The organism is Brucella sp. TWI559 (genome assembly GCF_039674265.1).
GTDB lineage: Bacteria > Pseudomonadota > Alphaproteobacteria > Rhizobiales > Rhizobiaceae > Brucella > Brucella chromiisoli.
Genome location: NZ_JBDJNE010000013.1, coordinates 1 through 57671, shown reverse-complemented (window position 1 = coordinate 57671; position 57671 = coordinate 1). Strand labels below are relative to the sequence as shown.

Genomic DNA, 57671 nt, shown 5'->3' with positions numbered 1-57671 from the left:
GACCAGAGCGCGGGCCAGAGCCGAGGAAGCGGATGTCATTTGCAATCTTGAAAAGATCTGCGGCCAATGCGTTCAAGCTGCCGTGGAAATTTGCAAGAGCACCGTGGCTTGCAAGCGCTTCAAATTTGTTCGGCGCCGTTTTGAAGCTCAGGCCGGTAATTTCGCTCACTGCATCGGCAAAGCCCGTGTCGAAACCCTTCGGTGCATTCAGGCCCGTACCGACGGCGGTTCCCCCCTGTGCCAGCAGGAAGACATCGGCAAGCGACTGTTCAATGCGATGGCGGGCATATTCAAGAGCGGCACGATAGCCCGAAAACTCCTGCCCCAATGTGACGGGGGTAGCGTCCTGCGTGTGCGTGCGACCGATCTTGATGATGTCTTTGAAGGCTTCTTCCTTGGCTTTGAGAGCCTTGGTGAGATGTTCGAGTGCCGGGTAAAGCCGATTTACGGCTTCAACAGCGGTCGCGATATGGATAGCGGTCGGGAAACTGTCGTTTGACGACTGGCTCATATTAACATGATCGTTGGGATGAACAGGCTTTTTCGAGCCAAGTTCACCGCCCAGCATTTCGATCGCGCGGTTTGAGATGACTTCATTGGCATTCATGTTGGACTGCGTGCCAGACCCCGTTTGCCAGACGACGAGCGGGAAATGATCATCAAGCTTGCCTTCAATCACTTCAGATGCTGCAACTGCGATGACCTGTCCCAGAACCGGATCAAGTTTGCCAAGCGCGATATTGGTTTCAGCTGCCGCACGCTTGACCACACCCAGTGCATGAACCAACGGCAGGGGCATACGTTCTCCGCCGATCTTGAAGTTTTGTAGGGAGCGTTGCGTTTGCGCACCCCAATAGCGGTCCGCGGCAACATCAATCGGTCCGAACGTATCTGTTTCGGTGCGCGTGGCAGTCATTTTCAGTCTCCGGCTTGTTTCAGGCGGCAAAATGCCCGCCTGTAGAATCGAGAATAACAGCATTGCTAGATTATTGGCTACGGAATGCTTTTATGGCAAAGCCCTAGCTCTCAATCATTTGATAAAATATGAATAAAAAAGTCAAATTTTATCAAATGAAATTCTTGTGCAAGATTTAAACGACTCCCTGTTTTGGTTGAATCATTGGAAGTGCTGCTCAAGTTTGTGGACATTTAAAATCCGCAGCTCGTCAATTTCATGCTTCCTTTTGCGGCTGGTTACCGCTGTCAGGTACAGCAATGATCATTGTTCTGGCCTATGTGATGCGCCGAATGCCGTTTGGCATGTCTTTCCAAAATGCGGGACATGCGCAACCATTGTCACATCATCATCAATACTTACCGCCAAATACCGACCAATTCATGTCCCGGCACAAGATTTCCAAAGCACGCGTTCCCAATAATGAATTGCCATGTTGGTTGAGTCCCGGAGACCAAACAGCTATCGAAGCGATACCGGGCACAACCGCCAGAATCCCCCCACCCACGCCACTTTTTGCCGGCACGCCAACCCGGAATGCGAAATCACCAGAGCCGTCATAATGGCCACAGGTCATCATAAGGGCGTTTATGCGGCGTGCACGCTCGACGCTGACAATGCGGTGTTTGCTGATCGGGTCTCGACCGGAGCTGGAAAGAAAAAGCGCAGAACGGACGAGCTGTTCACACGACATCGCCAGTGCACATTGGTGATGATAAACACCCAGCACATGAGACGGTATATTATCGAGATTGTTATTGGCCTTTAGCATATTGGCAAGTGCAGCATTATTGAAGCCAGTAAGGTCTTCCGCCCTGGCTACATTTTCATCAATATAGATGTCATGATCGTCTGCTGCTGACTGAACAAAACGAACGATCTCGCCAATGGTTTCACGGGGCTTATGCGTGCTGAGCAACAGATCGGCAATAACAATTGCACCGGCATTGATAAACGGATTGCGCGGAATTCCCTTTTCCAGTTCGAGCAGGATACTTGAGTTAAAGGGATCGCCGGATGGCTCACGGCTGACACGCTTCCAGATACTGTCACCTAGTTTTCCAAGTGCCAATGTGAGCGCAAAGACCTTGGAAATACTCTGAATTGAGAATTTTTCTTTAGCATCTCCGGCAGAAATCAATGTGCCATCATGCAGCATAATCGCTATGCCAAACTTTGAAGGATCAGCCCGTGCAAGAGGCGGGATATAGTCGGCGACCTTACCACGATCCCCCGCCGTTTTAAGGTCAGCCTCGATTTCGCAGAGAACGGCGCGCAGACGCTGTTTCAAATCCACACCTTTGAAGGTCGCATCGCATAACGAATATCTATCGGAAAACTGCGATGACGTTTCTCATACGAATAATCACAGCACATGAAACAGAATGGCTAAACCAACTAAGCCATTCTGTCCATTTTTAGATGTTGTTGCCTTACCGCTTTACGTCAAAGTCACGGGTTTCTGGCATCATAAACATTGCGATAAGCGATATGATACTGGTTGCAACCACATAATATGCAGGCGCAACGGCACCAAAAATACCGATCAGCCAGGTTATAATGAACTGTGTTGTTCCGCCGAAAAGCGTCGCGCCAATCGCATAGATCAGGGAAACACCCGTTGCACGCAAGGCGATCGGCATCATCTCAGGAATAGCCACCAAACTCGCCGCACCGCTCATTGCAGTCAGCAAAGTAACAGAGGCGGTCACGATCAGCAGAACTGTCGCATCTTTCGATACAGAGAGCCAGAAAAACAACGGGATGATTGCCAGCATCAAAATGATACGGGGCCAGATCATGACACCCTTGCGACCATATTTGTCAGCCAGATAGCCAGCAACCAGCGCAAACAGAAATGTCATCGTTCCGCCGAGAACAGTTCCGGCCTGAGCAAGGATTGCAGGCAATTTCAACGTCTGAATCGCATAGGTCGTCATGAAGTTACCGACCTGGGTTGATACGGTGGTCGAAATAATCGCCAGAACGCCGAGAACGAGGTAACGCCCATGATCAGAAAAGACCGACGTAACGATCTGTGTCCCGCTTTTTTCGCTCGGCTTTTCCAGAGTTTCAGGCAATGCACGGCGGATATAGATTGCCAATGGGATCAGAGCGAGAGATACCAGAAATGGAATACGCCAGCCCCAGGACACCAGATCTTCATGTGGCAGATACCACGAAACCAGAACGCCCATCAGACCACCAGCGACAACAGCAATGCCTTGGCTTGCGATCTGCCAGCTTGCGTAAAGGCCACGTTTTTCGCGTGGGGCAGCCTCAATCAGCATTGCCGAGGCAGGGCCTACTTCACCGCCCAAAGCCAACCCCTGTAACAGGCGGCACATCAAAACGATGATTGGCGCCGCCATCCCGATGGCTTCATATCCCGGCGTTGCCGCAAGTCCAAGCGTGCCCACCGTGATCAGGGTCACAGTCAAAATCATGGCTGCACGACGTCCTGCTTTATCAGCAAATGCACCAATCAAAACGCCACCCAGCGGGCGCGTAAAAAAGCCAACGCCAAACACGGCGACAGAGGCAAGCAGGCTGGCTGTTTCACTGCCCAACGGGAAAAATGTCTGCCCGATATAGACTGCGAAAAACGAATAGACGATGAAATCGTAAAACTCGAGTGCATTCCCTGCGACTGCCGCAGCTATTGCCTTAACCGGCGGCTTATACTCCTGATCAATCGAATTGACTGCCCCAGGGGTCGCTCTGTGTATTGCAGAAGCGCTCATCATTGTCCTCCAATGGATGTAGTAATCTACTCAGATTTCGTGGCCTGCTTTGCGATTCAGGAACGCTTCTGCGAGCGTGACCCAATAAGCGGCACCTTCGACGATATTTGCATCATTAAAATCAAAGTGGGGGTTATGCAGAGCGCAACTTTGTGGGCCTGCCTGATCACCGTTGCCCAGGAAAAGATAGGAGCCGGGGCATTCTTCGAGCATAAAAGCAAAGTCTTCACTGCCGGTCATCGGCGTCGTTTGACGAACGAAATTGCCTTCAGCAGCAAAGCTTTCTCCAACGTCACGAGCAAACTCCGTCTCGTTCGGAGAATTCAGCAGCGCAGGATAACCGCGACAATAATCAATGGTGGCTTTCACGCCGAAACTCTGCGCTTGTGATGTTACAAGATCGGTGATCCGCTGTTCAAGAAGATCCCGGACATCTGGTTTGAAACAGCGCACCGTCAGTTCTATTCTCGACGTCTCAGGAATTACATTGTTCGCTACACCGGCCTGCATAACACCGACTGTTACCACAGCCGTATCAAGCGGATTAACATTGCGTGCCACAATCGTCTGTAATGCCATAACGATTGATGCCGTCGCGACAATCGGATCGGCTGTTCTATTTGGCAGAGCGCCATGCCCTCCGCGGCCTTCGATGGTAATAAAAACGCTGTCCGAAGACGCCATCATCGCGCCATCGTAAAACTGCAACTGTCCCTGTGGGACGCCCGGCATATTGTGAATACCAAAAACGGCATCACACGGATATTTTTGAAATAGCCCATCGGCAACCATGCGTGCTGCACCACTGTCGGGGCGGCCATATTCTTCTGCCGGCTGGAAAATGAGATTCACGGTGCCATTGAAGTTACGACGCTCAGCAATTGCTTTAGCGGCAGCAAGCAACATTGTTGTATGACCATCGTGACCACAGGCATGCATCACACCGGCATTCACACTGGCATAGGGCAGATTGGTTTCTTCAAAGATTGGCAAGGCGTCCATATCAGCACGCAGTCCAATTGACGCCGTTGAACCACCATGACGCAGCCGCCCGACAACCCCCGTTGTGCCGATATTGCGCTCAACTGTGTAGCCCCACCCTTCCAAAAGGGAAGCAACAATGCCCGCAGTTCGGGTTTCTTTAAAAGCAAGTTCCGGGTGCTGATGCAGATCACGCCTGATCGCAATAAATTCACCAGCGTCGCGTTCGATCAGCTCTCTGATATCCTGCATATTTGCCCCATAGATTTTGTTCTCTATGCCGCTAGCTACGGGTTGCTTTTCTATTTGTCCAATGCATAGTAAATTTGATTATCATGCATAATACTCATGTTAATTTAGGAAAATTACGTGAACATCCAGCAGCTACGACATTTTATTGCTCTTGCGGAGAAAGGCTCCTTTACGCGAGCGGCCGAGCACATCAGTCTGACACAACCGGCCCTCTCTCGAAGTATCGGGCAGCTTGAAGCTGAACTCGGCATGAAGCTTGTCGACCGGATTGGCAAACGCTGCGAAGTAACCGCCTTCGGCCATGTGGTTCTTGAACATGCACGAAGAGTAATTTTCGAAACCGAAGAACTTTACCGCGTTGTCAAACAACAACATGAAGGCAGCGCAGGACGCATAAGAATTGGTCTTGGCTCTACGCCAAGCGCGTTGCTGACGGCTCCATTGCTCAGCCGGTTTTCGACAACAAATCCATCATTGCATATTTTACTTATGCGCGGCTCCATCCCGCTACAGGTTCAGGCTTTGCGCGATAGAACACTTGATATGCTTGTCGTTGAAATCAAAGGAGTACCGGTTACCGCAGATTTGAGCATAGAATTGCTGCCAGAATTGCGCGCTGGGTTTCTTGCCAATTCGGAACACCCGCTTGCTAAACGTGAAAATGTCAGCTTCTCTGATCTGGGTCCTTGGCCGTTGGCAACCACGATGCTCGCGCCTGAACAGATACGAAATATGGTTGCTATCTATGGACCACAAGCCCATCCGGACGAGAGTGTAACGTTTCATTCAGATGCCATAGATGGGCTTCTGCAAACTGTATTACATAGCGAAACGGTCTATTATGGCGTCCTTGCACCAGCGCATGAGCTAATGGATTCGGGCCAGCTTGTAGAGGTTCCAATCAAACCTGTTTCAAATCGTTCTCAATTTGGCATTGTTCGTCTCTCGGGCCGGTCCCAACCGCCTATGTTTCCCACTCTTAAGAAAATTATTAGTGAGAAAATGGAGGAATGGAGCAGGATTTAATGGGCATCGGCATCTGCTTAATCGGGCTAAATGCGGAATCGACTATCATGTTGGCCAATCCCGCATCTGATTGCGCCACACTAAACCAACCGATGACCAGCCCTTCTATTCCCAGTTAAAAAGCCCGGTTAATTATCCGGGCCTTTGTTGTTATGCGCCGTAAGGCACCCAAATGTTTTTAACCTGTATAGCTTTGCGCAAGTAGTCGCGGCCCTGCGCCTCCTGGGTGTTGCTCCAATTTGGCAAACCACCATTGCTGACCCACGTGGCCTTGAGGTTTCCAGCCGATGCCTTCTCCACCATAGCGCTGCCTTCCTTCGAGCCAAAATACCAAAGGGCTGCCACCTCGTCGTGCTCGGCAAGGGTTTTTGTCAGCAGGTCACGCTCGCCGGCGACGATATTCACGACCCCGCCCGGCACGTCCGATGTATCAAGCAGCTGATAGAAATCGCCCGCAATCAACGGATGACGGCTTGAAGGCACGACCACCGTGCGATTGCCCATGGCAATGGCAGGCAGCACAAGCGAAACAAGTGAGAGCAGCGGCGCCTCATCCGGGCAGACAATTCCCATCACACCCCATGGCTCGTTCATAGCGAGCGTCACATGACGCGATTTGGTCGAATGGACTGCACCGTCGAACTTATCAGCCTGTGCCGCATAATAGAAAATCCGGCGCAGCGATGCTTCAACCTCGTCAGCAGCTTTCTTTTCGCTCACGCCGGTGCTTTCCACGAGGCGATGGATGAAGTCATCGCGGCGTGTATCCAGATTTTCGCCAAGATAATAGAGCACCTGTGCACGGTTATGCGCTGTCGCATTGCTCCAGCCTGATGCTTTGGCTGCGGCTTCAACCGCATTGCGAATGTCCTTGCGGTTGCTGATGCCAGCCTGACCAATGACGGCACCACCTTTGCCTGTAACCGAATAGCTGTAGCCGCTATCGGGACGCGCCTGCTTGCCACCAATATAGTTCTTCATCGTGCGATCGATGCCATGAATGACAATCTTTTCGCTGCCCGATGGCAAGGCGGAAGGGACAAAATTTTCAAGAGGCTTGAGAGCGACGAGCGCCTTTTCCCAGTCGGCGCTCAGATATTCGTAAAGACCTTCGCGTGCCCCTTCACGGCCATAGCCACTTTCGCGATAACCGCCAAAACCTGCACCCGCATCGAGCATATTGGTGCAGTTGATCCAGACAACACCGGCTTTCACGCGCGCCGCAAGATCAAGTGCAACATTGATGTTCTCTGACCAGATCGAGGCTGCAAGACCGTAACGCGTATTGTTTGCAAGCAAGACGGCTTCATCTGGTGTACGGAAAGTTGTGGCAGCCGCAATCGGTCCAAAGATTTCAACCTGACAGACCGTGGCCGCCTGATCGACATCAGTGAAGAAGCCGGGTGCGATGTAGTTGCCCTTTACAGGCAGAGGATTTGGGGTCTGCCAGAGTTGACCGCCCTCCTCCACGCCTTTCTGGATTAAATCAGAAATACGCTTCACCTGCGTGGGCGATACGATCGCCCCAACATCTGTGGATTTATCAAGCGGATCACCAACACGTAAGGTTTCAAGGCGCTTTTTCAGCTTGGCATAAAAGCGCTCTGCAATGCCTTCCTGCACAAGAAGACGAGAACCCGCACAACAAACTTCGCCCTGATTAAACCAAATCGCATCAACCACGCCTTCGACCGCAGCATCAAGATCAGCATCTTCAAACACGATGAAAGGTGACTTGCCACCAAGCTCGAGCGAGAGCTTTTTGCCCGACCCTGCAATCTGCTCGCGAATAATGCGGCCCACCTGCGTTGATCCGGTGAAGGCAACTTTATCGACGTTTTCATGGCCGCAGATGCTTGCACCCGTTGTGCCATCACCCTGCACGATATTGACCACCCCCGCAGGAAGGCCGACTTCATGACAGATTTCAGCAAAGGCAATGGCTGTGAGAGGGGTGAGATCCGCAGGCTTCAGGACCACAGTGTTGCCAGCAGCCAAAGCTGGCGCGATTTTCCAGGCCAGCATCAACAACGGAAAATTCCACGGAATCACTTGCCCGCAAACGCCAACGGGTGAAAAGCCCTTGAACTCATCTTCGACCATCTCAGCCCAGCCGGCATGATGGTAAAAATGGCGCACAGCCAGCGGAATATCGATGTCGCGGGTTTCACGCAGCGGTTTGCCATTGTCCATGGCTTCGAGAACCGACAAAAAGCGCTCACGCTTCTGGATGTGGCGTGCAATGGCATAGAGATATTTTGCGCGGTCATGACCGGAGAGTTTCGACCATTTGCCAAAAGCGCCACGCGCAGCTTTGACAGCCTGATCAACATCTTCCTCTGTACCAAGCGTGATCTCTGCCAGCTTGTCGCCATTGGCAGGATTGGCCACAGCAATGGTCTGACGGCCTTCCGGTTTGACGAAAGTGCCGTTGATATAATGACCGAAAGAACGGCCGTGCTGTTCCAGCCACGCATTCACATCGCCGTTTGCTTCCGGGGAAGGTCCATATTCCATGGTCTTCAGAATGTCCTTGATGGGTCGCATTTATAGTATCCTTATGCAGCGGCGTGACGGTTGGCGCTCGAATAGCGTCCGGTAACGAAGTGCTCCAATTGCCGTTCAATATCGCCAAGCATCGACGAAGCCCCCAGGCGAAACAGATCCGGTTCCAGCCAACGATTGCCGAGTTCCTCTTTCATCAAGATGAGCCAGGCCAATGCATCCTTGGCGCTCTTCAAACCACCGGCTGGCTTGAAGCCGACGATCTGACCGGACAACTCGCCATAATCACGCAAAGCCCGCACCATGGTCAGACTGACAGGCAGTGTCGCGTTGACATCTTCCTTGCCGGTCGAGGTCTTGATGAAGTCGGAGCCTGCCTGCATCGCAACCATTGACGCGTGATAGACATTGGTGAGCGTGTTGAGATCACCGGTTGCAAGAATGGCTTTCATATGCGCCTCGCCACAGGCTTCGCGCATGGCGGCAATCTCGTCATAAAGCGCTGACCAGTTTTGCTTCAGCACATGCTCGCGGGTGATCACAATATCGATTTCATCGGCACCCTGCTCAACCGCATAGGTGATCTCGGCAAGCCGCAGCGGCAGCGGGGTCAGCCCTGCCGGAAAGCCGGTCGCAACTGAGGCCACAGGAATGCCGGACCCTTCAAGGGCTTTGACGGCATGCGGCACCATGGTCGGGTAAACGCAGACCGCCCCCGTCGTAATGCCGGCATCGCCAAGGCCGAGCGCTTCAAGAATATCATCCCGCACAGGACGCCGTGCCTTGGCGCACAATCTGCGCACGCGGCCTTCCGTGTCATCACCGGCAAGCGTGGTCAGGTCGATACATTGCACCGCCCGAACAAGCCATGCGGCCTGATATTCTTTCTTGATCGAACGGCGCGTCGACAGATTCACCGTGCGACGCTCGGATGCACTGCGGTTCACAACAACATCTTCAAACCAGTCAGGCTTGAGAAGAGTGCCAGTGTTGCGGGGAAAATCCATGGTCGTTTCAGCCATAATCTCGCTGGAAGAAACCATTGTAGAGCTAGCAGGCATTGAGACCGTCATCCTCGGCCCTTTCTATGATCGATAAATCTGTTGAGAAGAATGGCGGCGACAATAATGACCCCGGTCACCGTCATCTGATAGAAGGAACCCCAACCAAGCAGATTGAAGATGTTTCGGAGCACCTGAAGCAGCATCACGGCAAAGAACGTGCCCAATATGCTGCCGCGTCCGCCAAAAAGGCTTGTGCCACCCAGTACAACGGCGGCGATTGCATCCAGTTCAAGCCCTTGCGCCGCCGTGGGTTGTCCGATGCGCAAACGGGAGGTGAGCACGATGCCAGCGATCGACGCCATAAGGCCTGAAATTGCAAAGACGGCAATGATCATGCCACGGGTCGGCAAGCCGGAAAGGCGTGCTGCTTCAGGATTTCCACCCGTCGCATAGACATATTCACCAAACACCGTATAGCGAAGAACCAGACCTGCGATGATACAAAGTGCAATGAAGATTATTCCCATAGAGGCTATGGAAAAGCCGGGGAAAATGGGAACCATCGTTGAACTGATCGTTGCAAAGCCTGCCGGTAGACCGCTCACAGGCACGCCATCGGTCAACAAATATGTCAGGCCGCGAAACGAAACCAGACCTGCCAGTGTGATAATGAAACTCGGCACCTGAGCGAGCGCTGAAATGGCGCCCATGGCAGCGCCGCAAGCCATGCCTGCAAAGGCGGTCACAGCAACAGCCACAACAGGATCATAGCCCTGAGCCATAAGCACGGCGACCAGCATGCCGCACAAGGCCGCCACACTTCCCACTGACAAATCGATATTCCCTGTCAGAATGACGAATGTCATGCCAACCGCGACGATGCCAACAACCGACGCCTGCTGAAACAGGTTCGCGATATTGCCAAATGTAAGAAAATTGCTGGAAAGGGTTGCTGCAATCGCCACAACCAGCAAAAAAATGACAATAAAATTATACTCAACTGCCAGATTGATCAGCCGCTTGCTCAAGGAAATTCGGCCTTCGGGAACGGCAAACAAGGGTGTGTCAGTGCTGGACATGGTAACTGTCCCCCAGAATTGTTGTTTTCAGGATCGTGTCACGATCGGTTTTTGAAGGATCGTAGCGCGCGATAATCCGGCCCTCATGGAAGACCCAAATGCTGTCGCAGGCAGAATAAAGTTCATCGAGTTCGCTGCTGGCGACGATAACGGCTGCCCCCTCATCGGCAAGACGATGCACCAGATTGTAAAGATCGGCCTTGGCTCCGATATCAAGACCGCGACTGGGTTCATCGAGCAGAAGGATGCGCGCACCATTGATAATCCACTTGGCCAGAACAACCTTTTGCTGGTTGCCGCCAGAAAGCTGAATCACCGCCTGTTCGGGAGAACCATATTTTGTTGAAAGGCTGGCAAGAATTGGCCGCGTGCGTTCTTTCTGAAAATTGTGGCGTGTGAGCCAGCGCGAACGCATCGCAGGCAAGGTTGCGTTCTTATAGATCGGTGCATGAAGGATAAGCCCTTCCGTCTTTCGATTTTCCGGCACCAGTCCCAAGCCGGATTGAATGGCGTCAGACGGATAGCGCGGCTTGAAAGGCTTGCCATCCAAATGAATATCGCCCTGAAAAGCGCGCGCGCCAAACAATGACTTTAGAAAACTCGTGCGACCGGAACCATTAAGCCCGGTCAACCCGCTCACTTCCCCCCACCGCAGTTCAAACCCTTCAATATGAAGTCCTTCGTCCCCCTTGAGGCTCGTTACTTTCAGCGCCACATCACCGGCGACCGGCGAGCGCTCCTGCCGTTCCACCAGCGAGCGCTCGCGGCCAATGATCGCCCCGACCAGCGCTTCATCGCCGGTTGAACTCAAATCAAAAGTTTCAATCGTCCTTCCACCGCGCAAGACCGTCACGCGATCGCCGATTTCGCGCAGTTCGCCAAGACGGTGGCTGACATAAAGGATCGCGACCCCTTGGCGCGTCAGATCGCGAATAACCTCGAAAACGCTTTTGAGTTCGGTTTCATTCAGCGCTGCTGAAGGCTCATCCATAATAATGATTTTTGCATTCATGGTCAGCGAACGCGCGATTGCGGTGAGTTGCTGATTGGCGACCGAAAGCGTTTCAACGCGCACATCCGGCGCAAAATTCGCCCCTACCCGCCGCAATGCTTCAATGGCCTTGCGCCGACGATCCTTTTTCCTCAAAAAACCGAAACTTGCCGGCGCATGCCCAAGAAACATGTTTTCTTCGACGCTGAGCTGCGGAACCAGATCAAGCTCCTGATAAATCATCGAAACACCAAGGCGGGAGGCTTCCGACGGTGATCTTGGCGAAACAGTTTTTCCGTCTATCGCAACCGTTCCGGTGGATGGGCGCAGCGCACCGGCAATAATCTTGAGAAACGTCGATTTGCCAGCGCCATTTGCGCCCAACAGGCAATGTATCTCGCCTTTTTGGATATCAATTGAAGCATGCTCCAACGCAACAATGTTGGGAGGAAACCGCTTGGAAACATGGCTGACGGACAGAACGCTATGGGACATTTGAAACCTCAAGGGCATGTCTTGCTGTTGCCTCGTCCGTCACGATTACCTTGAGGTATCCTGCTGCAAGGGCTGCAACGGCGATATTGTGTTTTTCGGGACCGGAAACGACGCCGATGCTGTGTTGCTTCTTGCAAAGGGATTCAAGACGCAGACCAAGGGTACGATCATCGATGGCGCTATCGACGATGACGCCTTTTCCATCAATGAAGCGTCCAAGAATATCGCCCACAGCACCTGCGTCACGCAGACGATCAATATCGCTTTCAGTCAGGTAGCCTGAGCTTAAAAGGACAGACTGATGCGTGATCCCGCCCATGCCGAAGCAAACCGTTTCGGCTTGTTCGGCCAGTTCCATCACACGTTCGACAATCGGGTCTTCCTCCAGCGCATCGCGCGTGGTTTTCTTACCAAGAATGGCCGGAACCGGCAGCAAAGTGGTTTTGCCATTGCCTGCGGCGGCGGCAAATTCTTCGGCAACAGCACTGGTTCTGACCGTCGTTGAATGCAGATGTGTGGACCCATTCACAAGAACAACATGCAACCCGGGGCACCAGTTTCCCGGCAAGAACTTGGCCACAGCCGACATGGTGCGCCCCCATGAGACACCGATCAGCGTTGGCTTGGGATGCATGGCGGCCAGATAATTGGCTGCTGCCTGTGCAACACTTTCCATCAGTAGACTGGAATCGGTGCTATCACCCGTCGGTACTACAATCGCATCAAGAAGGTCATATTGCTGCTGCAACATGATCTCGAGTTCGGTCCGCCGCTGCGCGCGCGGCGTGATCTCTATCCTGATGACACCGAGTTCTTTCGCTTCCGTCATAAGCCGTCCGACCTGCCAGCGCGTCAGCCCCAGCTCCTTGGCGATCTCGCTCTGTGTCCGCTCCATTTCGTAATAAAGCTTGGCAACGCGCACCATGAGATGCTCGCGCTGTTCGTCGGAAGGAAGACGGACGGAAGGGTTCAAACGGCTGTCGTTCATATTGGAGCTCCTGTTGCCTGTCGCGCAGACAACCGATGCAGCGTGGGAGTCAGCGCTGCAGTTGCTTCGCGATAAAGCTCCAATGTATCTGCGAACCAGCTGCTGCGCACCGCATTGGGATGCAATTCCTTTGTATATGCAGCGCAATTTTTTGCAGCCGTCATGAGATCGGGGAAAAAGCCCAGAGCATGTGCCGCACTGACGGAAGCACCAATCAGCGAAAGATTATCGCTTTGCGCAACCAGAACAGGACGCGCAAGTGCATCGACCGTGGTTTGAAGCCAAAGCGGATTCTTGCAAATGCCGCCCGCCATAACGATACGGTCAATCGTGACATCGCGCTTTTCCAGAGAATGCAGAACATTGGCCGAGCCAAGCGCAATGGCATCAACGGCGGATGCATAAATATCGGCCCTGCCATGTCCAAGCGAAAGCCCCAGCATGGCACCGCGTAAATGCCCATCACGATAAGGTGTCCGGTTCCCCATCCAGTAATCAAGCGTGAGCAGGCCGGAGCCAGCTTTCTGCGCGCTACTTGCCTGCTGAATGAGCGCCCGATGTTCTTCCGCATTGAGCCCGAAAATCTGACCGCTCAACCAGTTGAGAATGGAGCCGGTTGATACCTGCCCCGCTTCGACAAGCCAGAAATCATCCAGCAACGCATTAGGGTATGGTCCCCAGAAACCGTTGACATCACCATAACCGGAAAGATGCGTGAGAAACACGTTGGACGTGCCACCAATTGCCAGCATTGAGCCAACGTCAACCGTATCGGAACCCAGCATGCCGATATGGGCATCAATACCGCCCTGCGCGATGATCGGACAGGAAGAAAGACCGAGCGCTTCAGCGACGTGCTTTTGAAGAACGCCGATTGTTCCTCCCACAGGAATGATGCGCTGCGGGAGTTTGTCGATAAGTTCTTCAATACCGAGCTGCTGATAGACCTCGGGGACGAACCGGGATGCGAAGGAATCGTAATTCCACTTGCAGGCCGCGTTCATGCGCGAGCCCACCCACTCCCCCACCAATCGAAAGTTAATAAAATCAAGCGCTTCACAAATGATATCAGCGCGCGCATAGATTTCCGGCTCATGGCGTGCAAGCCACATGGCCTTAGGAACAAGCCACTCAACGGCATCCCCGCCACCGCTATAAGCCATGACCGGATGATCGATTTTACTGGTGGCCTGTGCTTCGGCGGTTGCCCGGCAATCCATCCATAAAAGTGCAGGACGCAGCGGCTTGCCATCCTTGGTGCACAGGGCGACAGTCGACGCGGTGGTCGCAACACACAGAGCGGCGACATCATGGATGCCACTTTTATCGATTGCCTTTCGACCGGCGATCAAAAGCGCATCCCACCATTCATCAGGCTGCTGTTCGGCCCACCCGGCACGCGGATAGATTGTGCTATATTGCACTTCGGCAACGGCCACCATGTTGCGCTGCGCAAGATCATAAACACCAGCACGCACGCTGCCGGTGCCAAGATCAAAACTAAGAACATATGTCATGTAAATCCTCCCTATACCAACTCCCGATTGGTATATTAGCGCCCCGAATAATCAGGGGCGAAACATGACTTTCGAAAAAAACAGCGCCTTGTCAGATTTGAATTTATCGAACATTCCCGGAAGCTCCGAGAGGTCCAGATCATGACTGATCATGAACTCCCACTTCAAATCACCCGACCCCAGCTTCTCCAGTGTCACAGTCCATTGCGGACCCGGATATGGCGCGCCGAATGAATTCCACGAACCATGCAGCGAAATTTCCTGACGCAGAAAATGCTGGAACGTTTTGGTCTCCAGCGTGACATCAGCAACCGGAATGCCGATGAAGACGACATGCCCACCGGGAGCCGCCAATTTGACCGCCGCATTGATCGATGATGGATGCCCCGCTGCTTCCACAATAATGTTGCAAAGCAAACCTGCTGGAATATCCTCTTCCGGCAGGAATGTGTGGCTGGCTCCTGCTTCACGGGCAAGGTCAAGCTTCTTTTGTGAAACGTCGATCGCAACGACTTCACTTGCACCCATCAGTTTCATCCACTGAATCGCAAACAGACCAATGGGACCGCAACCGATTACAGCTCCGCGCTGACCGATTGTTACGCCACCGGCTTTCCAAATCGCATGAAGGGCAATGGAGGCCGGGTCTGTCATGGCAACCGCGCGCGGATCAAGACCCTTTGGCGTCTTCAAAAGATTTTCTACGGGAACGCAGACAAATTCTGCATACGCACCGTCTCTGCGTGAGCCAAAATAATCATAATCGCGGCAGCGCGAGAACTGACCTCTTTGACATTGATCACATTTCTGACAGGGCAACATGGGTGGAATAGCCACCAGTTCACCCAACTCAAAACCCTCAACGCCCTCGCCTATCTCGGTAATATGCCCCGAAAACTCATGCCCACAGATAATAGGCATTTTATGCGCACCTTTGATGAGCATACGCGGCAAGTCAGACCCGCAAACACCAACGGAGGCCACCCGTATCATCACATGTCCCGGGTGCAGCTCTGGGGCTGGTACATCTTCGATACGAATATCGCCGGGCGTATATAATACTGCTGCGCGCATGGAAAAATCCTGAGTCATTTTGAGATTTGAAGTGGATCTGTTGGCAAGGTTTGGACAAAAGTCAGCCACGCGAACCGCTGTTTTTTAATACCAGCGGCCCGTTTACTTCTTCAAGCGCTCCCTGCCGGAACGCTTGAGATTGAGCTGATTACTTTGCGAGAACCTCTGGACGGTACTCGGCAAATAAGCCCTCATGCGGGAACTTGCTCACATTGTCTTTTGTGACGACCTCCGTTCCGGCATCAACGAACTTAGGCACATCTTTCTTTGCAGCCGCCTGAACGGCAACCTGAATGGTTACATCACCCAGATATTTCGGATCATTAAGCGCCGTTGCTATGTAATGATCCCCTTTCGACATTGCCTCAAGCGCTTCAGACAATCCATCGACACCCGCAACGGACACATCATTGCGGCCGCTTTCCTGTAAGACCTGCAAAGCACCGAGCGCCATATCGTCATTATGTGCGTAAACGGCTTTCACGTCAGGATTAGCCTGCAACAAGTCCTGCATCGCTGTCACAGCATTGGCCCTTATATATTCAGCATAAGGTCCGGCAACAATCATGTGCTTACTGCCTTCAAACGCCTTATGAAAACCGTCGCGACGATCCATCATCACAGCGCCACCAGCATCACCCTGAATTTCAATGATCTTGGCACTTTCAACGCCATCGGCTTTCAGCTTGGCAAGAACGGCTTCCCCGACGCGCTGTCCCATTTTCTTGTTATCGCGCCCGATATGCGCAGTCACACCCTCGCCATTAACACTGCGGTCAACAGTTATAACCGGAATTCCGGCACTCACAGCCGCTTCAAGCGATGGCACAACTGCATCCGGGTTAACCGGATTAATGATGATCGCATCCACGCCCTGCGTGATGAGATCCTGAATATCGTTGTTTTGCTTGCTCACATCACCATTGGCGTCAAGAAAGACAAGCGAATTTCCCGAAGCTTTGGCAGCGGCCTCAGCACCTTCCTTCAACTGAACGTAAAAGGGGGACTGTAGTGTTACCTGGCTAAAACCAATTTTAAGCCCATCGGCAAAGGCGATGGACGGCAACATCAAAGACGTTGAAAGGGCTGTAAAAGCCACGAGCAGAGTACGGCGATTGAGCATTCTTTTCCTCCCTAAGATACTCGAATCAACAAATGTGTAATTAATGCACTTTTGTTGATTTTGTTGTAAAGCAGAATGGAAAACATGTCAATTGCCCGTTGTCAGGGCCGAAACAACGCGAATAACGCGACAAAAGCAGTGACTTTCCACCCTTCATGGCATCAATATTTCTTTAAAACGCGTGCTAACGTGATTGAAACTGATCGAAACGCGCTCTAAAGAAATGTTTAAATGGGCATCTTATCCGAAAGCCGTTTCACGCTTTTCGGAATGCGCTCTTAACAATGCTCCCAAGTGAAGAAACGAAAGCAAATTTCCGGTTTAGTTTTTGGTAAGCTGTTGTAATAGCAATTGATATGGCTCCCATTCGGGACTCATGATAACGATGATTTGAGTGGTTTGTTTTCAACGCCAGCAAGCAAAGAGAGAGCGTATTTTAGCCAGTTGCAACTGATGCTAAAAACGGCTTTGCTCTCTTAGCGAGTGAGGCACAGGATATATTGCGTATGCGTTTGAACTATCCATGGCAAAGGCTTGCGGGCCTGCCGCGATTGTGTAAGCAGATCATCCTGCTTATAAGCGACTGTGCTCTGCTATTGCTCAGTGCTTACCTTGCCTTTGCCATGCGTCTGGGTTTCGTTTTTGTACCCACGCAAGCCCAGCTTTTTCTTATTCTGATAACTCCCGTTCTCGGTATTCCCGTCTTCGTTCGCTTCGGACTTTATCGTGCGATAATCCGCTATCTTGCAGAGCGCTCCATCTGGCCGATTTTTCAGGCAACCGCTATTGCTGCACTGTTCTGGGTGGCGCTTGTGTTCCTCATGGAACTCTATGGCGGTTCAGGCCTGCCCCGCTCGGTGCCTTTGTTATACTGGCTTTTGAGCACTGTTCTTATTTCTGCAAGTCGATTTGGCGCAAAATGGCTTCTGCGTCATGCAGACACCACAAAGACCTATTCCAGTACTGCTCTCATTATCGGCGTTGGCGAACCGGGACGTCAGCTTGCTGCCGCTTTGCGAAGCCACAGCGACACCCAGGTAATTGGATTTGTCGATCCCAACAACAAACTAAACGGCATGGACATTACGGGACTGCGCGTTTATCCCGCCAGTCAAATTCCTGAACTCATTGAGAATTACGGCGTTAAACAAGTCGTTATTTCCGAACCCGAATTGTCGCAGGAACAGAGGCAGGAACTGGCTCGTCTGCTGGGCCGTTTGCCGGTCAGCACGCGCATTCTTCCTCCAATTGCCGACCTGACGGCGGGCAAATATCTGGTCAGCGCATTACGGAATGTCGAGATTGACGATCTTCTCGGGCGTTCCCCTGTACCGCCGGATACCAATCTTTTGCGCGAAGTCGTTGAAGGGCATCGCATCATGGTCACGGGTGCGGGTGGATCAATTGGCAGCCAGCTTTGCCAGACAATTGCTCAATGGAATCCCGAGTGCATTGTTCTCTTTGAATCAAGTGAGTTCGCTCTTTATCAGGTGGAGCGACAGCTCAAGCAGATTGCAGGCTGCGAAGTGATCCCGGTTCTGGGTTCAGTGCAAGACATACACGGCCCTGAAAAAGCCATCCGACAGTATCGTGTCGATACTGTCTACCATTGCGCTGCCTATAAACATGTTCCGCTTGTGGAAAAAAATGTGTTGGTCGGCATTTGCAACAATGTCTTCGGCACGCTCAATGTTACGGCAGCAGCGCTTGCAACAGATGTCGAGCGTATGGTGCTTATTTCATCTGACAAGGCCGTTCGCCCTACAAATGTGATGGGCGCGACCAAACGCTGGGCAGAACTCGTCGTATACCACTACGGAATGCTCGCCGAAAATGCCGGCCTGAAAAAGTCTTTCTATTCCGTCCGTTTCGGCAATGTTCTGGGATCAAATGGCTCGGTTGTTCCACTTTTCCGCGAGCAAATCACCAATGGCGGACCAATTACACTCACCCATGAAGACATGACACGCTATTTCATGTCGATCAAGGAAGCCGCCGAACTGATCGTGCAATCTGGTGCCATTGCTGAATCAGGCGACACCGTTTTGCTGGAAATGGGCGAACCAGTGAAAGTTCGCGACCTTGCAGAAAACATGATTCTTCTGGCAGGCCTCACCGTACGCAACGCGGATAACCCCAACGGTGACATTGCGATCGAAGTGACTGGCATTCGCGAAGGCGAAAAGATGTATGAAGAACTCTTCTACGATCCATCACATGCACAGCCCACCCGCCATCCAAAGATCATGCGCGCACCAAAAGGTAAGAAAGCGGATGTAGATGTGATAACAAGCCTGAATGCATTGCGCGCCGCAATGGAAACGGAAGATGTGGATGCCGTGCGCAAGGTACTTTTTGACGTTATAACTTTCTGAAGCGCCCACGCAGATCCAGCAGCAGGATCAGCACGGCAACAACGGCCACAAGCAAAAATATAACCTGCGATAGCAAATGATCAAAATGCAACATTGCTGTGGCACACAGGACCAAAATAACATTTAAAAGCGCGATATGACTGACGACTTTCAGCACGCTCCAGCCGGATCTCTTTGCCACCTGATACGCATGTTTTGAATGGGCTTTCAGAATATTCTCTTTGGCGACCAGGCGCAGGATGATCGTCGTACCAGCATCAAGCAGGTAATATAGTGGAAGCATGAGTGCGACCACGACATGCGTTTCGCGTGCCAGCAAAAGCAAGGCTGTGCCTGCCAAAAGGCCCAGCGGCAAGCTGCCCGAATCGCCAAGGAATATGCGTGCCGGTGGCCGGTTAAAAAATGCAAAGCCGAACAATCCACCCGCCAGTATCGCTGCAAGCGCTCCGCTTTCAATACCCGATAGATGCAGCATCGTCAGAAAGGCAACCCCCATCAAGGGAATACCGAGACCCGAAACGGTCATCAAATCCAAGCCATCCATGAAATTCGTAATGTTAATGGCGGCAACCAGAAAAACGACGATCATTACCACCTCAAACCAATGGGGAAGCAAGGCAGGCAAAAGCCGGAAGTCAGGCCCCAAACCGTAGAGCACGAGGCAACTGCCCAATAGTTGCGAACCAAAACGCAGATAAACGGGCAGCTCAAACCGATCATCCAAAATACCGATCATCCACAACAATGCGGATGCCGATGACAACCAGATTATCAATTCAATAGGGATTTCGAGGTCCGCTCCAAACATCAACAGAATGGCGAGCGCTGCGGGAACAAGAGCAAGTCCACCAATTTGTTGCGCTGGGATGCTGTGGTTTGATCGCGGATTAAAACCTGCGGCAAGGAATGACCGCGGCAGGAAGACCGATAAGATGTAAAGTCCGGCACCACAAAGAATGGCGCTTGCAAAAAATGAAATGAAGAGCAAGGTCATTGTGAATACCGATGAGAAGCTTTCTGGCTTAAGGAGTTATCAGCTTTGCGGCTGGTGGCAAATAGTCTTTCTCGGAAAACGCCATGTCTTTTTGTTTAACAGGACAGCTGAAAACAATTAACCAGATTGAATCCAGTCATCTTATCAATGTTTAAAGCTCTTGTGAAAAGCCTGCCGTAGACAAAGCGAACGATGCACCTTAAATCGGTTTTAGCCACTAAAACCCAAGCAGAAGAGCGCGTCCATGCCACAGAAAACAGATCTCCTTGCTCCCGTCATGCAAGGCCAGCCCGTTATTCCGGTCCTGTTGATCGACAAGGTCGAGCATGCAGTTCCGCTGGCACGAGCGCTTGCAAAAGGCGGCTTACCTGCAATCGAAATCACATTGCGCACGGCTGCGGCACTCGACGCAATTCGTGCCGTTGCTTCCGAAGTGCCGGAAGCGATCGTGGGTGCAGGCACCATTCTCAACGCCAAACAATATGAAGATGCAGCCAAGGCAGGCTCACGCTTCATTGTCAGCCCCGGCACTACAAAATATATTATCGCCGCAGCCAATGACAGCGATGTGCCGCTGCTGCCTGCCGCCATTACGCCAAGCGAAATGCTCGCTCTTCGCGAGGAAGGCTACACGCATCTGAAATTTTTCCCTGCCGAACAGTCCGGCGGTGCGCCGTTCCTCAAAGCATTGTCATCACCATTGGCTGGCACCGTTTTCTGCCCCACTGGCGGCATCAGCCTCGCCAATGCGAAAACCTATCTCTCGCTTCCAAATGTCATCTGTGTCGGCGGATCGTGGGTTGCTCCAAAGGAATTGGTTGAGGCCGGCGACTGGGACGGGATCACCAAACTTGCAAGCGAAGCCGCTGCACTAAAAGGATAAAACCGCCCCGCCCAAATATGGTGACTGGTTTTGGGTGATCGACATCCTTAAAAATCACAGAACATGCTTATAAAAAGAGATGACATAAAAAAGGGGCCTCGAAGGCCCCTTTTCTTGATCTGCTTTCTGATCAGTTGGTCTCGGTAAACTTTGCAACCGTCAGGAATGTAACAGCATTACCGCTGAACTGATTGGCGCGTTCGCTCGGCAGGTCACCGCGCTGGAAGCCAGCGGTATAGACCATCGCGGGCGCAGAACGCAGGGCATCATTGCGCAACACCGGACTGGTCGCGGGTGCAGTTTGAGAGACCGAATGCGATGAAAGCGCTATCGCAGAAGCCGGTATCGCGGCAGGCTGAACAACCGGTTTTGGGTGCGCAGAAACCCTTGCCACACGACGATCGCCCTTACCTGTTGAGCGCGCACTGCTCTTGGCACCTTGACCGACAGCGGCAACGTGCTGACGCGCAGGTGCAGGCTTGGCAATCGATGCAGTCTTCACCGGTGTAATTTTTACAGGCTCGGCTTTGACTTCCGCGGCTGGTTTTGTATCAAAATCATCTTGCGGCGGCGCAATCAGCTCTCCGATTTCATCCCGCTTTGAGAGCATGGCCAACTGCGTATTGGCGCGCGGCGCTTCTTTCGGCACCGGATAAGCGGCAGGGGCTTGCTGCGCAGCTGCTGCATTGCCAGCATCTGCAACAACCGTTGAAGCAACCGGATTGTTGTTTACGAGCTGCGCAATCGCATCCTGCGGATTGTGCTGATCACGCTCCGGCCGGGCACTTGGAACCACGGCGGCTGCAAGCTCAGTCGCAGCTTCCTGTTGTGGGCGCGTGGATGGAATTGGAACAAAACCCGTTACAAGCGGATTAGAACCTTCATCAGATGGAACCTCAGCGGGCTGTACAGCAGCAAGTGCTATCGCTTCCTGAGCTGCATTGGCCGGCTTGCGGCTTGGAATTGGAACATTCAATGCGACGACAGGTGCTTCCTCAACCGCTGCAGCCGCAACAACTGTCTCTGGGCGCGGAGCCTGTAATGGCACTGGCGCATCGCGTGCAGGCAAGGCAGCAATCATCGTTTCAGCCTGTGGAGTCTGCACAGGAGCCGCAGGGGTTGGCGCCTGACGCGCAGGCACGGCACGGGCTGGACGGGCGGCAGCAGGCGCGACATCGCCGTTATCTTCTTCCTCATCAGCACCACCGCCAAAGAGCGCACCAAAGAGTGTCTTGCTCTTACGAGGGGCGGAGTTACTTGCCATCATGACAGTGCCACCGCTCGCTTTTCGCTGCTCAATCATTGCCAGTGCCTGCTCATAGCCCGGCAATGGCTTGCCATCGGCAGGCAAGTGAGCCGTTTTGCCATCCGGGAACAGCGCCAGCAACTCGCGGCGGCTCATCCGTGGCCAGGAGCGGACATTCCCCACGTCCATATGCACAAAGGGCGAGCCGGAACGCGGATAATAGCCAACGCCACCGATCTGGTAGCGCATACCGATGCCGCGCAGCTTGGCAAGCGGAACACCGGGAATGAAAAAATCCATCGCGCGGCCAAGCGTATGCTGGCTCTTCTTCGCAACACCTTTGGTGGTGGAACGCAACATGTTATTGGTTGCCGGTGAACGATAGGCGGAAACCACAGTAATATACTGGCTGGAGCCAGTGGAACGATAGACCTGCCAGACCAGATCGAACAGGCGCGGGTCCATTTTTGTCGGTTCGTTGCGGCGCCAGTCGCGCAGAAATACATTCAGTTTTTTCAGACCATCAGGCAGAAAACGACCATTCTTCTTGAACGTAATCTCTGCTTTTTCGCCGGTATGCACATAATAGAGCTTCAACGTGCGGGTTTCAGCCGAAGCCTGCGACGGGGCCAGCGCCATGAGCACAGCTGCCGCGATCCAGAATAAGGACATCGACAACCTGAACCAGGCTTTCGCAAAGCGCGCTTTAATGGTCGATATACTGCTCATTGAATCGTATCGCCTTACCGTGTTGTCTGCCCTAAGGGCCGTATCAGAGATCGCACAAGTGAATATTCGAGAACCCTGATTGTCGGATTTAATGGTTAATAGACGCTTAGTGAACAACAAATGAGGAAACACCATGGCAAAAAAGCCACACAGGTGCATCTATTTTCATCATGGTAAAAAAATTATTAACAATCTTCCTTGACGCTAACATTCTGGCAACAGTGACAGCAGTGCTTTATAAGTTACTGAATTTCAATAAGTTAAGGCGCTTTACTCGTTAACAATGCGGGGGTGATCGGCGTCAATATCGCTTTCTGCACCGTATTGGCCCTTGCCCGCTACGGACGCCACATCGATGCCATATTCTTTCAATTTTCGATAAAGAGTCGTCCGCCCGATGCCCAAACGCCGGGCAACTTCGCTAATATGCCCCTCATAATGTGCTATTGCGAAGCGGATCATATCCTCTTCAGTGGCAGCAAGAGTGCGAACCTCGCCTTCGGAGGTGATTCCACGGATCGAGCGTGAACCAAACCTTTTAATGGACGCCTGATTTACAAATTCATTGTCATTGACGCGGATTGCCCCGCCCTCGAATCCAAGATGACGAAAGTCGCGTATCGTCAGAGCATGTTCTTCACATAGAAGCACGGCATGGTAAATGGCATTTTTGAGTTCGCGAACATTACCGGGCCAATGATAGGACTTGAGACTTTCCAGAACGTAAGGCGTGATACCCGTGATATGGCCCAACCGTTCTTCGCCGGCAAAATGCATCAGGAACTGATGCGCAAGAAGAGGAATATCCTCGATGCGATCTCTGAGCGGCGGCATGGCAATCAGAAACGATGAAACAAGATGATAGAGGCCGGGGTGAAACCGCCCCATATGCACACGTTCAACCAGCGAATGGCTGTTGGATGCAATAATACGTGTATCGGAAAGATGATCTGCCTGCATGATCTCGAACACGCGAAGCTGCGTTCGATGAGACAAGGCGCTTATCTCATCCAAAAACAAGGTGCCGCCCTGGGCCTCGGCAAACTTGCCAGCAATCTGGATGGGCGCATTGCCGACTTGAAGGGCTGTGGGCGCGTCTGACTGCCCGAAAAGCACTTCATCGGGATTCTGCTTTGCCAATGAGCGGCAATCAATGGAGATAAATGGTCCCTGCCAGCGTTGACCACTGCTGCTGATTGCGCGTGCCAGCGTTTCTTTGCCAGTGCCAGCCTCGCCTTCGATGAGCAACGGCGTATCAAGCTGCGTCACACGGCGCGCCAGCGACACCACCTTTTCCATTTCAGAGCTTTTGGCAACCATCTCTGAAAGCAAAATATGGGATTTTTCGTAAGAACGGGTGCGCTTGAGTTCCTGTATCAGAGAATCAAGTTTGAAAGCATTGGCAAGCGAAACCTGAACACGTTCAAACGCCACAGGCTTCGTCATGAAATCCACCGCGCCAAACCTAATCGCCTGCATAGCCTTGTCCATTGTGTCATTTTGCACAAGGACAATAACAGGGGTTTGGATACCAGCTTCGCGCATTCTTGAGAGAACCGAAATACCATCCATATCCGGCATCGCCAGATCAAGGAGGATAAGGGCTATATCCTTACGGCTACAGATGAATCCGAGCGCACTGGTCCCGCCATCTGCCAGAATAGTGCGATAACCCATGCGCAAAACCGCCGCCTCAAGGTGGCGGCGTTGTATCGGATCATCATCCGCTATAAGGATACGCGTACTCATAAATGCTCTACTACCAGTGGCGTATATGTCAGAATATCCCAATATATTGTATTGATCATATTTCAGGCACTTTTTTTGAAACAGCATTTCTCATCAATGCAAGCCCTATGCGCGCACATTCGTATATCATCCTCAGAATAGTGGCGCTTTTCTGAACAAACCCGCGCCCCCCTTGGCGACTTGAAGAAGACATGCGAAAAGAGGCCCACAGGAGAATGTTATGACCGTTGCCATTTATCGATTTTCAAAGTCTGTCGCGCTCGACACTGTTTCCCATATGCCCGCCGGTGATACCGGAACTGCTGCAAAAGCCGATCTTGGAAAGCTGCCGGAGTGGAATCTGGCCGATCTATATCCATCTGCCGAGAGCGCTGAATTGAAGGCCGACCTCGAAAAAGCGGCAAAGGATGCAGCCGATTTTGAAAACCGCTGGAAGGGCAAACTCGGTGAAGAAGCAGCCATGGCCAATGGCGGAAATTTCGCCGATGCGATTAAGGAATATGAAGGCTTAAGCGAACTCATGGGCCGCATTGCCTCTTTCGCAGGCCTTTATTATTATGGCGATACCACCGACCCCAAGCGCATGAAGCTGTTCGGCGATGTGCAGCAGAAGCTGACAGATGCCAACACGCCGCTCATTTTCTTCAGCCTCGAAATCAACCGCATCGATGATGACGTACTTGAAAAGGCGATGGCCTCCAATCCAGTGATCGGCCACTACCGTCCATGGCTGGAAGATCTGCGCCTCGACAAACCCTATGAGCTTGACGACAAGCTGGAACAGCTTTTCCACGAAAAATCGATCACCGGCTACAGTGCATGGAACCGCCTGTTCGATGAAACCATGTCGAGCCTGCGTTTTGAAATTGATGGCGAAGAACTGGCCATCGAGCAGACGCTTAACATGTTGCAGGATGCCGATGGTGCTGTGCGCAAAAAGGCATCGGAAGCGCTTGCCAAAACTTTTGGTGCAAATCTGCGCACTTTCACGCTGATCACCAACACGCTGGCCAAGGACAAGGAAATCTCCGACCGCTGGCGCGGTTTTGAGGATATTGCCGACAGCCGTCACCTTGCAAATCGCGTCGAGCGCGAAGTGGTTGATGCGCTGGCGAGTGCCGTCGAAGAAGCCTATCCGCGCATTTCGCATCGCTATTATGCACTGAAAGCCAAATGGCTCGGTCTTGAAAAGCTGGAGAACTGGGATCGCAATGCACCGCTGCCGGAAACTCCGCAGGCACTGATCTCATGGGACGAAGCGCGTGAAACCGTACTTTCCGCCTATGGCAATTTTGCGCCTGAAATGGCCGAAATCGCGAAAAAATTCTTTGACAAAAACTGGATCGACGCGCCGGTGCGCCCGGGCAAGGCGCCGGGGGCTTTTGCGCATCCAACCGTGCCTTCCGCCCATCCTTATGTGCTGCTCAACTATATGGGCAAGCCGCGCGATGTGATGACGCTTGCGCACGAACTCGGCCATGGCGTGCATCAGGTGCTGGCCGGCGAACAGGGTGCGCTGATGGCGTCAACGCCGCTGACACTGGCTGAGACGGCTTCCGTCTTTGGTGAAATGCTCACGTTCCGCTCGCTGCTGGAACGCACCACCAACAAGCGCGAGCGCAAGGCCATGCTGGCTCAGAAGGCCGAGGACATGATCAATACTGTCGTGCGCCAAATCGCTTTCTATCAGTTTGAGCGTCGTGTTCACACCGAGCGCCACGAAGGCGAACTGACCTCAGAGCGTATCGGTGAAATCTGGATGGATGTGCAGCGCGAAAGCCTTGGCGATGCGGTCAATCTCAATCCGGGTTATGAAACATTCTGGACCTATATTCCGCACTTCATCCATTCACCGTTCTACGTCTATGCCTATGCTTTCGGCGATTGTCTGGTAAACTCGCTGTATGCCGTCTACCAGAACTCTGAAAAAGGCTTTCAGCAGAAATATTTCGATATGCTGAAGGCAGGTGGCACCAAGCACCACAAGGAACTGCTGGCGCCATTTGGCCTTGATGCAACCGATCCAAATTTCTGGAGCAAGGGCCTTTCAGTGGTGGAAGGCATCATCGACGAACTCGAAGCCATGGAAGACTGAGCAGATTCGTGACCCACAAGGGTTTGAATAGGCCGCACATCCTTTTTCGGGATGACAAGGCGGGCCGCGATGTTTTATTCGCGGCTCCGTCTTCGATGATCCGCGCCGATACACCAGACACATTCGAAGCAGCATGGGAGGCGATGCAACGCGCCCATGAAGCGGGCAAATGGCTTGCAGGCTATCTCTCCTATGAGGCAGGCTATCTGCTTGAACCCAAGCTGAAAGCGCTTCTGCCGGAAGGCCGCAAAGCCCCTCTCCTGTGCTTTGGCGTCTTCGATGGTCCATCGGACGATGTCTTGCATACACGCAGCGCCGACAACATCACCTATCTGCGCGAACCCGTCGCGCAATGGTCGCTCGACGACTACAAGCCTAAATTTAACCGCCTTCACCAGCATTTGCGCGAAGGCGATTGTTATCAGGGCAATCTGACATTTCCGGTTCATGCGCAATGGGACGGCGATCCGCTCGTGCTGTTCAACACGCTCGCAAAGCGTCAGCCGGTTCGCTATGCGAGCTATTGCGATCTGGGTGGGCCGATCATCCTGTCGCGTTCACCGGAACTCTTCTTTGAAGTGGATGGCGAAGGCTATATCGAAACACATCCGATGAAGGGCACCATGCCGCGCGGTGCCACCCCTTTTGAGGATGAAGCCAACCGCCAGTTCCTGATGAACGATCCTAAAAATCAGGCGGAAAACCGCATGATTGTTGATCTGCTGCGCAACGACATTTCATTGATCAGCGAAGTGGGATCGCTGGATGTGCCTGAACTTTTCCGGGTCGAAACTTACCCGACCGTTCATCAGATGATCAGCCGCGTGCGCGCAAAGCTTAAAAGCGATCTGCCGCTGCGCAAGATTTTTGCAGCCCTTTTCCCCTGTGGCTCCATCACCGGTGCGCCGAAAATAAGCGCGATGGAAATCCTGCGCAGGCTGGAAAGTGGGCCACGTGATATTTATTGCGGCTCGCTCGGTTGGATCGAACCGGGCGGACGTATGCGGTTCAATGTTGCCATCCGCACGATCTCGCTTCTTGAGCAAAATCGTGCAATCTTCAATGTCGGGGGCGGTGTGGTCTTCGATTCCACAGCGCAAGCGGAGTATGAGGAATGTCTTCTGAAAGCACGGTTCGCGACGGGACAGCGACCAGCCATGCGGAACCAGACTATCAACTGATCGAGACCATGCGCTGGGAGCCTCTCTCTGGCATTCTGCGGTTTGATCTCCATATGGCGCGGCTTGAAAACTCAGCCCGGGAGCTCGGTTTTCACTACAACATGGAAGCGGTGCACCAGAAAATCGCCGAGATCAGCGGCGGTGAAAATCCGCTCAAACTGCGGCTGACACTGGCACCGGATGGCCATGTCGAGATTACCGCTTTTCCTTACGAACCACTGCCGGCGCAAACTGTCTGGCGCATCGCGGTCGCAAAAACACGCCTGAAGCACGATGATCCCTTGTTGCGTCATAAGACAACAAAACGTCAGGCCTATATTTCGGCTCGCGACGAATATTCACCGGCGGAAGTGGACGAAGTCATTCTGCTCAATGAGCGTGACGAAGTGTGCGAAGGCACCATCACATCAATTTTTCTTGATATTGGCGGCACCACCTGCATTACCCCTCCCCTTTCCTGCGGCCTGCTCGACGGCGTTCTGCGACGTGAACTTTTAAACAACAGCGTGGTTCAGGAAGGCGTAGTCACACTTGATGATCTTAGCCGTGCGCGCAACATTCTTGTCGGCAATTCATTGCGTGGCATGATCCGCGCTCAACTTCTATCCATATAAATTCGTTAAACACGTTTGCTGTCATAGGCTTGTGACGTTTCTTTCTTTCTATGAACCTGTGCTATCGTAGCAAAGTGAGCAGTTCCGCATATCGGAAATGCCAAGCGTTGCAGCCTTGCAGCAGGAGAGAGAAAAAATGGCGAAAGCGAAATGGCCAGTCTATGGCGAAATTACCGGCCCTCTTATCATGATCGGCTTTGGCTCGATCGGGCGCGGTACCCTGCCACTGATCGCACGCCACTTCAAATTCGACAAATCCCGACTGGTCGTCATTGATCCAAGCGAAAAGAACCGCAAAATTCTGGATGATCAGGATATCCGCTTCGTCAAGGAAGCGATCACCAAAGATAATTACAAAAAGATCCTTGGCCCTCTGATCAAGGAAGGCGAAGGCCAGCCGTTCATCGTCAATCTGTCGGTCGATACCGGATCGCTCGATCTGATGCGCTACAGCCGCGAACAGGGTACGCTCTATATCGACACGGTTGTCGAGCCATGGCTCGGTTTCTATTTCGATGCGGAAGCCGATAATGCTGCGCGCACCAATTACGCATTGCGTGAAACAGTTCGTACCGAAAAGCGCAAGAATCCGGGCGGTCCGACTGCTGTTTCCTGCTGCGGCGCCAATCCCGGGATGGTTTCATGGTTCGTCAAAAAAGCGCTTATCGATCTTGCCACTGAGCTCAAGCTTGAGTTTGAAGAGCCATCAGCCGATGACCGTAAGGGTTGGGCCAAGCTCATGAAAAAGGCAGGGGTTAAGGGTGTTCACATTGCTGAACGCGACACTCAGCGCGCCAAGGAGCCGAAGCCGTTCGACACATTCTGGAACACTTGGTCGGTGGAAGGTTTTATTGCTGAAGGTTTGCAGCCTGCCGAGCTTGGCTGGGGCACCCATGAAAATTGGAAGCCGAAAAACGCCCGCAAGCAGAAGAAGGGCAACAAGGCTGCAATCTTCCTTGAACAGCCCGGCGGCAATACCCGCATCCGCACATGGTGTCCAACCCATGGCGCGCAATACGGTCTGCTTGTCACCCACAATGAAGCAATCTCGATTGCCGACTTTTTCACCGTGCACAACAAGAAGGGCAAACTGGAATACCGCCCGACCTGTAATTACGCCTATCATCCAAGCAATGTCGCCATTCTTTCACTGGATGAAATGTTTGGCAGCGGCGGACGTGCGCAGGCGGTTCAGCATGTGCTTGAAGAAGACGAAATACTCGACGGCTCGGACGAGCTGGGCGTGCTGCTCTATGGCCACGACAAAAACGCCTATTGGTATGGCTCACAGCTGAGCGTCGAAGAGGCTCGCAAGCTTGCGCCTTACCAGAACGCAACCGGGCTGCAGGTTTCATCTGCCGTTTTGGCCGGTATGGTCTGGGCACTTGAAAACCCACAAAGCGGGATCGTCGAAACCGACGAAATGGATTACCGTCGCTGCCTTGAAGTACAGCTGCCCTATTTGGGACCCGTCAAAGGCTATTATACTGACTGGAACCCGCTGGAGGGTCGTGGCGTTTTGTTCGAAGAGGATATCGACACCAAAGACCCTTGGCAGTTCCGCAATATTCTTGTTCGCTGAGCCGTTCGAATGCCCGGCTTCGGCCGGGTTGCCGAATGCGACAGTTGCGCAACAGTCTTGCAATCCTGATAAAAGGGGCTTGTAATCGTGTGAATTTCCATACATCACACGATAAACACTCTTACGGAGAAGATGGACATGAAATCCTTCCGCATCATTGGCTCTACGGCAATCGTATCACTCGCGCTTGCAGGTTGTGTTGCGACTGGCCCAGTCGGTGGCGGCAATGTCCCTGTCGTTAATCGTGCGCCATCCGGTATTGATGGTTCATGGGTTGATCCGAATGGCATAGTCTCATCTTTCAACGGCGGTATTTTCGAAACCCGCGCGACCGACACCAACGAAAAGCTGGCCGAAGGCAACTATCGTTACCAGTCGCCGCAGCTCGTTGAAATCGATATGCGTTCCATCGTGCGCGGCACCTCATCCCGCGTCAATTGCGCGCTCGTTTCACAGAACCAGCTCAACTGCACGTCGTCTGCAGGATCGCGTTTCTCGCTGACCCGCCGCAGCTAAAAATCGTCTGAATGCAATCAAACGGCACACGCTTTTCGGCGTTTGCCGTTTTTATTTTATCGGGTTCCAGCTTAACGCCTTATAATTCAACCATACCCAGCGTTGTTAGGATTGTAATTTGTCTTTTTTTCTCTAGTTTTCCGTCAGCATAGGAACAGGAAGATGAATGAGATGGATAAAGTGACCACCACCCCAGCCAGCCATTCTGTAAAACAACCCAAAGTTGGTGTTTTACTGGTTAATCTCGGCACGCCGGACGGTACAAGTTATGCGCCGATGCGCCGTTATCTGGCCGAGTTCCTTTCGGACCGCCGTGTTATCGAGTGGCCTCGCATTTTTTGGTATCCTATCCTTTACGGCATTGTGCTCAGTGTGCGCCCGAAGCGTTCAGGCAAACTTTATGAACGCATCTGGAATTATGAAAAAAACGAGTCGCCGCTGCGCACATTCACGCGTGCCCAGGGCGAAAAACTCGCCATTGCCCTCAAAGATCATCCAAATGTGATTGTCGACTGGGCTATGCGCTATGGCCAGCCTTCAATTGAGGAAGTGACGGATCGCCTGCTCAAGCAGGGCTGCGAACGCATCGTTATGTTCCCGCTCTATCCGCAATATTCAGCAACCACCACTGCCACGGTGAATGATAAATTCTTTGAAGTGCTGATGAAAAAGCGCTTTATGCCAGCAGTGCGCACAATCCCTTCCTATGAAGTGGAGCCGGTCTATATTGAGGCGCTTGCGCAGTCGATTGAAAAGCATCTGGCAACGCTTGATTTCAAGCCGGAAGTCATCCTTGCCTCCTATCATGGCATTCCAAAAAGCTATTCCGACAAGGGCGACCCTTACCGCTCGCAATGCCTTGAAACCTCAAGGCTTTTGCGCGCACGCCTCGGCATGGACGACAAACAGTTCCGCTCCACGTTCCAGTCACGCTTTGGTCCCGAAGAGTGGCTACAGCCATACACTGACGAAACCGTTGAAGAACTGGCAAAGCAGGGCGTAAAATCAGTTGCCGTGCTCAATCCCGGCTTTGTGGTAGACTGTCTGGAAACCGTGGATGAGATCGGCCATGAAGCGGCCGAAGCTTTCCATGAGGCTGGCGGAGAAAATTTCAGCCACATACCGTGCCTTAACGATACCGAAGAAGGTATGAACGTTATCGAGACACTCGTGCGGCGCGAGTTGCAGGGCTGGGTTTAATTTAGGGGATTACATATGACTGGTTTTGACATCACGCTGCTGATTTTGGCGGCCCTTGTTCTTGCAACACTGTTCGCCGGCATCAAGACTGTACCGCAGGGCTACAATTACACAGTCGAGCGCTTTGGCCGCTACACACGCACATTGATGCCGGGCCTCAATCTCATTGTACCCTTTTTCGATCGTATTGGCGCGCGTCTCAACATGATGGAACAGGTGCTTGACGTTCCTACCCAGGAGGTCATCACCCGCGACAATGCCATTGTCGGTGTCGATGGCGTGGCCTTCTATCAGGTGCTCAACGCCGCACAGGCCGCCTATCAGGTTTCAAATCTGCAATATGCGATCCTTAACCTGACCATGACCAATATCCGCTCTGTCATGGGGTCGATGGATCTTGACGAGTTGCTTTCCAACCGTGATGCGATCAATGATCGCCTGTTGCGCATCGTTGATGAAGCTGCACATCCTTGGGGTCTGAAAATGACCCGCGTGGAAATCAAGGACATCAATCCGCCGCAAGACATTGTGACCTCGATGGCACGCCAGATGAAAGCCGAACGCGACAAGCGTGCACAGGTGCTGGAAGCCGAAGGCGACCGCAATGCGCAGATTTTGCGCGCTGAAGGTCAAAAACAGTCGCAGATTCTGGAAGCCGAAGGCAAGCTTGAGGCTGCAAAGCGCGAAGCTGAGGCGCGTGAGCGTCTGGCGGAAGCGGAGGCACGGGCGACCACGCTTGTTTCCGATGCTGTTTCGAGCGGCAATGTTCAGGCGCTCAACTACTTCGTCGCACAGAAATACACCGAGGCACTCGGCAATATCGCAAGCGCCAAGAACCAGAAAGTGGTTCTCATGCCGCTTGAAGCAAGCTCGGTGATCGGCTCGCTGGCTGGCATCGGTGCAATTGCCAAGGAAGTGTTTGGCGATGGCAGCAAGCCGGTTGATCCGGTTCCCACCGCACCTTCGCCGCGCTCGCGCAGCGTTCCCACCACGCGCAGTTAGTCAGGCAGGGCGTCATGATCATCCATTTCCTGTCGCAACTGGGGCTGTGGGGCTGGTTCGTCGCCGGACTCGTCCTGCTCATTCTGGAAATTATGGCGCCCGGTATTTTCTTTATCTGGTTTGGTCTTGCCGCGCTTGTGACCGGCATCTTTGCTTTTCTGCTCGGCTCACTCGTGGGCTTTGGCTGGCAATTGCAAACCGTGCTGTTTCTGGTTCTGGCGGTGGTTTTCGTGCTCGTTGGGCGTCGCGTTTTCGGCTTCAGCGGTCGTCAGGATGAGCCATTGCTCAATCGCCGCGGCGATCAACTCGTCGGCCAACGTGCGACCCTGACAGAGCCAATTGTCAACGGCCGCGGTCGTATGCGCATCAATGACACGACATGGCGTATCAAAGGCCCCGATTTACCGGCTGGAACCGAGGTGCACATCGTCTCATTTGATCCGGTCACACTTGAAATGGAAGTGGCTGCATAGCGGCCACTTCTCTTCTTTACGCAACACCAATACGAAGCAGATCGTGGAAGTGCACAAGGCCGATTGGCCGACTGTCTTCGACAACAATTAACGCGCCGATATGTTTCTCATTGATGAGGCTGAGCGCAGCGCTTGCCAGCATATTCTGGTCAACGGTTTTGGGCGTGCGTGTCATGATGTCATCAACGGTCAGCTCTGAAAGACTGCGGCTCAGATTGCGTGAAATATCGCCGTCAGTGATAATACCCGCAAGTTGTCCATCGTGCTCAACAACGATCACACAACCAAAGCTCTTATGGGCCTGAACCTTCATGGCATCCGGCATCAATGTGCCCACTGTGACCAGCGGCAGACGGTCACCCTTATGCATGATTTCCCGAACATGGACGAGACTCGCACCGAGCGAACCGCCCGGATGGAAGGTTTTGAAGTCTGTCGGCGTGAAACCACGGGCCTCGAGAAGCGCAATCGCCAATGCGTCACCAATGGCAAGCTGCATCATGGTTGATGTCGTCGGTGCAAGGCCGTGCGGACAAGCTTCCTGTGCCTTTGGCAAAAGCAGAACAACATTGGCCGCGCGTCCAAGCGCCGACTCCTCGCCTGCCGTAATTGCAATCAGCGGGATGCGGAAGCGCTGTGAATAATTGACAATGCCCTTAAGTTCGGCCGTTTCGCCCGACCATGAAATCGCAAGGATAACATCATCCGTACCAATCATGCCAAGGTCGCCGTGATTGGCTTCCGCCGAATGCACGAAGAATGCAGAGGTGCCGGTTGATGCGAAAGTCGCCGCAAGTTTGGAGCCAATGTGCCCGCTCTTGCCCACCCCGGTTACAACAAGGCGGCCTTTAGAACCGACAATCGTTCGCACGGCTTCTGCAAACGGTGCAGAAAGGCCATTGTCGAGCGCTTTTTCCAGCGCCACGAGACCCGCGTTTTCGGTTCTGATCGTGCGCAAAGCGGAGGCGATCAAATCCTCCGCAGGCGCGGTATTTTGTGTCGTATCAAGCTTTGTCATGACGCCAACGGTTAGCGCCTTCAAAGCTGCTTGTCCAAGCATTTGTTGCCGCACAATAGAGCCACGCAGAAAGCAAATCTCAATAAAGAATTAACCATGAACGTTTACCGTTCGCTTACCACGTTGCAACGAGTTGAAGACATTATGCTTTTTGCCAAATCCACACAGGGCGGCTTATCGCCTTTTGCCAGCAGGTTAACACGCCTGTTGCTGGCAGGCTGTGTTTTGGCAATCAGCAATTCGGTGGCGTTTTCGCAGGATACCCAACTCCGTGGCATTCTTGATGACGACAATCTGTCTGTCGTATCACCCGATCAGGCAACCCTCCGCGATGGTGATGCGTTTGATCCGAATGCGTCCGCTTCGGATGACATTGCAAACGAATCTTATACACCACCCGCCGAGCCACAGGCGCCCAAACCTAAACTGGTGACGCCCGTGGCTGAGGAAGAGCCGCAGCGCTTTCTTGCCACCGACAATATGCCCGTGGGTGCGGTTACAATTGAAGAGCAGGACAGCACCGGACGCGTCCGCCGTGAGAACTTGCCCGCTATCCCTGAACAGGGCCGGCGTTTGCCGCACGAGGCCGATCCGTTTGCGCCCGTGGGCATCCGCACAGGCAATTTCATACTGCGCCCCTCACTTGAACAAGGGATTCGCGCCACCTCCAATGGCGACAATAGCTCAACCGGTTCAAGTGCTGTTCTGTCCGAAACAACGCTCCGTCTGAAGGCTGAATCAGACTGGTCCCGTCATCAGGCAACGCTTGATGCCTCGGGCACCATGAGCAAATCCATCTCCGGGCAGGATGTTTCAGAGCCGCGCGTCGATGTTCGGGGCAATCTGCGTTTCGATCTAAGCAATGAAACAACTGTGAATGCGGGCGCAGGTTATAAATTGCGCCGTGAAAGCGCATCCAGCCCCAACGGCGTCACAGATGCTTTGAAGCGTCCGCTGGTACACACGATTAACGGCAGTCTGGGCATTGAGCGCGACACCGGACTGATTTTCGGTCGTGCAACAGGCCGCGTCGAGCATGAAACTTATGGCGATGCAGAACTTTCTTCCGGCGGCACCGTCAGCCAGAAAGATCGCGACAACACCTATTCCAGCGTAACATTGCGCGGTGGTTTTGCCATTTCGCCCGCGCTTAAGCCCTTTGCTGAGATTGAACTGGGCAAGCGTATTTTTGATGAGCGTATAGACAGCAACGGCTATGAGCGCAGCGGATCACAATATGCCTTGCGCGGCGGCCTGATGTTTGATCGCGGCGAAAAGTTCAATGGCGAAATTTCGGCAGGCTATATGCGCGCCAACAGCGATGATTCCCGTCTTGGCAGCATCAGCGGCCCATCGCTTGCAGCCAGCATCCAATGGTCGCCACTGCGCGGCACCGATGTGCAGCTTTTTGCACAAACCTTGGTCGACACCTCCACGACGCCCGGCGTTTCCGGTGCGCTTCTGCATCTTGCAAGCCTTGAGGTGACGCGGCACGTGCGCTCAAACCTGAGCTTCAACGGCAAGCTCGATCTGAATGTCCGCGACAACAAGGATGGCACAGGAACAGATTACACAATCGGCGCACAGATTGGTGCGACCTATTGGATTAACCGCTTTGTCGGCATTGATGCACGTCTGCGACATGAGTTTCAAACCAGTCAGGTTTCCTATCGCGAATATCACGCCAACAGTGTTTATGTCGGCATGAAAGTGCAGCGATGAAGCGCATGTAAAGCCCTCCGCTCCGAGGCCCTCGCATGAATTTATAGCAGCATAAAAAACCCCGCCTTCATTGCTGAAAGCGGGGTTGATTGATTCTGCCGACGGCTCAGCCTATTCCGGCTGAATGGTCTTGAGCAGATCGGCAATCGAAAATTCGACCGTTGGGCGGATATCCTTGCGCCAAAGCGCAAAAGCCACATTTGCTTCGATAAAGCCTGACTTGGAACCACAGTCAAACGTCCGGCCGTGATAATCAAAGCCATAGAATTTCTGCGCATCGGCAAGCTTGAGCATGGCATCGGTCAGCTGGATTTCATTGCCGGCACCTTTTTCCTGCTTGCTCAGCAGCTCAAAGATTTCTGGCTGAAGAATATAGCGGCCATTGATATAAAGATTGGAAGGTGCCGTTCCCTTGGCTGGCTTTTCAACCATCTGGTTGATTTCAAAGCCACTACCGATGGCATTGCCCTTGCCGACGATGCCGTATTTGTGCGCTTCGTCAGGATCACATTCCTGCACGGCAATCACATTGCCACCGGTCTGCTCATAAAGCTCGACCATTTCCTTGAGGCAGCCTTTCTTCGACTGCATGACCATATCTGGCAGTAACAATGCAAAAGGCTCGTCGCCAACCAGTTCGCGCGCACACCAGACCGCATGGCCAAGGCCAAGTGGAACCTGCTGGCGGGTAAAGCTGGTGGTGCCTGGCTGCGGCTGCAATTCCTGCAGATGCTCAAGCTCCGCTTTCTTGCCGCGCTCGGCAAGCGTGGAATAAAGCTCAACCTGCGCGTCGAAATAATCTTCGATGACAGCCTTGTTGCGTCCGGTGACAAAAATCAGATGTTCGATACCGGCTTCGCGAGCCTCATCCACCACATACTGGATCACGGGCTTGTCGACGACGGTGAGCATTTCCTTGGGGATGGACTTGGTCGCTGGAAGAAAGCGGGTGCCGAGACCGGCGACTGGGAAAACTGCCTTACGGATTTTGCGGATCGAACTCATTCGTCTCCTCGATTTGTTAAAAACAACAGGGCGCTATCAAAGCATTGAAACCACTGCATTTCAATTAGGGCGCTTTCATTAAGAAAGGACGAAATTCCGCCTTTTTCCTTATCACATTCAATAACCCGGCCTTAATGTTACTTGATTCAAATATTTTACAAAATTTCCGGCAATTTCTTTGGTGTAAGCTCGATGGTAAACCAAATGCTAACCCGAAGGCTTTAATTTTAGCGTTACGAGAGTCGGCCCCAAATTCAACACTGGATAGTATTATCAACTTAATGCAATCTGAATGACACAGGCTCGGCAGGAAAGGCAACTCGCCGTTCAACACGGCAGCAATATGATTGCAGAAGGGAAACACAGAATGCTGCGATTTCCATTCACTCTGGGACGAGGAATGCGCGCCAGGATTACGGCAACCGTTGCGGTTGCAATGCTTGCGTCTGCGCTGACAACAGGCAGCGCTTTCGCCGATGCCAATTTCAGAAAATGGGTTTCTGGTTTCCGCACCACCGCGGTTCAGAGCGGCGTATCGCCGTCGATCTTCGACCGCGCGTTCAGAGGCGTCGATTCACCTGATCCCGAAGTGCTGCGCAAAGCCCGCTTTCAGCCTGAATTCAACGAACCTGTCTGGAGCTATATCGACAACCGCGTGAATGAGCATTCCGTGGCTGTGGGCCAGAGCATGGCGAAAAAATGGGGTCCGTGGCTTCAGCGCATCGAACAGCGTTTCTCGGTTGATCGCAACATCCTGCTTGCTATCTGGTCAATGGAAAGCAATTACGGTGAAATTCTCAAGCGCGACGATGTGATGATGGATACGATCCGTTCACTGGCAACGCTTGCCTATGCCGATCAGCGCCGCGCCAAATTTGCCCGCACGCAGCTGATCGCCGCGATGAAAATTCTCCAGACAGGCGATATTGATCGCGGCCACCTGACCGGCTCATGGGCGGGTGCAATGGGTCACACGCAGTTCATTCCGACCAGCTATCAGGCCTATGCAGTTGATATTGATGGCAATGGCAAGCGTGACATTTGGAATTCAGTTCCCGATGCGCTTGGCACCGCTGCCAATCTTTTACATCGCAATGGCTGGCAGCCGGGGCGTACCTGGGGCTATGAAGTCGTGCTTCCGGCAGGGCGCAAATTCCCATCCGGCTCTCTCAGCGCCGCTGAATGGCAGAGGCTTGGCGTCGTTCGCGCCAATGGCCGCCCCTTCCCCGATGCCAATGAAAAAGTCACGTTGAAGGTCCCCGATGGCCGTCAGGGTCCAGCCTTCCTGATGGGCAAGAACTTCTTCGTCATCAAGCGCTATAACAATGCTGATAAATATGCGCTGGCCGTTGGCCTGCTCGCGGATCGTATTGGCGGTTATCAAGGCCTTCGCCAGGACTGGAACCGTCCTTTCACGCCAATCACCATGAACGAGCGTGAAGAATTGCAGACGCATCTCAAGGCGCTCGGCTATTACGATGGCAAGATTGACGGTAAAATCGGCTCAACATCGCGCAAAGCGATTGAAGCTTTCCAGCAGCGCAATGGCCTACAGCCAGACGGACATCCAAGCGCTGAAGTGCTTTCGGTTCTCCGCCGCCGCTAAAAGCCGCGTTAAAGCAAGGGAGCGTACATTGGTGTACGCTCCTTTTTCTTTCTGGCAAAGGACGCTACTATTCCGCAAGCAGGAAGGTAAGGCCAATGCAGCCACAACGGTTCAAATATTCGATTGGCAACATCGTGGCGACGCTGTTCATTGCCTTTTCGATGGTGCTGACAGCCCTTTCTCATGCATCGGCACAGGAACGCCCACGCACGATTTTCGACCTGCTGTTTGGATCAAAAAAGGCACAGCCCCAGCAACAAATTGAACAGCCCAAACCCAAGCGCACGCGTCCGGTAAAACCGAAGCGAGCGCCGAAGCCTGCAAGTTCCGCAACCCGCCCTGCCCCAGCGCCTGCACCTCAGCCTGAAGTGAATTTCGTCGAAAAAAAGCCCGATGCTAAAAGAGTCCTCGTGGTTGGTGACTTTATCGCTAATGGTCTTGCAGAAGGGCTTGATGTGGCCTTTGCAGACGATCCAGACATACGGATTGTAACGCGTATCAATGGCTCCTCCGGCTTTGTGCGCGACGACCATTTCGACTGGCCCGCCAATATCGGCACCATTCTCGAAGAAGAAAAGCCCGATGCGGTGGTCGCCATGATCGGCTCAAACGACCGACAGGCAATCACAACGAAAGGCCAGAATCTTGCCCCGCGCTCACCCGAGTGGACAGCGGAATATCAAAGCCGCCTTTCCAGTTTCACAAAGCAGATCACAGACAAGAACTATCCGCTGATCTGGGTCGGACAACCGCCGTTTCGCCCCCGTGGCATGTCGCAGGATATGCTTGCCCTCAATGAGATCTATCGCACCACCTCCGAAGGGGCTGGCGGAAAATTTATCGACGTATGGGATGGCTTCGTGGATGAGGATGGCAATTTTAGCCAGACCGGCTTCGACATTAATGGCCAAACGGCGCGTTTGCGCAGCAATGATGGTATCAACACCACCACGGCAGGCAAGCGCAAGCTCGCTTTCTATGCAGAGAAACCTCTCAAAGCGCTGTTCGGTGACAATCGCGACAATCAGCAATTGCTGCCAACTGCGGAAAAACAAGACCCTTCCAAGCCGGTCGATCGCATCGCGCCGGTGAGTCTGCGCGATATCGACCATGACAAAAGCGGTATCTTGCTGGGTGGAACGCTGGCCCCTCACAAGACGAATAAAGAAAAGTCGGCAAAAGAACAAAAATCCATGCCGGGAAGAGCCGATGATTTTTCGTGGCCGCGCACTAGCGTAAATCCCTGATTACGCAACTTAGTTAATGCCTATCAAAAAGGAATATTGCTGAAAAGCCGTGAAATATACGGTACTTCTAAGCCTAAATGTTGAATTTCACAGAGTTCACTTTTGAGACGGCCTCGTTTATCACAAATGCACGCGGCCTGACAAAACGTTGGGCGCATGCGTCTATATTGCATAAGAGGCATCTGAATGAATATTGCATCGAAGCCTCCCGTTGAGAACAACCGGGAGGAGGAACCCCATCTTGCACGCAACCTGTCCAACCGACATCTCCAGCTGATCGCCATTGGCGGTGCGATCGGCACGGGCCTTTTCATGGGGTCAGGGAAGACGATCTCGCTCGCCGGACCATCTATTCTGCTGGTTTATGCAATCATCGGCTTCATGCTGTTTTTCGTGATGCGTGCACTGGGTGAAATCCTTCTGTCCAATCTCGAATATCGTTCATTCGCTGATTTCGCAGGCGACTATCTCGGCCCATGGGCACAGTTCTTCACCGGCTGGACCTACTGGCTCTGCTGGATTGTAACCGGCATTGCCGATGTTGTGGCCGTCTCGGGCTATGTCTCGTTCTGGTATCCCGATCTGGCTCTGTGGATTCCCGCACTTGGCCTAATTGGTGTCTTGCTGCTGCTGAACCTGCCAAATGTGCGCAACTTCGGTGAAATCGAGTTCTGGTTTGCGCTGATCAAGATCGTGGCAATCGTCGCCCTTATTTTGGCAGGCGCCTATATGCTGATCACGAATTTCACGCTGCCGAACGGCACGCAGGCTTCGGTCACGCATCTCTGGGCCAATGGCGGCTTCTTCCCAAAAGGTTTCTTTGGCTTTGTGGCTGGCTTCCAGATTGCGGTTTTCGCTTTCGTGGGTATCGAGCTTGTTGGTACAGCTGCCGCTGAAACCGAGAACCCAATGCGCAATCTGCCAAAGGCCATCAACTCGATTCCGATCCGTGTTGTGCTTTTCTACGTCGGTGCGCTGTTCGTGATTATCACAGTTATTCCATGGGATCAGGTTGATCCAGGCTCAAGCCCGTTTGTGGCTATGTTCTCGCTGGCCGGCCTTGGCATTGCCGCTCATGTTGTGAACTTCGTGGTGCTGACGTCTGCAACATCGAGCGCCAATTCCGGCATCTATTCGACATCGCGTATGATCTATGGTCTTGCAACATCGCGTCTCGCCCCGCAGACGCTCGGCAAGCTGAACAGCCGTAAAGTGCCCGTGAATGCGCTATTCTTCTCCTGCATCTTCCTTCTTGCAGGCGTTGTGCTGCTTTATGCAGGCCAGAGCATCATCGAAGCCTTTACCATCGTCACGACGATTTCAGCGCTTCTCTTCATCTTCATCTGGTCAATTATTCTGGCTTCTTATCTTCAGTATCGCCGTAAGCGTCCTGATCTGCATGAAAAGTCAACATTCAAAATGCCGGGCGGCCGCGCTGCCGTTGCCATGGTCTTTGCCTTCTTTGCCTTCATTCTCTGGGCGCTGGCACAGGAACCGGATACGGCGGTTGCTCTGAAAATAACACCTGTTTGGTTTGTGCTCTTGGGCATAATCTATCTGGTAATTCGCAAAGACCGCCAGAAGAGCTAACACAAAGATAAAAAAGCCCGGCTTCAAGCCGGGCTTTTCATTGGAATGCGGTTCGAATTAACGCGGTAAAACTGACGACCCCATCAAATCCGCATCGATTGCATGAGCGGCCTGACGGCCTTCACGTATGGCCCAGACAACCAGCGACTGGCCGCGGCGCACATCGCCTGCTGCATAGAACTTATCGACATTGGTGCGATAATCGCGCGTGTTAGCCTTCACAGAGGTTCCGCCGCGACGATCCGTTGCGATTTCGAGCTTGTCTCCCAGTTCCTTGAGCACACTGTTTTCAGCCGGACCAAAGAAGCCAATGGCGATGAAAGCAAGATCAGCCTTGATGAAGAACTCGGAGCCCGCAATCGGCTTGCGCTTTTCATCAACCTGACAGCACTTCACATGAGTGAGCTTGCCATCTTCGCCGATAAATTCGAGCGTTGCCACCTGAAACTCGCGATTAGCACCTTCAGCCCGACTGGAAGATGTGCGCATCTTGGTTGCCCAATAAGGCCAGACGCTGAGCTTGTCTTCTCGTTCAGGCGGCTGCGGACGAATATCAAGCTGCGTGACATTGACCGCGCCCTGACGGAAAGCCGTACCAACGCAGTCGGACGCCGTATCACCACCGCCGACGACGACGATATGCTTGCCTCCGGCTAGGATAGGCGCTTCGTGCCAGGCGACCGATTCAATATTTTCGCGGCCAACGCGACGGTTCTGCTGCACGAGATAAGGCATGGCATCATGCACGCCTTCAAGGTCTGCACCCGGAATACCAGCTGGACGCGGCTTCTCCGAACCGCCCGAATAAAGCACGGCGTCATAGGTATCGAGCAGACCGCGCAGCGGCTTGTCGACACCGATATTCACGCCGCAAAGAAAGCGGACGCCTTCGCCTTCCATCTGCGCAACGCGACGGTCGATCAGGTGCTTTTCCATCTTGAAGTCGGGAATGCCATAGCGCAGCAGACCACCCGGACGGCTTTCGCGTTCATACACATCGACCATGTGACCTGCGCGTGCAAGCTGCTGTGCAGCCGCAAGACCTGCCGGACCAGAACCGATAATCGCCACCGACTTGCCGGTCTTCTGCGCTGCTGGCTGCGGCACGATATAGCCAAGCTCATAGGCCTTGTCGCCCAGTGCCTGTTCAACAGTCTTGATCGCAACAGGCGCGTCTTCAAGGTTTAATGTGCAGGCTTCCTCGCAAGGTGCCGGACACACCCGACCGGTAAACTCGGGGAAGTTGTTGGTCAGATGCAGGTTGCGGATCGCCTGATCCCAGTTGTTGTTATAGACGAGATCGTTCCAGTCCGGGATCTGGTTGTGAACAGGACAACCCGTGTCACCATGGCAGAATGGAATGCCGCAATCCATGCAGCGTGCCGCCTGCTTTTGCACCTCACCATCCGTCATCGGCAGCGTGAATTCACGGAAGTGACGAATACGATCCGATGCAGGCTGATACTTTGCTACCTGCCGGTCGATCTCAAGAAAACCAGTAACCTTACCCATTATTCCATGCTCCTCTCACAATGCCGTGCGCCATTTCAGGCGCACAAGCACCGCGTCGTGATTTTGACTTTTACTCAGCTGCAACGCCGATCTGCATACGTTCCATCTCTTCCAGAGCGCGGCGATATTCGACCGGCATGACCTTCACGAATTTCGGGCGATAGCTCTCCCAATTATCGAGAATATCCTTGGCACGCGTGGAACCAGTGTAATGCAGATGGTTGGCAATCAGCTGCACCAGACGTTCTTCGTCGTGGCGCGTCATGTTTGCCGATACATCGACACGGCCCTTGTGCATCAGATCGCCACCGTGATGATGCAGCTTTTCAAGCATGTCATCTTCTTCCGGCACCGGTTCCAGCTCGACCATCGCCATGTTGCAGCGCTGTGCGAAGTCACCTTCTTCATCAAGCACATAGGCAACGCCGCCCGACATACCGGCTGCAAAGTTACGGCCAGTCTGCCCGATAACGACAACCACACCACCCGTCATATATTCGCAGCCGTGGTCACCCACACCTTCGACAACCGTGACCGCGCCCGAGTTACGCACGGCGAAACGCTCGCCAGCCACACCACGGAAATAGCACTCGCCTTCAAGCGCTCCGTAAAGCACGGTATTGCCTGCGATGATCGAGTTTTCAGCCACGATCCGCGTGTCTTCCGGTGGACGTATGACAATGCGACCACCCGAAAGACCCTTGCCGATGTAGTCGTTGCCATCACCAATGAGTTCAAACGAGATACCGCGGGCAAGGAACGCACCGAAAGACTGGCCAGCCGTACCGCGCAGGGTAACGGCAATGGTGTCTTCTGGCAGACCCTTATGACGGAAGCGCTTGGCCACTTCGCCCGAAAGCATTGCACCTGCCGAACGGTCGACGTTCTTGATGGCGACATCAATCTTGACCGGCGTCTTGTTTTCCAGCGCTGGCATGGCTTCGGCAATCAACTGGCGATCCAGAACATCTTCAATCGGATGATGCTGACGCTCGGTCCAGAAGATCTCGTGCTTCTCGGCTTCCGGCTTGTAGAAGATACGGCTGAAGTCGAGGCCTTTGGCCTTCCAGTGATCAATCATGGTCTGCTTTTCGAGAAGATCGGTTTCGCCGATAATCTGCTCAAGCTTGGTGAAGCCCATGGCTGCCAGCAATGCGCGCACTTCTTCTGCGAGATAGAAGAAGAAGTTAATCACATGCTCAGGCGTGCCCTTGAAGCGCTTGCGCAGAACAGGGTCCTGTGTGGCAACGCCAACAGGGCAGGTGTTGAGATGGCACTTGCGCATCATAATGCAGCCAGCGGCAATCAGCGGAGCGGTTGAGAAACCGAACTCGTCAGCACCGAGCAGCGCCCCGATGATGACATCACGACCAGTGCGAAGACCACCATCAACCTGCAGCGCAATGCGCGAACGAAGACCATTGAGCACCAGCGTCTGGTGGGTTTCGGCAAGGCCGATTTCCCATGGCGAACCGGCATGCTTGAGCGATGTCAGCGGCGATGCACCGGTGCCACCATCATAGCCCGAAATGGTGATGTGATCGGCGCGCGCCTTGGCTACACCGGCCGCAACCGTACCGACACCCACTTCCGACACCAGCTTGACCGAAATATCGGCGGTTGGGTTGACGTTTTTGAGATCATAGATCAGCTGCGCCAGATCTTCGATCGAATAAATGTCATGGTGTGGCGGAGGCGAAATGAGGCCAACGCCGGGCGTCGAGTGACGCGTCTTGGCAATGGTTGCATCAACTTTATGGCCCGGCAGCTGGCCGCCCTCACCCGGCTTTGCACCCTGCGCAACCTTGATCTGGATAAGATCGGAGTTGACCAGATATTCGGTCGTCACACCGAAGCGGCCCGATGCCACCTGCTTGATCGCAGAGCGTTCAGGGTTTGGCGTACCATCCGGCAGAGGATAGAAACGATCCGGCTCCTCACCGCCCTCACCCGTGTTCGACTTGCCGCCAATGGCGTTCATCGCACGTGCAAGCGTCGTATGGGCTTCACGCGAGATCGAGCCAAACGACATCGCACCCGTCGAGAAGCGCTTGACGATGTCGGCTGCGGACTCAACCTCTTCGATGGCGACCGGCTTGCGGCCACTTGCTTCTGCAAAACGAATATCGAACAGGCCGCGAATGGTCTTTGCCTGTGCCGCCTTCGAGTCGAGCATGGACGTGTATTCTGTGAACGTATCCGGGTTCGAGGTGCGCACGGCGTGCTGCAATTTCGCAACCGCATCCGGCGACCAGAGATGTGCTTCACCACGCATACGGTAGGCATATTCGCCACCGACTTCGAGTGCTGTCAGCAGAACCGGGTCGTTGCCGAACGCATCGGTGTGACGACGCACGGTTTCTTCCGCAATCTGTTCAAGACCAACGCCTTCGATGCTCGTTGCTGTGCCGAAGAAGAACTGATCGACAAAGCTCGTCTGCAAGCCAACAGCATCGAAAATCTGCGCACCGCAATAGGACTGATAGGTCGAAATGCCCATCTTGGACATGACTTTGAGAATGCCCTTGCCAATCGACTTGATGTAGCGCTTGACCACTTCATGTTCATCGACTTCGGGCGGGAACTCGCGGCGGCGATGCATGTCGAGCAACGTATCAAAGGCGAGATACGGATTGATTGCTTCCGCGCCATAACCGGCAAGACAAGCGAAGTGATGCACTTCGCGCGGCTCACCCGATTCAACAACCAGACCGACCGAAGTCCGCAGACCCTTGCGGATCAGGTGATGGTGGACAGCAGCCGTTGCCAAGAGCGCCGGGATCGGAATGCGATCCGGCCCAACCTGACGGTCCGACAGGATAACGATGTTATAGCCGCCATGAACCGCTGCTTCCGCACGGTCGCACAGACGCTCAATCGCACCATGCATACCCGCCGCGCCTTCACCGACATTATAGGTAATATCGAGCGTCTTGGTGTCAAAACGGTCTTCCGTGTGACCAATGGAACGGATTTTTTCGAGATCGCCATTGGTCAGGATCGGCTGACGCACTTCCAGACGCTTGCGGCGCGAGGTGCCAACCAGGTCAAAAATGTTCGGGCGCGGACCGATGAAAGAGACAAGGCTCATCACCAGCTCTTCACGGATCGGATCAATCGGCGGATTGGTGACCTGCGCGAAGTTCTGCTTGAAATAGGTATAGAGCAGCTTCGCCTTGTCAGACATCGCCGAAATCGGCGTATCCGTCCCCATCGAACCGATGGCTTCCTGACCGGTGGTGGCCATTGGCGACATCAAAAGTTTGGTATCTTCCTGCGTGTAACCGAAGGACTGCTGACGGTCGAGAAGACTCACATCTTTGCGCAGCGCACGTGGTTCGACCGGATTCAAGTCTTCCAGAATGAGCTGCGTGTTTGCCAACCACTGCTTATAGGGATGCTTCTGCGCGATCTGCGACTTGATTTCCTCATCTGAAACGATGCGGCCTTCTTCCATATCGATAAGCAGCATACGACCCGGCTGAAGACGCCACTTCTTGACGACCTTTTTTTCCTCGACAGGCAAAACGCCCGCTTCGGAAGCCAGAATGACGAAATCATCGTCTGTCACAATATAACGGGCCGGACGCAGACCGTTACGGTCGAGCGTTGCACCAATCTGCCGACCATCAGTAAAGGCAACGGCGGCAGGACCATCCCATGGCTCCATGAGAGCTGCATGATATTCGTAGAACGCACGGCGCTCTTCCGACATCAGCTTGTTGCCCGACCATGCTTCCGGGATCAGCATCATCATCGCATGTGCGAGGCTGTAGCCACCCTGATGCAGGAATTCGAGCGCGTTATCGAAACAGGCCGTATCCGACTGGCCTTCATAAGAGATCGGCCAGAGCTTGGAAATGTCGTTGCCAAACAGCTCCGAATCCACAGATGCCTGACGGGCAGCCATCCAGTTGACGTTGCCGCGCAGCGTGTTGATTTCGCCGTTATGAGCGACCATGCGATAAGGATGGGCCAGACGCCATGACGGGAAAGTGTTGGTTGAAAAGCGCTGATGAACGAGCGCCACAGCACTTTCAAAACGCGGATCTTTCAGATCGTTGTAATAGGCACCCACCTGATAGGCCAGGAACATGCCCTTATAAACGACGGTGCGCGCCGACATGGAGACAATATAGAAGCCCTTATCGTCGCCGTCGTTTTCTTGATAAATGCGATTGGAAATGACCTTGCGCAGCACGAACAGGCGGCGCTCAAATTCATCGTCGCTTTCAATGATTGCGCTACGGCCGATGAAAACCTGAACGTGGAAAGGTTCAGTCGCGGCAATTTCAGGGGCTTTGGACAGCGAAGAATTATCAACCGGCACCTGACGAAAGCCGATGAAGGTTTGACCTTCCGAGCCAATCACTTCCTTGACGACTTCTTCAATATGCGCACGCAATTCAGCGTCGCGCGGCATGAACAGATAGCCGACAGCATAATGACCGGGCTGCGGCAGATCGATACCCTGACGCGCCAATTCTTCACGAAAGAAGCGATCTGGAATCTGCACCAGAATGCCTGCACCATCCCCCATCAGAGGGTCGGCGCCAACGGCTCCGCGATGGGTGAGGTTTTCAAGCATCTTGAGGCCGTTTTCGACGACCTGATGCGACTTCTGGCCCTTCATATGCGCAATAAAGCCAACGCCACAGGCGTCGCGTTCATTGCGCGGATCATAGAGGCCTTGGGCGGGCGGTGTACCCGCCGAAGTTCGCATTTTTCGGGTGGCATTGGTGGAATTGGTCGCAGCTTTGACCGTTCCGTTCTGACCGTTGTGTAAATCCACATGCGATACAGATGGCGTCAAATGCGGCATCGTCATTTCCTCCAAAGAGCGCACAACCCTGCGCGCGTTACGATAATGAACCGGAACGACTATTCGTTCCGCAACTGATTACGAGGCGCGTCTGATCCGAAAACCGTTTCACGTTTTCCGGCATACGCTTTAGTTTAGATGTATGGGAGCCTTGTCGAAAAGGCGTTGGACGACGTTCCGGGGGCGTACGGTCAAAGCCGCCGCGGGGGAATATTGTTTAAGCGCCTTAGTCTTTCAGGCTCGGACAAGCGACCTCAGCCCGCCAGAACGGCGCACCAAACTCCCCTGTCTTAATTGAATGCCGCTACTGCCGGTTTGTCCGATTGCACGACACTCTCTTTCTGCGACAAGAAAATGTCCCAGCGAGACACCAGCCTATCACAGTGTTGAATTGGACAGCGCCGAACAATTAGTCAGCATTGCTGTCCTAATTACGTATGACAGAATTCAAATTCGCTCACAAGATGGAAACTTGATTTTTTTTGAGCTTATTGCGAAACAAAATGTCGCAGAAACGTGTTCGACAAACATTTAGTTGCGCAAAAGACTGATTGCGTCAGTTTGGCGCGCCTCGCAGCACGCAGTAAAAGCTTCTAAAAGTGGCAGCGGCCGACTGCTTTTTCGCGCATACTGGTCTTACGCCGGTAACCCGTTGTGTCTATATACCTCCCATAGATGATCATATTGTGAGCGGAGAACAACGTGCATTTTGCTTCCGACAATTGGGCTGGTGCCCATCCGAAGATCGCTGAAAGCCTTTCGCTGCATGCCAATGGTTTTGCTGCTGCCTATGGTGCAAGCGAAATCGACAAACGCGTGGAGCAGCGTTTCAACGAGTTGTTCGAACGCGAAGTCGCAGTGTTCTTTGTCGGCACAGGCACTGCGGCCAACTCTTTGGCCCTCGCCAGCGTCAACCGTCCCGGTGGCGTTTCCCTCGTGCATCGCGAAGCGCATGTGATCGAAGATGAATGCGGTGCGCCGGAATATTTCACCGGCGGCGCGCGCCTGCATCCGATTGACGGGGCAATGGGTCGTATCGATCCTGAACTGCTCAAGCGCGAACTCAAGCGCTTTAATCCTGCCTTTGTCCATGCAGGCCAGCCAATGGCAGTCAGCATCACACAGGCTACAGAAGTCGGCACGCTTTATCAGCCTGAACATATTGCGACGATCTCAAAAATTTGCCGCGATGCGGGTCTGCCGCTGCATATGGACGGTGCACGTTTTGCCAACGCTCTTGTGTCGCTGGATATGACGCCTGCCGAAATGACATGGAAACAGGGCATCGACATCGTATCCTTTGGCGGCACCAAGAATGGTTGCTGGTGTGCGGAAGCGCTTGTCTTCATGGACCCGGCCCGCGCACGCGACCTGCCTTTCATCCGCAAACGCGCAGCCCAGCTTTTCTCAAAGACGCGCTTCATCGCAGCGCAGTTTGATGCCTATCTTGCAGATGATCTCTGGATCGAACTCGCGAAGCACTCAAATGCGCTTTCTGCGCGCCTTGCCCGTCATATCGATGTATCCAGTCAGATGCGTCTTGCATGGAAGCCGGAAGCCAATGAAGTTTTCGCGATCATGAAACAGTCGGTCTATGATCGCCTGCGGGAAGCTGGCGCAATTTTCTACGACTGGAATCCACCACATTCTGAAGTCAACCGCATCAGTGAAGGCGAGATTTTCGCGCGTTTCGTGACAAGCTTTGCCAATACAGAAGAAGAAGTCGATCAGTTCGGCAAGCTGATTGCTTAACAATGAAAAAGCGGCGCACATGGCGCCGCTTTCCTTATAAATGAATATCAGCAGAGTTTAGTGAGCGGTTTTCGTCTCAATCTGCTGCGCATCGCCGACTGGCGCTTTGCTGACTTCTATCTTGCGCGGCTTCATCTGTTCGGGAATTTCGCGCTTAAGATCAATATGGAGCAAGCCATTTTTAAGGCTTGCACCGGCTACTTCAACAAAGTCTGCAAGCTGGAAGCGGCGTTCGAAAGCACGCGAAGCAATGCCGCGATAAAGCACTTCACTGGTTTCAGACGCATCGTCCTCAGCCTTTTGACCCTTGACGGTCAACTGATTGCGATGGGCTTCAATTTCAAGTTCGCTTTCCGAAAAGCCTGCAACGGCCATGGTGATGCGATAGGTGTTCTCACCGGTCCGCTCAATATTATAGGGCGGATAAGACTGCGAACCTTCTGGCGATGCGAGTGTATCGAGCATCGAAGAGAAGAGACGGTCAAAACCAACGGTGGAACGATAGAGTGGCGAAAAATCAACGTGACGCATGTGTAAGCCCTCCTTAAGAGCGACAAAGATGCACTATATTGGCGGCAGAACTCCCATTCTGGCGAATTCTTTGTGCCGGCGATCCCGTTATCGGCAACCGCAAAACTCATTTGGGAATGCTGCTTTTTTATTTCAAGAGCGATTTTTTCAGGCCGCGCAAAAAAACGACAATGCCTTTTCGTCGACAATTCGATAAAATTACACGGCTTATCACTTGCCGTAATAACTCCTGATCGTTTGAGAGCCGCAAATTGGGGTCTTTGCCACCCCATGAACCAAAAATGAACATCATCTTCGGCGAGCGTTCAGGTGCTTGGGGCTATCGTCCCACTATGCCTGCCGAGAGGCGGGTTTATCAAAGGATCACGGTTATGAAAAAAGCTCTTCTTGCTTTTGCCGCACTCGCCACCATCGCGACTGGAGTCGCGACAAAGTCCTACGCAGCCAATAATGGTCTGCTTATACAGACCCAGTACTATGACGATGATGGTTATCGTCCGCCGATGCCGCCCCGCGGCGGACCGCGTCCCGGTTGGGATGGTCCAGACAGAGGCCCAGGCCGCGGACCGGGCTGGGGCGATGAAGCCATGCGTCACGAAATCATCAGTCCGCGCCGCATCGCCCGCTCGCTTGAACGCCGCGGTTATGATGTCGGCGATATACGCCGAGATCGCGGCGCCTATTTCGTTAAAGCCACGCGCCCCAACGGTCGCCGTGTCATCGTGGTGGTTGATGCGTTCAGCGGTCGCATTCTTGATGAGCGCCGCGCCGGGCGCGGCTGGTAAGGATCAAACAGTTCAACCTGGGTAACGTCCCTTGCACAGGTTGTTTTCTGAACCGGAAGTCTGCGTTCAGGCTTCCGGTTACTTTTTGTAATAGTTTAGCCCGCTATAATGGTCTTAGAATATCGAACCTGGGCACACGAGTAAAATGCCAGATTTTCTTTTTGAGACCAACGCCAACCCCATACCGGCGGGCACACAATCTGGCATGTTCAAAACGCGGGACGGCAAGAGTCTGCGTTATGCACTGGTGAAATCACCGACAAAACCATCGCGTGGTACGATCGTTTTGCTACAAGGCCGCAACGAGTTTATCGAAAAATACTTCGAAACCATATCCGACCTGACAAACCGCGGCTTCCATGTCGCGACCTTCGACTGGCGCGGCCAAGGCGGATCGCACAGGCTGCTCAAAGACCGCTTTCGCGGCTATGTGGGCCGCTTTAGCGATTACACCAATGATCTTGATCAGTTTCTCACTGACATTGTTCTGCCAGACTGCCCACCCCCCTTTTATATGTTGGCGCATTCAGCAGGTGCACTGATTGCCTATGCGTCGATCCCAAAGCTTGCATCACGCATAACCCGGATTGTGCTTTGTGCACCCTTGATGGGACTTGGCGGATCGCAATCAAGCGATGACAAGATGCGCCGCATCACCATTGCCTTGCGCATGATCGGCTTTGGCAGGCTTTATGCCGCAGCAGGGCGCAAAATGATGAACCGGCCTTTTGCGAATAACCCGCTGACCAGTGATCCCGCGCGTTTCATGCGCAATATGGAAGTTGTCCGTAGCCATGCCGATCTGGCGCTTGGCGGCCCGACCATACGCTGGATTGCAGGCGCGCTTGAAACCGCATCGCGCATCAACCGACCAGATTTTTATCAGGGACCGGCTGTCCCTGTTCTGATTATTGCAGCCGGTCATGATCGGGTGGTTTCCACACCGGCGATTGAGCGCTTTGCAGCACGCACGCGCAATATTTCGCTCGTGGTCGTCGATGGTGCCCGCCACGAGATACTTCAGGAGGCTGACTTCTATCGTGAGCAGGCTCTGGCTGCCTTTGATGCCTTCATTCCCGGCAACTCGGAAACAGAAATAGCAAGCACAGAGCCAACTCAACTCATTTAGCTGTTGATCAGCTCCAGTGCGGCCTGATGCAGCTCTACAGATGCGGCTGCAACAATATCGCCACCCTTCTCTGCCGGCCCCCCATCGCGCTGCGTGACAACACCGCCTGCCTGTTCAATGATCGGGATCAGCGCGACAATATCATAGGGCTGCAAGCCTGCTTCAACAACAATATCCGTGAAGCCGCCCGCAAGCATGGCGAAAGCATAGCAATCGACGCCATATCGCGACAGGCGCACGGAATTTTCCAGTCGATCGAACCCTTTGCGCAATTCGCCTTTGAAGAGCGCAGGTGTCGTCGTGAACATGGTTGCATCTTCAAGAGTGGCCTGTGAGCGCGCAGCTAAACGCTGCTCGACGCCATCACGCACCAGATAAGACCCTTCACCGTCGCTATAAAATAACTCGCCCGTAAAAGGCTGAGACATCATGCCTGCCTTGGCATCGCCGTCGACAGTCAGGCCTACAAGCGTTCCCCATACGGGCAAACCCGAAATGAAAGCACGGGTTCCATCAACAGGATCGATAACCCAGACATGGCTGCGATCAATATTTTCGGGGCCGTATTCTTCACCGAGAATGCCGTGTTCTGGAAACGCGCGCCCGATCACTGCACGAATCGCACGCTCCGCTGAACGGTCGGCTTCCGTCACCGGATCAAATCCCGAAGTGTATTTATTATCGATCTCGTTGAACCTGCGAAACCTTGGCAAGGTTTCAGCTGCCGCCGCCGCTGCGACCTCGGAAAAAAATGCCCTGTCGATCAGCAATTCCAATCTCCCATTTCCATAACGTGATGCATTCCTATGCAATCCATACCAACAATGCACATAATTTGAGCAAAATAGATTTAGCCCAAAAATTATGCGTAATTTCTTGACCTATCAGGCTTTTCAGCATAACTTAAAGGTCAGACAGGCTGTCCTGTCGGTGCCTTTCGGGGCATTTCCTCCCTAGTCTTTGGCCGCGCCTTCTTCATTGGGGCGCGGCTCTTTTTATCTACAATACTTTTGGAGTTTCCAGCGTCTTTGGCAGCCCTATTCCGCTGCGAGTGACGGCATGACCAGAAGCTCATCCGGCAAAGATGTCAGGTCACTCAGAAACTGATAGAGATCAGCGCAAAGTGCGTCAAAGCCAACAAGCTTCTGTAAGCTCTGCTCGTTCATATAGAGGCTGCGGTTGATTTCGATCTGCAGGGCAAAGCACGACTGGGCAGGCCGACCATAATGTTCCGTGATAAAGCCGCCCGCATAGGGCTTGTTATGGGCAACCGTATAGCCAAGCCCCTGAAGAAGCTCCATCGCAGCCTGCGTCAGCTGCTCACTGCATGAACGGCCAAAACGATCCCCAATAATGAAATCAGGACGGTCACTTAGTTCGCCCACGCGCGTACCGCCCGGCATGGAATGGCAATCTATCAGCACAGAATAGCCAAAACGCTCATGGGTGGACTTCAGCAGATCATCGAGTGCGCGGTGATAGGGCTTATAAATATCTTCGATGCGATAAAAAGCTTCCCGCAGCGATATACGCCCCGAATAAATGGTCTGCCCCTCGCCAACCAGACGCGGCACTGTTCCCAAACCGCCTGCCACGCGTGCAGACTGGCTGTTGACGAAGGGCGGCAGCGGCTCAATGAACATGCGCGGATCAAGCTCATAGGGCTCGCGGTTTACATCGAGAAACGCCCGCGGAAAATGTGCTTTAAGCAAAGGCGCGCCCAAGCGCGGCACCGTCGCAAAAAGTTCATCCACATAGCAGTCTTCCGAATAGCGAATTGCCAGCGGGTCGAGACGCGTCTCTTCAAGGAATGAGAGCGGATAGGCGCGGCCGCTATGGGGGGAATTGAAAACAAAGGGAATGCGCTGCTGCGCAGGCGCGCAAAGCTCAAAAGGGGGGATCAGATGAAAATCGCGTTCCAGACTCATACGTCAACCCGTTTCGATTGCCTTGTGACAGCGCGCCACCTGATCAATTTGCACCAAAAGTAGCACCTTATTCTAGTCCGGCCCGATGCAATATCCAAATTTTAAGCCACCACCTTTCCTCCTATTGGCTGGCCTCTTAAATCGTGCAAAGCTGTAACACATAACAGCATGTTGCCAAACAGTGGCCATAACAATTAACATTTGCGCGAGCATTCATTTCATATTTACCAAAAGCGCGTTTTCTAGTGTGCAAAATGAGTCGTTATCTTCGCTGCACCTTGCGAACGGACGACATGAAATTCGGACGGACCAATGAAAAGAATTCTGCTAGCTGAAGACGATAATGATATGCGTCGCTTCCTCGTGAAAGCACTGGAAAAAGCAGGCTATCACGTCACCCATTTCGACAATGGCGCAAGCGCCTATGAAAGACTGCGCGAAGAACCGTTTTCGCTGCTGCTCACTGATATTGTCATGCCGGAAATGGACGGTATTGAGCTCGCGCGCCGTGCGACTGAAATCGACCCGGATCTCAAGATCATGTTCATCACCGGCTTCGCTGCCGTTGCATTGAACCCCGATTCGGACGCTCCGCGCGACGCAAAAGTGCTTTCCAAGCCATTCCATCTGCGCGATCTGGTGAACGAAATCGAAAAGATGCTGATCGCTGCCTAAACCAAACCATTCCAACGCAGGAACCGGTTTTTACAAGCAATGCGCCTGTTTGTGCGTCCATACGGACGCACAATGCTTTTGAGCTGCCTGTGGCATTCCTGGCATACGATAAACTATTCACGAAAAAGACAAAAAACTTCAAAAAGAGCATTGACGGGCGCAACGCGATATGGTGTATGCGCCACATCGAATGGGCGTATAGCTCAGCGGGAGAGCACTACATTGACATTGTAGGGGTCACAGGTTCAATCCCTGTTACGCCCACCATTCGAACCCCTTGATAATCAAGGCTTTTATCCAAAACTCTAAACTTCCTGATTTACTTCTTTTTGTTCGCTTGGGTGCACCTTGGGTGCAAATAGCGGTTTCAGTGTATGTTTTTGTAGTTTTTCTATGACCGCATCCGTCGCACGCATTGCGTCGGCCAGATATTCAGGATCAAACGCTTCATAGGCATCTGCGGTTCTGGCTTCGTCATGACCAAGCCAAACATCGCGCTGTTCCTTATCCACGCGCGGCTTTTCCCGGCGAACCATTGTCGCCATGAAATGACGAATTGTGGCCTGCGTGAACTGAGGCAGTTCACAATATTCAGCGTGACGTTTGAATGTCCGTTTCATCGTCGTGACAGGCCGGCCATTCCACATCATTGGAGCGCCGATCGCGTCAGGTGATCTTTTCTCCTGCTCCGATTCTTCTTCGGCCTTCCATTTATCCAGCCATCCCTGCAGATTCTCTGTTAGCCGTATCTTTGGTCGATATTTATTGGTTTGTCGGCGGGTAAGCGGATTAAGTTCAACCACCCCAAACCGCCGATTGACCCGCTCTGGCGTATCCCGAAAATCAATATTGGTTTCAGGTCGAGCCCATGTGTTGAGCGATAGGATCACGAAGCGAAAGAGATTCTCTTGCCGCTTTCCTATCTTATTGATGAAATGACCAAACTCTTCAAAGGTTGGAATCCAGTCACGTGGGCGAGGTTCGGGTAGGTTTAGAAGCTCGGCCACCATCTTCGCTTGGGTCACAACATCAGGCGCATTATCAAGCAGTTGTACTTCATGATCGTTGCCGAACTTATCTTTCACCACCAGAAGTTTCTTGCCGATCTGAAACGCAGCCGATGCCACCGACAGGTTACGAGCAATATAGGCCGGGCTGTGTCCGAACTTTTCGCGGCTCCACTGCATAAACTCACGCTGTCTGATAGGCCCGAATGAAGCCACGCTGGCGGTCGGAAGCATTTTTTCAGCCAGAAACTCTCTCAGTATAGAAATGGCATGAAATACCTGTGCGCCTGACGGTTTGGCTTTGGCACTGTTTTCATAATAATGATCAAGAGCAGCCAATATCATCACGCGCTCTGGTGAGCGTCCGGTTTCTGCCTGGAGGGTTCCGACGAGTTCGATAAGTTGGTCTTGCGCTTGGCTGAGAACTTTCGTGCCAAGTGATCGGCGAGCAACTTTTCGCTTTCGCTTGTTGTACCAGTAGGCATAGAGGTTATCGGAGTTGCTCTCGGTTCCAATCCAATAATCCCCGTACTCCCAGAGCCGTTCTGACATGTTATTTCCTTGTTCGACAAATAGGCGGCAACATCAGACGGATGGTAGAGCACCGCCCCCTTCTTGCCGGATACATAAGTGATTTCGCCGTTCTGGCGCGCTCGGCGCAATTCCCTCAAACCAAGAAGGGCCGAGAACCGTTTGCAAATTTCGCCTTCTGACAACAACTCATCAAAGCGAGTAAGGGGAGTATTCTCAGCCATGTTTCGCCTCAACATTTGCAGTTATGAGAGATCGGATAGCCGCTGCACTCACCAAATGGGTGGCAATTTGTGCGCGAAGTGTTCTGTTTTTAACTGCGCAAGTCCGCTTCCTCGCAGCTTCATGCTCATGCCAGTCAGCGGCCTCATGCAGTGCATTGGCACGCACTTGGCAGCAAGCAATGGATTCCATTGCGTCCTTTGATATATGCATAAGCGCGGCGCATAGCGCAGCCTCTACCCGACCCCATGTCTGTTTAACCCAGACAGGATCTTCCGCTTCTGGAACAGCAAACATGTCGCCAAAAATAACTTTGCCTGCTGCTTCTATCGCTTTCTGATCAACCATAGTCACCCCTCACACCCGCATTGGCATCAGCACGAAAAGAGGCTTTTCGCCGCTGCCTGGGGTTTCAGTTGGCGTGATTTTGCAGGGTGAGCCGGGATCACTGAGTTCAAAGGTCAGTTCCTTGGAATCGACCGCCTCAAGAATGTCGAGGCAGTAGCGGCCGTTAAACCCGATTTGGAAGTCATCCGGCGCACTGCTGTCAATGTTGATGCTATCCTGTGCCTGGCCGTGGTCCGGGTTGTTTGTTTCAAGCTGCAATTCCACAGCCTTAAAGCAGAACTTCACGGCGCGCCCGCGCTCTGATGAAAGCGTCATCACGCGTCCCAGAGCAGCGGTGAGAGCCTCGCGCTCAACCGTGTAAGATTTGTCATTGTTCGCGGGAATAACCCTTGGATAGTCTGGATAATTGCCATCGATGAGCTTTGACGTGATCACGATGCCACCAGGCATTTCGAAGCGGATTTTTTGCGCCGACAGGCTGATTGCTACGTCGCCTTCCGCGCTTGCAAGATGCCTAAGCAGGCCGACTGTCGCACGAGGAATGATAACGCCTGGCATACCTTCGCTGCCTTCGGGCGGCGCAAGTTTGACCAGTGCCAGGCGATGGCCGTCTGTGGCGACAAAGGCCAGATGGTCATCTGATCTGTGAAGGTAAATTCCATTCAAATAATAACGGGTTTCCTCCGTAGAAATCGCGAAGCTGACCTTGGCAATAGCGTCCGCCATATCCGCACCCGTTAAACTGAAATGGTGCGTAAAATCTCCCGCTGACATTTCTGGAAAGTCAGACGCCGGCAGCACCTGCAGGCGAAAGCGCGATCGGCCAGCCGATACATTCACATGCGCATCGTCGCCCTCAAATTTAACA

The 57671-nt window shown here is 53.1% G+C and carries 44 protein-coding genes and 1 tRNA gene (1 of these 45 running past the window's edge); 20 read left to right on the top strand and 25 right to left on the bottom strand.

The window, feature by feature from the left end; genetic code table 11:
• From fumC to ABE530_RS15040, 4 genes are all read right to left on the bottom strand, one after another.
• On the bottom strand, positions 1-916 hold the 5' portion of the coding sequence (fumC, locus tag ABE530_RS15055; protein ID WP_499695043.1) for a class II fumarate hydratase. Its footprint begins 476 nt before the window's first position; only the first 916 of its 1392 coding nucleotides appear in the window; its start codon is at positions 914-916; the stop codon falls past the left edge of the window.
• 391 nt (positions 917-1307) lie between these two features.
• Positions 1308-2246, bottom strand: a complete 939-nt coding sequence (locus ABE530_RS15050) for a glutaminase (protein WP_499695042.1) — start codon at positions 2244-2246, stop codon at positions 1308-1310.
• A 142-nt stretch (positions 2247-2388) separates the two neighbouring features.
• Positions 2389-3699 carry an MFS transporter gene (locus ABE530_RS15045; RefSeq protein WP_265986616.1) on the bottom strand — a complete coding sequence of 437 codons (1311 nt, stop codon included), beginning with the start codon at positions 3697-3699 and terminating at the stop codon, positions 2389-2391.
• Positions 3700-3729: 30 nt separating this feature from the next.
• Positions 3730-4932, bottom strand: a complete 1203-nt coding sequence (locus tag ABE530_RS15040; protein ID WP_265986615.1) for a M20 aminoacylase family protein — start codon at positions 4930-4932, stop codon at positions 3730-3732.
• Positions 4933-5049: 117 nt separating this feature from the next.
• On the opposite strand from ABE530_RS15040, the gene ABE530_RS15035 reads away from it, so the two are divergent.
• Positions 5050-5958 (top strand): LysR family transcriptional regulator, encoded by a 909-nt coding sequence (locus ABE530_RS15035; protein WP_499695041.1) that lies wholly within the window; start codon positions 5050-5052, stop codon positions 5956-5958.
• 150 nt (positions 5959-6108) lie between these two features.
• Here ABE530_RS15035 and ABE530_RS15030 read toward each other — a convergent pair whose 3' ends face one another.
• From ABE530_RS15030 to ABE530_RS14995, 8 genes are all read right to left on the bottom strand, one after another.
• Positions 6109-8505, bottom strand: a complete 2397-nt coding sequence (locus ABE530_RS15030; protein WP_499695040.1) for an aldehyde dehydrogenase family protein — start codon at positions 8503-8505, stop codon at positions 6109-6111.
• Between the two features lie 11 nt (positions 8506-8516).
• A complete protein-coding gene (gene deoC / locus ABE530_RS15025; protein ID WP_499695073.1) occupies positions 8517-9485 on the bottom strand; it encodes a deoxyribose-phosphate aldolase in 969 nt (322 codons plus the stop codon).
• Positions 9486-9532: 47 nt separating this feature from the next.
• Entirely contained in the window at positions 9533-10546 is a 1014-nt protein-coding gene (locus ABE530_RS15020; protein WP_499695039.1) for an ABC transporter permease, read from the bottom strand.
• Positions 10533-12032, bottom strand: coding sequence for a sugar ABC transporter ATP-binding protein (locus ABE530_RS15015; RefSeq protein WP_265987045.1), 1500 nt, complete (start codon positions 12030-12032; stop codon positions 10533-10535). The genes ABE530_RS15020 and ABE530_RS15015 overlap by 14 nt, the downstream gene beginning before the upstream one ends.
• Entirely contained in the window at positions 12022-13020 is a 999-nt protein-coding gene (locus tag ABE530_RS15010) for a sugar-binding transcriptional regulator (RefSeq protein ID WP_499695038.1), read from the bottom strand. The genes ABE530_RS15015 and ABE530_RS15010 overlap by 11 nt, the downstream gene beginning before the upstream one ends.
• Positions 13017-14537, bottom strand: a complete 1521-nt coding sequence (locus tag ABE530_RS15005) for an FGGY-family carbohydrate kinase (protein ID WP_265987047.1) — start codon at positions 14535-14537, stop codon at positions 13017-13019. The genes ABE530_RS15010 and ABE530_RS15005 overlap by 4 nt, the downstream gene beginning before the upstream one ends.
• Before the next feature lie 51 nt (positions 14538-14588).
• The gene (locus ABE530_RS15000; RefSeq protein ID WP_265987048.1) at positions 14589-15611 is read right to left on the bottom strand and encodes a galactitol-1-phosphate 5-dehydrogenase; all 1023 of its coding nucleotides are present in this window, start codon (positions 15609-15611) and stop codon (positions 14589-14591) included.
• A 148-nt stretch (positions 15612-15759) separates the two neighbouring features.
• Positions 15760-16734 carry a substrate-binding domain-containing protein gene (locus ABE530_RS14995; protein ID WP_499695037.1) on the bottom strand — a complete coding sequence of 325 codons (975 nt, stop codon included), beginning with the start codon at positions 16732-16734 and terminating at the stop codon, positions 15760-15762.
• A gap of 506 nt (positions 16735-17240) precedes the next feature.
• On the opposite strand from ABE530_RS14995, the gene ABE530_RS14990 reads away from it, so the two are divergent.
• Positions 17241-19109: a polysaccharide biosynthesis protein gene (locus ABE530_RS14990; protein ID WP_499695036.1), complete on the top strand. Its 1869-nt coding sequence runs from the start codon at positions 17241-17243 to the stop codon at positions 19107-19109.
• Here the strand turns inward: ABE530_RS14990 and ABE530_RS14985 are convergent.
• Complete coding sequence (locus ABE530_RS14985; protein ID WP_499695035.1) at positions 19096-20103, bottom strand: MraY family glycosyltransferase; 1008 nt, start codon at positions 20101-20103, stop codon at positions 19096-19098. The two genes, ABE530_RS14990 and ABE530_RS14985, sit on opposite strands and share 14 nt — an antisense overlap.
• A 244-nt stretch (positions 20104-20347) precedes the next feature.
• On the opposite strand from ABE530_RS14985, the gene ABE530_RS14980 reads away from it, so the two are divergent.
• Positions 20348-20986: a 2-dehydro-3-deoxy-phosphogluconate aldolase gene (locus tag ABE530_RS14980; RefSeq protein ID WP_265986796.1), complete on the top strand. Its 639-nt coding sequence runs from the start codon at positions 20348-20350 to the stop codon at positions 20984-20986.
• 130 nt (positions 20987-21116) lie between these two features.
• Here ABE530_RS14980 and ABE530_RS14975 read toward each other — a convergent pair whose 3' ends face one another.
• A complete protein-coding gene (locus ABE530_RS14975; RefSeq protein WP_499695034.1) occupies positions 21117-22961 on the bottom strand; it encodes a peptidoglycan L,D-endopeptidase MepK in 1845 nt (614 codons plus the stop codon).
• A 270-nt stretch (positions 22962-23231) separates the two neighbouring features.
• Positions 23232-24710 carry a sigma-54-dependent transcriptional regulator gene (locus ABE530_RS14970; protein WP_265986795.1) on the bottom strand — a complete coding sequence of 493 codons (1479 nt, stop codon included), beginning with the start codon at positions 24708-24710 and terminating at the stop codon, positions 23232-23234.
• A 220-nt stretch (positions 24711-24930) separates the two neighbouring features.
• Here ABE530_RS14970 and ABE530_RS14965 point away from each other — a divergent pair, with 220 nt between their 5' ends.
• The 8 genes from ABE530_RS14965 (at position 24931) to ABE530_RS14930 (ending at position 33373) form a co-directional block, all read left to right on the top strand.
• A complete protein-coding gene (locus tag ABE530_RS14965; protein WP_499695033.1) occupies positions 24931-26805 on the top strand; it encodes a M3 family oligoendopeptidase in 1875 nt (624 codons plus the stop codon).
• A gap of 8 nt (positions 26806-26813) precedes the next feature.
• Complete coding sequence (locus ABE530_RS14960; protein ID WP_499695032.1) at positions 26814-27986, top strand: aminodeoxychorismate synthase component I; 1173 nt, start codon at positions 26814-26816, stop codon at positions 27984-27986.
• On the top strand, positions 27920-28600 hold the full coding sequence (locus ABE530_RS14955) for an aminotransferase class IV family protein (RefSeq protein ID WP_265986792.1): 681 nt from the start codon (positions 27920-27922) through the stop codon (positions 28598-28600). Before ABE530_RS14960 ends, ABE530_RS14955 begins: the two co-directional genes overlap by 67 nt.
• A 136-nt stretch (positions 28601-28736) precedes the next feature.
• Positions 28737-30182 (top strand): homospermidine synthase, encoded by a 1446-nt coding sequence (locus ABE530_RS14950; protein WP_499695031.1) that lies wholly within the window; start codon positions 28737-28739, stop codon positions 30180-30182.
• A gap of 138 nt (positions 30183-30320) precedes the next feature.
• Positions 30321-30698 carry an outer membrane lipoprotein Omp10 gene (gene omp10 / locus ABE530_RS14945; protein ID WP_265986831.1) on the top strand — a complete coding sequence of 126 codons (378 nt, stop codon included), beginning with the start codon at positions 30321-30323 and terminating at the stop codon, positions 30696-30698.
• A gap of 162 nt (positions 30699-30860) precedes the next feature.
• A complete protein-coding gene (gene hemH, locus ABE530_RS14940; RefSeq protein WP_265986789.1) occupies positions 30861-31898 on the top strand; it encodes a ferrochelatase in 1038 nt (345 codons plus the stop codon).
• A gap of 15 nt (positions 31899-31913) precedes the next feature.
• Positions 31914-32900 carry an SPFH domain-containing protein gene (locus ABE530_RS14935; RefSeq protein ID WP_265986787.1) on the top strand — a complete coding sequence of 329 codons (987 nt, stop codon included), beginning with the start codon at positions 31914-31916 and terminating at the stop codon, positions 32898-32900.
• A gap of 14 nt (positions 32901-32914) precedes the next feature.
• The gene (locus ABE530_RS14930) at positions 32915-33373 is read left to right on the top strand and encodes an NfeD family protein (RefSeq protein WP_396997340.1); all 459 of its coding nucleotides are present in this window, start codon (positions 32915-32917) and stop codon (positions 33371-33373) included.
• Positions 33374-33389: 16 nt separating this feature from the next.
• Here the strand turns inward: ABE530_RS14930 and ABE530_RS14925 are convergent, their stop codons facing one another.
• Complete coding sequence (locus tag ABE530_RS14925) at positions 33390-34391, bottom strand: KpsF/GutQ family sugar-phosphate isomerase (protein WP_499695072.1); 1002 nt, start codon at positions 34389-34391, stop codon at positions 33390-33392.
• A 144-nt stretch (positions 34392-34535) separates the two neighbouring features.
• Between ABE530_RS14925 and ABE530_RS14920 the strand changes: the two genes are divergently transcribed.
• Complete coding sequence (locus ABE530_RS14920; protein ID WP_499695071.1) at positions 34536-36113, top strand: outer membrane beta-barrel protein; 1578 nt, start codon at positions 34536-34538, stop codon at positions 36111-36113.
• A 111-nt stretch (positions 36114-36224) separates the two neighbouring features.
• Here ABE530_RS14920 and galU read toward each other — a convergent pair whose 3' ends face one another.
• Positions 36225-37118, bottom strand: coding sequence for a UTP--glucose-1-phosphate uridylyltransferase GalU (galU, locus tag ABE530_RS14915; protein ID WP_265986783.1), 894 nt, complete (start codon positions 37116-37118; stop codon positions 36225-36227).
• A 367-nt stretch (positions 37119-37485) separates the two neighbouring features.
• Between galU and ABE530_RS14910 the strand changes: the two genes are divergently transcribed.
• From ABE530_RS14910 to ABE530_RS14900, 3 genes are all read left to right on the top strand, one after another.
• Positions 37486-38724: a lytic murein transglycosylase gene (locus ABE530_RS14910; RefSeq protein WP_499695030.1), complete on the top strand. Its 1239-nt coding sequence runs from the start codon at positions 37486-37488 to the stop codon at positions 38722-38724.
• Positions 38725-38819: 95 nt separating this feature from the next.
• Entirely contained in the window at positions 38820-39971 is a 1152-nt protein-coding gene (locus ABE530_RS14905; RefSeq protein WP_499695029.1) for an SGNH/GDSL hydrolase family protein, read from the top strand.
• Positions 39972-40157: 186 nt separating this feature from the next.
• Positions 40158-41561, top strand: a complete 1404-nt coding sequence (locus tag ABE530_RS14900; protein WP_499695028.1) for an amino acid permease — start codon at positions 40158-40160, stop codon at positions 41559-41561.
• 57 nt (positions 41562-41618) lie between these two features.
• Here the strand turns inward: ABE530_RS14900 and ABE530_RS14895 are convergent, their stop codons facing one another.
• A complete protein-coding gene (locus ABE530_RS14895; RefSeq protein ID WP_499695027.1) occupies positions 41619-43073 on the bottom strand; it encodes a glutamate synthase subunit beta in 1455 nt (484 codons plus the stop codon).
• A 70-nt stretch (positions 43074-43143) separates the two neighbouring features.
• Positions 43144-47895, bottom strand: a complete 4752-nt coding sequence (gene gltB, locus ABE530_RS14890) for a glutamate synthase large subunit (RefSeq protein ID WP_499695026.1) — start codon at positions 47893-47895, stop codon at positions 43144-43146.
• A 702-nt stretch (positions 47896-48597) separates the two neighbouring features.
• Between gltB and ABE530_RS14885 the strand changes: the two genes are divergently transcribed.
• Positions 48598-49647, top strand: coding sequence for a threonine aldolase family protein (locus tag ABE530_RS14885; RefSeq protein ID WP_499695025.1), 1050 nt, complete (start codon positions 48598-48600; stop codon positions 49645-49647).
• 57 nt (positions 49648-49704) lie between these two features.
• Here ABE530_RS14885 and ABE530_RS14880 read toward each other — a convergent pair whose 3' ends face one another.
• Positions 49705-50178, bottom strand: a complete 474-nt coding sequence (locus tag ABE530_RS14880; RefSeq protein WP_265986774.1) for an Hsp20 family protein — start codon at positions 50176-50178, stop codon at positions 49705-49707.
• A 371-nt stretch (positions 50179-50549) separates the two neighbouring features.
• Between ABE530_RS14880 and ABE530_RS14875 the strand changes: the two genes are divergently transcribed.
• Together ABE530_RS14875 and ABE530_RS14870 are read left to right on the top strand one after the other, a co-directional pair.
• A complete protein-coding gene (locus ABE530_RS14875) occupies positions 50550-50963 on the top strand; it encodes an antifreeze protein (RefSeq protein ID WP_499695024.1) in 414 nt (137 codons plus the stop codon).
• A gap of 145 nt (positions 50964-51108) precedes the next feature.
• Entirely contained in the window at positions 51109-52092 is a 984-nt protein-coding gene (locus ABE530_RS14870) for an alpha/beta fold hydrolase (protein ID WP_499695023.1), read from the top strand.
• Here the strand turns inward: ABE530_RS14870 and hisN are convergent.
• Positions 52089-52862 carry a histidinol-phosphatase gene (gene hisN, locus ABE530_RS14865; RefSeq protein ID WP_499695022.1) on the bottom strand — a complete coding sequence of 258 codons (774 nt, stop codon included), beginning with the start codon at positions 52860-52862 and terminating at the stop codon, positions 52089-52091. The genes ABE530_RS14870 and hisN overlap by 4 nt on opposite strands.
• Before the next feature lie 267 nt (positions 52863-53129).
• A complete protein-coding gene (locus ABE530_RS14860; protein ID WP_265986770.1) occupies positions 53130-54020 on the bottom strand; it encodes an N-formylglutamate amidohydrolase in 891 nt (296 codons plus the stop codon).
• Positions 54021-54332: 312 nt separating this feature from the next.
• On the opposite strand from ABE530_RS14860, the gene cpdR reads away from it, so the two are divergent.
• Positions 54333-54695, top strand: coding sequence for a cell cycle two-component system response regulator CpdR (cpdR, locus tag ABE530_RS14855; protein ID WP_007877205.1), 363 nt, complete (start codon positions 54333-54335; stop codon positions 54693-54695).
• A gap of 192 nt (positions 54696-54887) precedes the next feature.
• Positions 54888-54962 (top strand) — tRNA-Val (locus ABE530_RS14850).
• 38 nt (positions 54963-55000) lie between these two features.
• Here the strand turns inward: ABE530_RS14850 and ABE530_RS14845 are convergent.
• From ABE530_RS14845 to dnaN, 3 genes are all read right to left on the bottom strand, one after another.
• Positions 55001-56254 (bottom strand): site-specific integrase, encoded by a 1254-nt coding sequence (locus ABE530_RS14845; RefSeq protein WP_499695021.1) that lies wholly within the window; start codon positions 56252-56254, stop codon positions 55001-55003.
• 195 nt (positions 56255-56449) lie between these two features.
• Positions 56450-56803, bottom strand: a complete 354-nt coding sequence (locus tag ABE530_RS14840; protein WP_499695020.1) for a hypothetical protein — start codon at positions 56801-56803, stop codon at positions 56450-56452.
• Between the two features lie 9 nt (positions 56804-56812).
• Positions 56813-57671, bottom strand: an 859-nt coding sequence (dnaN, locus tag ABE530_RS14835) for a DNA polymerase III subunit beta (protein ID WP_499695019.1), incomplete at its 5' end; no start/stop codon positions are given.

Coding starts and splice junctions, on each gene's coding strand:
- ABE530_RS14925 (WP_499695072.1), bottom strand. CDS start 34,391: ATGACAAAGCTTGATACGACACAAAATACCGCGCCTGCGGAGGATTTG.
- ABE530_RS14910 (WP_499695030.1), top strand. CDS start 37,486: ATGCTGCGATTTCCATTCACTCTGGGACGAGGAATGCGCGCCAGGATT.
- ABE530_RS14965 (WP_499695033.1), top strand. CDS start 24,931: ATGACCGTTGCCATTTATCGATTTTCAAAGTCTGTCGCGCTCGACACT.
- ABE530_RS14900 (WP_499695028.1), top strand. CDS start 40,158: ATGAATATTGCATCGAAGCCTCCCGTTGAGAACAACCGGGAGGAGGAA.
- ABE530_RS14995 (WP_499695037.1), bottom strand. CDS start 16,734: ATGCTCAATCGCCGTACTCTGCTCGTGGCTTTTACAGCCCTTTCAACG.
- ABE530_RS14930 (WP_396997340.1), top strand. CDS start 32,915: ATGATCATCCATTTCCTGTCGCAACTGGGGCTGTGGGGCTGGTTCGTC.
- ABE530_RS14875 (WP_499695024.1), top strand. CDS start 50,550: ATGAAAAAAGCTCTTCTTGCTTTTGCCGCACTCGCCACCATCGCGACT.
- ABE530_RS14935 (WP_265986787.1), top strand. CDS start 31,914: ATGACTGGTTTTGACATCACGCTGCTGATTTTGGCGGCCCTTGTTCTT.
- ABE530_RS14975 (WP_499695034.1), bottom strand. CDS start 22,961: ATGAGCAGTATATCGACCATTAAAGCGCGCTTTGCGAAAGCCTGGTTC.
- ABE530_RS15045 (WP_265986616.1), bottom strand. CDS start 3,699: ATGAGCGCTTCTGCAATACACAGAGCGACCCCTGGGGCAGTCAATTCG.
- ABE530_RS14955 (WP_265986792.1), top strand. CDS start 27,920: ATGTCTTCTGAAAGCACGGTTCGCGACGGGACAGCGACCAGCCATGCG.
- ABE530_RS14990 (WP_499695036.1), top strand. CDS start 17,241: ATGCGTTTGAACTATCCATGGCAAAGGCTTGCGGGCCTGCCGCGATTG.
- ABE530_RS15020 (WP_499695039.1), bottom strand. CDS start 10,546: ATGTCCAGCACTGACACACCCTTGTTTGCCGTTCCCGAAGGCCGAATT.
- ABE530_RS15005 (WP_265987047.1), bottom strand. CDS start 14,537: ATGACATATGTTCTTAGTTTTGATCTTGGCACCGGCAGCGTGCGTGCT.
- ABE530_RS15000 (WP_265987048.1), bottom strand. CDS start 15,611: ATGCGCGCAGCAGTATTATATACGCCCGGCGATATTCGTATCGAAGAT.
- ABE530_RS14870 (WP_499695023.1), top strand. CDS start 51,109: ATGCCAGATTTTCTTTTTGAGACCAACGCCAACCCCATACCGGCGGGC.
- galU (WP_265986783.1), bottom strand. CDS start 37,118: ATGAGTTCGATCCGCAAAATCCGTAAGGCAGTTTTCCCAGTCGCCGGT.
- cpdR (WP_007877205.1), top strand. CDS start 54,333: ATGAAAAGAATTCTGCTAGCTGAAGACGATAATGATATGCGTCGCTTC.
- ABE530_RS14880 (WP_265986774.1), bottom strand. CDS start 50,178: ATGCGTCACGTTGATTTTTCGCCACTCTATCGTTCCACCGTTGGTTTT.
- ABE530_RS14895 (WP_499695027.1), bottom strand. CDS start 43,073: ATGGGTAAGGTTACTGGTTTTCTTGAGATCGACCGGCAGGTAGCAAAG.
- ABE530_RS15015 (WP_265987045.1), bottom strand. CDS start 12,032: ATGTCCCATAGCGTTCTGTCCGTCAGCCATGTTTCCAAGCGGTTTCCT.
- deoC (WP_499695073.1), bottom strand. CDS start 9,485: ATGGCTGAAACGACCATGGATTTTCCCCGCAACACTGGCACTCTTCTC.
- ABE530_RS14860 (WP_265986770.1), bottom strand. CDS start 54,020: ATGAGTCTGGAACGCGATTTTCATCTGATCCCCCCTTTTGAGCTTTGC.
- gltB (WP_499695026.1), bottom strand. CDS start 47,895: ATGCCGCATTTGACGCCATCTGTATCGCATGTGGATTTACACAACGGT.
- ABE530_RS15010 (WP_499695038.1), bottom strand. CDS start 13,020: ATGAACGACAGCCGTTTGAACCCTTCCGTCCGTCTTCCTTCCGACGAA.
- hemH (WP_265986789.1), top strand. CDS start 30,861: ATGAATGAGATGGATAAAGTGACCACCACCCCAGCCAGCCATTCTGTA.
- ABE530_RS14985 (WP_499695035.1), bottom strand. CDS start 20,103: ATGACCTTGCTCTTCATTTCATTTTTTGCAAGCGCCATTCTTTGTGGT.
- ABE530_RS14840 (WP_499695020.1), bottom strand. CDS start 56,803: ATGGTTGATCAGAAAGCGATAGAAGCAGCAGGCAAAGTTATTTTTGGC.
- ABE530_RS15040 (WP_265986615.1), bottom strand. CDS start 4,932: ATGCAGGATATCAGAGAGCTGATCGAACGCGACGCTGGTGAATTTATT.
- ABE530_RS14980 (WP_265986796.1), top strand. CDS start 20,348: ATGCCACAGAAAACAGATCTCCTTGCTCCCGTCATGCAAGGCCAGCCC.
- ABE530_RS14920 (WP_499695071.1), top strand. CDS start 34,536: ATGCTTTTTGCCAAATCCACACAGGGCGGCTTATCGCCTTTTGCCAGC.
- ABE530_RS15030 (WP_499695040.1), bottom strand. CDS start 8,505: ATGCGACCCATCAAGGACATTCTGAAGACCATGGAATATGGACCTTCC.
- ABE530_RS14905 (WP_499695029.1), top strand. CDS start 38,820: ATGCAGCCACAACGGTTCAAATATTCGATTGGCAACATCGTGGCGACG.
- ABE530_RS14845 (WP_499695021.1), bottom strand. CDS start 56,254: ATGTCAGAACGGCTCTGGGAGTACGGGGATTATTGGATTGGAACCGAG.
- omp10 (WP_265986831.1), top strand. CDS start 30,321: ATGAAATCCTTCCGCATCATTGGCTCTACGGCAATCGTATCACTCGCG.
- ABE530_RS14970 (WP_265986795.1), bottom strand. CDS start 24,710: ATGAGTACGCGTATCCTTATAGCGGATGATGATCCGATACAACGCCGC.
- ABE530_RS14950 (WP_499695031.1), top strand. CDS start 28,737: ATGGCGAAAGCGAAATGGCCAGTCTATGGCGAAATTACCGGCCCTCTT.